At 49.1% G+C, this 57,135-nt stretch carries 57 protein-coding genes, 2 tRNA genes and 1 pseudogene (1 of these 60 only partly in view); 30 read left to right on the plus strand and 30 right to left on the minus strand.

Annotation, left to right across the window (positions count from 1 at the left end):
• The 11 genes and pseudogenes from Q4E40_RS03790 to Q4E40_RS03840 all read left to right on the plus strand — a co-directional run.
• Positions 1-285 (plus strand): annotated as a pseudogene (locus Q4E40_RS03790) (ATP-binding cassette domain-containing protein); the annotation flags it as partial.
• A gap of 127 nt (positions 286-412) precedes the next feature.
• Positions 413-781, plus strand: a complete 369-nt coding sequence (locus Q4E40_RS03795) for a hypothetical protein (RefSeq protein ID WP_303410156.1) — start codon at positions 413-415, stop codon at positions 779-781.
• A 53-nt stretch (positions 782-834) separates the two neighbouring features.
• A complete protein-coding gene (locus Q4E40_RS03800) occupies positions 835-1,845 on the plus strand; it encodes a TQO small subunit DoxD (protein WP_303410158.1) in 1,011 nt (336 codons plus the stop codon).
• 262 nt (positions 1,846-2,107) lie between these two features.
• Positions 2,108-2,674, plus strand: coding sequence for a Crp/Fnr family transcriptional regulator (locus tag Q4E40_RS03805; protein ID WP_303410160.1), 567 nt, complete (start codon positions 2,108-2,110; stop codon positions 2,672-2,674).
• 82 nt (positions 2,675-2,756) lie between these two features.
• Complete coding sequence (yiaA, locus tag Q4E40_RS03810; protein WP_303410161.1) at positions 2,757-3,179, plus strand: inner membrane protein YiaA; 423 nt, start codon at positions 2,757-2,759, stop codon at positions 3,177-3,179.
• Between the two features lie 292 nt (positions 3,180-3,471).
• On the plus strand, positions 3,472-4,437 hold the full coding sequence (locus Q4E40_RS03815; protein ID WP_303410162.1) for a DUF2157 domain-containing protein: 966 nt from the start codon (positions 3,472-3,474) through the stop codon (positions 4,435-4,437).
• Entirely contained in the window at positions 4,427-5,503 is a 1,077-nt protein-coding gene (locus tag Q4E40_RS03820; RefSeq protein ID WP_303410163.1) for a DUF4401 domain-containing protein, read from the plus strand. Before Q4E40_RS03815 ends, Q4E40_RS03820 begins: the two co-directional genes overlap by 11 nt.
• A complete protein-coding gene (locus Q4E40_RS03825; protein ID WP_303410165.1) occupies positions 5,493-6,008 on the plus strand; it encodes a GDYXXLXY domain-containing protein in 516 nt (171 codons plus the stop codon). The genes Q4E40_RS03820 and Q4E40_RS03825 overlap by 11 nt, the downstream gene beginning before the upstream one ends.
• A gap of 30 nt (positions 6,009-6,038) precedes the next feature.
• Positions 6,039-6,527 carry a hypothetical protein gene (locus Q4E40_RS03830; protein WP_303410166.1) on the plus strand — a complete coding sequence of 163 codons (489 nt, stop codon included), beginning with the start codon at positions 6,039-6,041 and terminating at the stop codon, positions 6,525-6,527.
• A 3-nt stretch (positions 6,528-6,530) separates the two neighbouring features.
• Positions 6,531-6,974, plus strand: coding sequence for a hypothetical protein (locus Q4E40_RS03835; protein ID WP_303410167.1), 444 nt, complete (start codon positions 6,531-6,533; stop codon positions 6,972-6,974).
• Positions 6,975-7,145: 171 nt separating this feature from the next.
• Positions 7,146-8,345, plus strand: coding sequence for a carboxypeptidase-like regulatory domain-containing protein (locus Q4E40_RS03840; protein ID WP_303410168.1), 1,200 nt, complete (start codon positions 7,146-7,148; stop codon positions 8,343-8,345).
• A gap of 39 nt (positions 8,346-8,384) precedes the next feature.
• Here the strand turns inward: Q4E40_RS03840 and Q4E40_RS03845 are convergent, their stop codons facing one another.
• A complete protein-coding gene (locus Q4E40_RS03845) occupies positions 8,385-8,945 on the minus strand; it encodes a lipocalin family protein (RefSeq protein ID WP_303410169.1) in 561 nt (186 codons plus the stop codon).
• A gap of 12 nt (positions 8,946-8,957) precedes the next feature.
• Positions 8,958-9,389, minus strand: a complete 432-nt coding sequence (locus Q4E40_RS03850) for a GNAT family N-acetyltransferase (RefSeq protein ID WP_303410171.1) — start codon at positions 9,387-9,389, stop codon at positions 8,958-8,960.
• Between the two features lie 1,004 nt (positions 9,390-10,393).
• On the opposite strand from Q4E40_RS03850, the gene Q4E40_RS03855 reads away from it, so the two are divergent.
• The 4 genes from Q4E40_RS03855 (at position 10,394) to Q4E40_RS03870 (ending at position 14,919) form a co-directional block, all read left to right on the plus strand.
• Complete coding sequence (locus tag Q4E40_RS03855) at positions 10,394-10,891, plus strand: YajQ family cyclic di-GMP-binding protein (RefSeq protein WP_303410172.1); 498 nt, start codon at positions 10,394-10,396, stop codon at positions 10,889-10,891.
• A gap of 77 nt (positions 10,892-10,968) precedes the next feature.
• Positions 10,969-11,748, plus strand: coding sequence for a TerC family protein (locus tag Q4E40_RS03860; RefSeq protein WP_303410174.1), 780 nt, complete (start codon positions 10,969-10,971; stop codon positions 11,746-11,748).
• A gap of 197 nt (positions 11,749-11,945) precedes the next feature.
• Entirely contained in the window at positions 11,946-14,261 is a 2,316-nt protein-coding gene (locus tag Q4E40_RS03865; protein ID WP_303410175.1) for a M20/M25/M40 family metallo-hydrolase, read from the plus strand.
• Between the two features lie 103 nt (positions 14,262-14,364).
• The gene (locus Q4E40_RS03870; RefSeq protein ID WP_303410176.1) at positions 14,365-14,919 is read left to right on the plus strand and encodes a DUF4142 domain-containing protein; all 555 of its coding nucleotides are present in this window, start codon (positions 14,365-14,367) and stop codon (positions 14,917-14,919) included.
• 17 nt (positions 14,920-14,936) lie between these two features.
• On the opposite strand, the gene Q4E40_RS03875 is transcribed toward Q4E40_RS03870, so the two are convergent.
• From Q4E40_RS03875 to Q4E40_RS03895, 5 genes are all read right to left on the minus strand, one after another.
• The gene (locus Q4E40_RS03875; RefSeq protein ID WP_303410177.1) at positions 14,937-15,605 is read right to left on the minus strand and encodes a hypothetical protein; all 669 of its coding nucleotides are present in this window, start codon (positions 15,603-15,605) and stop codon (positions 14,937-14,939) included.
• Between the two features lie 90 nt (positions 15,606-15,695).
• Complete coding sequence (locus Q4E40_RS03880) at positions 15,696-15,881, minus strand: hypothetical protein (RefSeq protein ID WP_303410178.1); 186 nt, start codon at positions 15,879-15,881, stop codon at positions 15,696-15,698.
• Positions 15,882-16,060: 179 nt separating this feature from the next.
• Complete coding sequence (locus tag Q4E40_RS03885; protein WP_303410179.1) at positions 16,061-17,068, minus strand: dipeptidase; 1,008 nt, start codon at positions 17,066-17,068, stop codon at positions 16,061-16,063.
• Positions 17,069-17,462: 394 nt separating this feature from the next.
• On the minus strand, positions 17,463-19,940 hold the full coding sequence (locus Q4E40_RS03890) for a TonB-dependent receptor (protein ID WP_303410180.1): 2,478 nt from the start codon (positions 19,938-19,940) through the stop codon (positions 17,463-17,465).
• Between the two features lie 246 nt (positions 19,941-20,186).
• Complete coding sequence (locus Q4E40_RS03895) at positions 20,187-20,717, minus strand: RNA methyltransferase (protein WP_303410181.1); 531 nt, start codon at positions 20,715-20,717, stop codon at positions 20,187-20,189.
• Positions 20,718-21,416: 699 nt separating this feature from the next.
• On the opposite strand from Q4E40_RS03895, the gene mutS reads away from it, so the two are divergent.
• From mutS to Q4E40_RS03970, 15 genes are all read left to right on the plus strand, one after another.
• Positions 21,417-24,047, plus strand: a complete 2,631-nt coding sequence (gene mutS, locus Q4E40_RS03900) for a DNA mismatch repair protein MutS (RefSeq protein WP_303410182.1) — start codon at positions 21,417-21,419, stop codon at positions 24,045-24,047.
• 166 nt (positions 24,048-24,213) lie between these two features.
• Positions 24,214-24,286 (plus strand) — tRNA-Gly (locus Q4E40_RS03905).
• Between the two features lie 85 nt (positions 24,287-24,371).
• Positions 24,372-24,455, plus strand: a tRNA-Leu gene (locus Q4E40_RS03910).
• Between the two features lie 202 nt (positions 24,456-24,657).
• Positions 24,658-25,752, plus strand: coding sequence for a site-specific integrase (locus tag Q4E40_RS03915; RefSeq protein ID WP_303410183.1), 1,095 nt, complete (start codon positions 24,658-24,660; stop codon positions 25,750-25,752).
• Positions 25,727-26,746, plus strand: coding sequence for a hypothetical protein (locus Q4E40_RS03920; protein WP_303410184.1), 1,020 nt, complete (start codon positions 25,727-25,729; stop codon positions 26,744-26,746). Before Q4E40_RS03915 ends, Q4E40_RS03920 begins: the two co-directional genes overlap by 26 nt.
• Positions 26,747-26,871: 125 nt before the next feature.
• Complete coding sequence (locus Q4E40_RS03925) at positions 26,872-27,177, plus strand: helix-turn-helix domain-containing protein (RefSeq protein ID WP_303410185.1); 306 nt, start codon at positions 26,872-26,874, stop codon at positions 27,175-27,177.
• Complete coding sequence (locus Q4E40_RS03930; RefSeq protein WP_303410186.1) at positions 27,174-27,707, plus strand: hypothetical protein; 534 nt, start codon at positions 27,174-27,176, stop codon at positions 27,705-27,707. Before Q4E40_RS03925 ends, Q4E40_RS03930 begins: the two co-directional genes overlap by 4 nt.
• Positions 27,691-28,671: a phage/plasmid replication domain-containing protein gene (locus Q4E40_RS03935; protein ID WP_303410187.1), complete on the plus strand. Its 981-nt coding sequence runs from the start codon at positions 27,691-27,693 to the stop codon at positions 28,669-28,671. Before Q4E40_RS03930 ends, Q4E40_RS03935 begins: the two co-directional genes overlap by 17 nt.
• A 353-nt stretch (positions 28,672-29,024) precedes the next feature.
• Positions 29,025-29,609 carry a hypothetical protein gene (locus Q4E40_RS03940; RefSeq protein WP_303410188.1) on the plus strand — a complete coding sequence of 195 codons (585 nt, stop codon included), beginning with the start codon at positions 29,025-29,027 and terminating at the stop codon, positions 29,607-29,609.
• A 177-nt stretch (positions 29,610-29,786) separates the two neighbouring features.
• Entirely contained in the window at positions 29,787-29,948 is a 162-nt protein-coding gene (locus tag Q4E40_RS03945) for a hypothetical protein (protein ID WP_303410189.1), read from the plus strand.
• Positions 29,949-30,078: 130 nt separating this feature from the next.
• Complete coding sequence (locus Q4E40_RS03950) at positions 30,079-30,360, plus strand: hypothetical protein (RefSeq protein WP_303410190.1); 282 nt, start codon at positions 30,079-30,081, stop codon at positions 30,358-30,360.
• A gap of 413 nt (positions 30,361-30,773) precedes the next feature.
• Positions 30,774-32,222, plus strand: a complete 1,449-nt coding sequence (locus tag Q4E40_RS03955; RefSeq protein WP_303410191.1) for an MBOAT family O-acyltransferase — start codon at positions 30,774-30,776, stop codon at positions 32,220-32,222.
• 5 nt (positions 32,223-32,227) lie between these two features.
• The gene (locus tag Q4E40_RS03960; protein ID WP_303410192.1) at positions 32,228-33,295 is read left to right on the plus strand and encodes an alginate O-acetyltransferase AlgX-related protein; all 1,068 of its coding nucleotides are present in this window, start codon (positions 32,228-32,230) and stop codon (positions 33,293-33,295) included.
• Positions 33,296-34,237: 942 nt separating this feature from the next.
• A complete protein-coding gene (locus Q4E40_RS03965; protein WP_303410193.1) occupies positions 34,238-34,717 on the plus strand; it encodes a hypothetical protein in 480 nt (159 codons plus the stop codon).
• Between the two features lie 906 nt (positions 34,718-35,623).
• A complete protein-coding gene (locus Q4E40_RS03970; RefSeq protein WP_303410194.1) occupies positions 35,624-36,751 on the plus strand; it encodes a class I SAM-dependent methyltransferase in 1,128 nt (375 codons plus the stop codon).
• A 129-nt stretch (positions 36,752-36,880) separates the two neighbouring features.
• On the opposite strand, the gene Q4E40_RS03975 is transcribed toward Q4E40_RS03970, so the two are convergent.
• From Q4E40_RS03975 to Q4E40_RS04085, 23 genes are all read right to left on the minus strand, one after another.
• Positions 36,881-37,153: a DUF4242 domain-containing protein gene (locus Q4E40_RS03975; protein ID WP_188500478.1), complete on the minus strand. Its 273-nt coding sequence runs from the start codon at positions 37,151-37,153 to the stop codon at positions 36,881-36,883.
• 353 nt (positions 37,154-37,506) lie between these two features.
• Positions 37,507-38,832: a rod shape-determining protein RodA gene (rodA, locus tag Q4E40_RS03980; protein ID WP_303410196.1), complete on the minus strand. Its 1,326-nt coding sequence runs from the start codon at positions 38,830-38,832 to the stop codon at positions 37,507-37,509.
• A 3-nt stretch (positions 38,833-38,835) separates the two neighbouring features.
• Entirely contained in the window at positions 38,836-40,665 is a 1,830-nt protein-coding gene (mrdA, locus tag Q4E40_RS03985; RefSeq protein WP_303410198.1) for a penicillin-binding protein 2, read from the minus strand.
• Entirely contained in the window at positions 40,662-41,186 is a 525-nt protein-coding gene (locus tag Q4E40_RS03990; RefSeq protein ID WP_188500475.1) for a hypothetical protein, read from the minus strand. The genes mrdA and Q4E40_RS03990 overlap by 4 nt, the downstream gene beginning before the upstream one ends.
• Positions 41,179-42,042, minus strand: a complete 864-nt coding sequence (gene mreC, locus Q4E40_RS03995) for a rod shape-determining protein MreC (protein WP_303410200.1) — start codon at positions 42,040-42,042, stop codon at positions 41,179-41,181. Before mreC ends, Q4E40_RS03990 begins: the two co-directional genes overlap by 8 nt.
• Positions 42,043-42,051: 9 nt before the next feature.
• Complete coding sequence (locus Q4E40_RS04000) at positions 42,052-43,077, minus strand: rod shape-determining protein (protein ID WP_007652384.1); 1,026 nt, start codon at positions 43,075-43,077, stop codon at positions 42,052-42,054.
• 497 nt (positions 43,078-43,574) lie between these two features.
• On the minus strand, positions 43,575-45,098 hold the full coding sequence (gene purH, locus Q4E40_RS04005; RefSeq protein WP_303410202.1) for a bifunctional phosphoribosylaminoimidazolecarboxamide formyltransferase/IMP cyclohydrolase: 1,524 nt from the start codon (positions 45,096-45,098) through the stop codon (positions 43,575-43,577).
• Between the two features lie 63 nt (positions 45,099-45,161).
• Positions 45,162-45,749 carry a phosphoribosylglycinamide formyltransferase gene (gene purN, locus Q4E40_RS04010; RefSeq protein ID WP_303410204.1) on the minus strand — a complete coding sequence of 196 codons (588 nt, stop codon included), beginning with the start codon at positions 45,747-45,749 and terminating at the stop codon, positions 45,162-45,164.
• Between the two features lie 82 nt (positions 45,750-45,831).
• Positions 45,832-46,287 carry a DUF1801 domain-containing protein gene (locus Q4E40_RS04015; RefSeq protein WP_303410205.1) on the minus strand — a complete coding sequence of 152 codons (456 nt, stop codon included), beginning with the start codon at positions 46,285-46,287 and terminating at the stop codon, positions 45,832-45,834.
• 161 nt (positions 46,288-46,448) lie between these two features.
• A complete protein-coding gene (locus Q4E40_RS04020) occupies positions 46,449-46,988 on the minus strand; it encodes a DUF1697 domain-containing protein (RefSeq protein ID WP_303410207.1) in 540 nt (179 codons plus the stop codon).
• Between the two features lie 113 nt (positions 46,989-47,101).
• The gene (locus Q4E40_RS04025) at positions 47,102-47,518 is read right to left on the minus strand and encodes a hypothetical protein (RefSeq protein WP_303410208.1); all 417 of its coding nucleotides are present in this window, start codon (positions 47,516-47,518) and stop codon (positions 47,102-47,104) included.
• Positions 47,519-47,605: 87 nt separating this feature from the next.
• On the minus strand, positions 47,606-48,109 hold the full coding sequence (locus Q4E40_RS04030; protein WP_303410210.1) for a PaaI family thioesterase: 504 nt from the start codon (positions 48,107-48,109) through the stop codon (positions 47,606-47,608).
• Positions 48,110-48,169: 60 nt separating this feature from the next.
• Positions 48,170-48,613: a Fur family transcriptional regulator gene (locus tag Q4E40_RS04035; RefSeq protein WP_303410211.1), complete on the minus strand. Its 444-nt coding sequence runs from the start codon at positions 48,611-48,613 to the stop codon at positions 48,170-48,172.
• A 271-nt stretch (positions 48,614-48,884) separates the two neighbouring features.
• Positions 48,885-49,730 (minus strand): geranylgeranylglycerol-phosphate geranylgeranyltransferase, encoded by an 846-nt coding sequence (locus Q4E40_RS04040; protein WP_303410212.1) that lies wholly within the window; start codon positions 49,728-49,730, stop codon positions 48,885-48,887.
• A 112-nt stretch (positions 49,731-49,842) separates the two neighbouring features.
• Entirely contained in the window at positions 49,843-50,037 is a 195-nt protein-coding gene (locus Q4E40_RS04045) for a cold-shock protein (RefSeq protein ID WP_076669063.1), read from the minus strand.
• Between the two features lie 117 nt (positions 50,038-50,154).
• The gene (locus tag Q4E40_RS04050; RefSeq protein ID WP_303410215.1) at positions 50,155-50,652 is read right to left on the minus strand and encodes a KdsC family phosphatase; all 498 of its coding nucleotides are present in this window, start codon (positions 50,650-50,652) and stop codon (positions 50,155-50,157) included.
• Positions 50,653-50,744: 92 nt separating this feature from the next.
• A complete protein-coding gene (gene iscX / locus Q4E40_RS04055; protein WP_303410216.1) occupies positions 50,745-50,987 on the minus strand; it encodes a Fe-S cluster assembly protein IscX in 243 nt (80 codons plus the stop codon).
• A gap of 45 nt (positions 50,988-51,032) precedes the next feature.
• On the minus strand, positions 51,033-51,362 hold the full coding sequence (locus Q4E40_RS04060; protein WP_303410218.1) for a 2Fe-2S iron-sulfur cluster-binding protein: 330 nt from the start codon (positions 51,360-51,362) through the stop codon (positions 51,033-51,035).
• A 116-nt stretch (positions 51,363-51,478) separates the two neighbouring features.
• Positions 51,479-52,258 (minus strand): Rossmann-like and DUF2520 domain-containing protein, encoded by a 780-nt coding sequence (locus Q4E40_RS04065; RefSeq protein WP_303410219.1) that lies wholly within the window; start codon positions 52,256-52,258, stop codon positions 51,479-51,481.
• Positions 52,255-53,400, minus strand: a complete 1,146-nt coding sequence (locus Q4E40_RS04070; protein ID WP_303410221.1) for a glycosyltransferase family 61 protein — start codon at positions 53,398-53,400, stop codon at positions 52,255-52,257. The genes Q4E40_RS04065 and Q4E40_RS04070 overlap by 4 nt, the downstream gene beginning before the upstream one ends.
• Positions 53,401-53,407: 7 nt before the next feature.
• A complete protein-coding gene (locus Q4E40_RS04075; protein WP_303410223.1) occupies positions 53,408-54,271 on the minus strand; it encodes an O-fucosyltransferase family protein in 864 nt (287 codons plus the stop codon).
• Positions 54,272-54,440: 169 nt separating this feature from the next.
• On the minus strand, positions 54,441-57,038 hold the full coding sequence (gene ccsA, locus Q4E40_RS04080) for a cytochrome c biogenesis protein CcsA (protein ID WP_303410225.1): 2,598 nt from the start codon (positions 57,036-57,038) through the stop codon (positions 54,441-54,443).
• A 78-nt stretch (positions 57,039-57,116) separates the two neighbouring features.
• Positions 57,117-57,135, minus strand: partial view of a cytochrome c maturation protein CcmE domain-containing protein gene (locus tag Q4E40_RS04085; RefSeq protein WP_303410226.1) — the 3' portion only. Its footprint extends 407 nt past the window's final position; only the last 19 of its 426 coding nucleotides appear in the window; the start codon falls outside the window, past its right edge; the stop codon is at positions 57,117-57,119.

The raw sequence follows: 57,135 nt of genomic DNA on the forward strand, positions 1-57,135 counted from the left end.
CTTTCAGGTGGAGAACGAAGGCTGGTGGAAATTTATGCAATTGTAAAATCGGCCTCGCAGTTCGCCATGCTGGATGAGCCTTTTACCCACCTGAACCCCATTCAGATTGACAAGGTAAAGGACTTCCTTCTGGAAGAGAAGCAAAACAAAGGCCTGCTCATAACCGACCACATGTTCAGGCATGTGCTGGATATTTGTGACACTTTATACCTGCTAACGGACGGTAAGACACATCTGGTCAGTAGTGCTGAAGAGATTGAGGCACTTGGCTATGCCAGGGTATGACGCATGCCTTTCGTGCCCTAAACAAACTAAGACGTGCCACAACCAAGACTGTTCATAATCCAGGACAAAATGGACCATCAACCACAGCGGTTGGCAATTCAAAGTCGGAATGTGTAGATTTGTAATAATGCCAAAAGCAACAAAACATATCGCTACTACAAAGCACATCTTACTCATGTGTCTTGTTTTGTTTGCTTTTAGTACCTGTGTTGTGAAGGGAACACTGTTCGGGATGGTGGACGTGGCATATGCCAAACCTCTCAACAAATCAAAAACCGTCACCCCGATAAACTCTTGCCAGTATTCGCAAGACCAGCGAACTTCGACTGTCGCACAAGCGGAAGCCAGGAAGCAAATTGAACCCGCTGGTGATGCTGAAGGCCAGTATGTGGCAATTTGTGCTGATAAGGTATTCGGCAAATATTCAAAAAATTGCTCCGGCAATAGCCCTCCAAAGTATATTTTATATAAACGCCTGAAGTTAGATGTAGCCTGATTTTTCAATCTGGAGTTACATCACTTTTTCGCGTTTAATAAAATATAAAATCAATGAAACATCATTCTGAAGGCTCGGCTCATAACTTAGCCGGACTTTTTACATTGCCCTTGCGTTGGGTAATCGGCTGGACTTACTTTTCTGCCTTTTGGAGGCGTCTGGTCTTAGACAACAAACTTATTCCTGAAGAGGCCGGTTACATCGGCGAAAAATTCAATCACTTCCTTCCGAATGCCTTAGGTATCAAGCCGGTTATTGAATACCTGGTTTCAAACCCCGACGCCCTGCAGGTTTCAATGGTAGCTTTTACGATTGTAGAAGCAATTGTAGGGTTGTTCATCATTTTAGGCCTGTTTACCCGACTGATGAGCGTAGGGGTGTTTTTCCTTGCAATGGGCATTTTATTAGGTTCGGGTTGGCTTGGCACGACTTGTCTGGACGAGTGGCAAATCGGTGTACTAGGTGTATCAAGTGGATTTGTTCTGTTTCTTACGGGCAGTGGCGCCTATTCCCTTGATAATTACCTGATGAAGCATCAGTATCCTGTTGCCCAAAAGAAGTGGTTTTCATTTTTAGGGTCAGGGCATCTTCCCGTGAAAAATCTGCGTCCGGTGGTGCTAGTAATGTCTATACTCATTTTTGGGCTTACTTTGTTTACCAATCAGTATTTTCATGGAGGTGTGTTTGGCACGCTTCATAATAAATCTGTAAAGCCAAAAGTCGAAATCTCCAATATACAGCATAATGATTCTCAACTGACCTTTCAACTGTTCCGGGTGGAAGGTGCAGATGTGTATGGCTCATTTCTGATTGGAATTGAGGTGTTAGACGGAAATAACAAGGTGGTCAAATCGATAGATCAAAAAGAGTTATCTGAGTTTCCTGCCGATAGAATTAGCAATCATTATGTGGCAAAAATTAAAGCAGGAAAGCATAGTTTGATTTTGCCGCTTGGTGCAAAAGCCGACCTTACGGTAGATTTAGGAGATGTTCGGATAGAAGAGAACTATACCCTGAAACTGACCGACATCAGCGGGGCTGAATGGATGGCTACTATAGATTAGCTTATTGTTTAAGGAGTAAAAATGAAGTAGCAGCACAGATGAATAGGAAGTGCATAGAACAAGTTATTGCTAAAAGACGGAGTAATAGCGCTTCATACAATTCTTTTGCTAAATTTAAACGGGGGTATTTTTATCAGGCTGTAGGGTTAAATCACCTCGTCTTAAGTGGTACCCACATATGCTAAAATTCACTCCTATTCACTTTTCTCCTTCTGCTCAAAAAAATACTCACTGGCCAATCTCCAAATCAAAGCACATCTCAATGAATGCACTACACCATTGCATCTCCCAATACCACCCTATTTCTGTAGAAGCATGGGAGGCGCTTTCCAAGGCACTAACGCGGGTAGAGGTTCCAAAGAACTCTTTCTTAGTGAAAGAAGGAATGGTTTGCAATAAGCTATACTTCCTTGAGCAAGGTTGCTTGCGTGGATACTATAACAACCTGGACGGCAAAGAAGTGACGTACTGGTTTGGCTTCGAAAATAACTTCATCACGTCCTTTTACAGCTTCATCTCCCGAAAGCCAGGTATAGAGAACATTCAAACCCTGGAAGACTCGACCCTGTGGGGGATCAGTTTCGAAGCCCTGAATCAGTTGTTTGATCAGCACCACGACCTGGAGCGCCTGGTGCGGATCATAAACGAGCAGTACTATATCCGGCTGGAGGAGCGGCTGATGGCCATGCAGTTCAAGACGGCCCGGGAGCGGTATGAGCAGCTACTGGAAACCTCGCCGCATATTCTGCAGCGGATTCCGCTCGGGCAGATTGCTTCTTACCTGGGCATCAGTCAGGAGACGTTGAGTAGGATCCGGAGCCAGGTTTGATGGGTTTCCTTTTTTGACAATTGTCAAAAGAAAGATTTAGGGACTGCTATACCTTTGATTCATCACTTAACGAAAGACAAACATGAATCAGAAACCATCTAACGCATTTGTAGCAGCCTCCTGGGCCACCTTACTGACCGGTATCACCGCCTACCTCATCGGATTGTGGAACGCCGACATGCTGCTGAACGAAAAGGGCTATTATTTTGCCATTTTAATGTTTGGTTTATTCTCCGCCATCTCGCTCCAAAAAAGCGTGCGCGACCAACTAGAGGGTATACCGGTTACCAACATCTATTACGGGCTCAGCTGGTTTTCTACCCTTTTGGCGATCGTGCTGCTAACGGTGGGGCTTTGGAATGCCGATCTGCTCCTGAGTGAAAAAGGCTTCTATGGCATGTCGTTTTTATTAAGCCTTTTCGCTGCCATTGCGGTGCAGAAAAATACCCGCGACAGTTTAGGTAGAGAAATGCCGGCAAAACAGGACGCGGAGTTGTATTATTAATGTGTGGTAGCGCATTGCTTCAACAGTTGAAATTGATAATTTTTGATGCAGAGGGTTTTTCACAGAATTCTCCCCTTTAGGGGAGCGCAGAGGGGTGTTTCTAGTTGTGAGGTATACCTCAAGTTAGCCCGCTATGAGCGTTTTAGCACCGAATCTACATCCCTGTTGACCAATGGTCGCAAGTTTCGACTCACGTCTCACTTGTCCTCAAGGGGATAGTTCTCGAAAATGAGACAGCTATAAACCCTATTAACCTAGATTTCACCATGACAGCATCTTTTCAATTGATTCTATGAAACCACACCTCACCCGCGAGATCATCTACAGCGTCGCCCGGCACAGCAACTGGCGCGAGGCAGGTATAGCCACCTGGCTCCGCAAAGAGCAGGTATACGCCGGCCCGCAGGACTGGGTGAAATTTGTCCGGCTGTTTCTGCTGGGGCTTGGGGGAAGCTTTCTCATCTCGGGCATCATCTTCTTTTTCGCCTACAACTGGGCCGACATGCACAAGTTCGTGAAACTGGGCCTGATCGAGATGCTCATACTGGCCGTGACGTTTGCGGCGGTGTTTACGAAGCTGAGTAGCACCGTGAAGAATGTACTGCTCACAGCCGGCACCATGCTGGTGGGCGTGCTCTTCGCCGTATTCGGACAGATCTACCAGACCGGCGCCAATGCCTATGATTTCTTCCTGGGCTGGACGATGTGCGTGGTGCTGTGGGTGCTGATAGCGAGATTCCAGCCACTGTGGTTCATTTTCCTAATGCTGCTTAATACCACTTTCGTGCTCTATACCCAGCAGGTGGCCACATATTGGGCTTTTGCCGTGGTAATGGATGTGCTGTTCATCCTTAATGCAGTGGCTGTTGTCATCTGGGAAGTGCTGGCTGCAAAAGGCCGCGTAGGTATACAGCACCGCTGGTTTCCGCGCCTGGTCGGGCTGGCGGCGATCATGGTCATCACCGTCAGCATGATCTCAGCACTTTTCGAAAGTATAGACCACGACTATGGACTGGCTTATGTGCTCGGCGTGGCCATGTATGGCGCAGGTATAGCCTATGGTTTGAAAGTGCGCGATATCTTTTACCTGACGGCCCTGCCCTTTAGCTGCATCGCGGTGGTGACAGCCATTCTGGTGCGGATCGGGGAGGACGTGCCGGAGATCATGCTGTTGCTGGCCACGCTTTTTGTGGTGGGCAGCATCACCTTACTTATTCAGTATTTAGGCAAACTTAACCGACAGTGGCATGGCCGATAAAGAATATCCACGCTTGAGCAATGTGCTGGAGCAAATTGCACAGGAGCAACCCGACTTCCGTTACGACGAGCTGGCGATAGCAGCAGAAATTGATCACTCCACCTCGTTGCTCAAGCGCTGGCCCGTGAAGGTGCTCACGATTCTGGGTGGTTTGCTGGCAATGGGTACCTTGATGGGAGCCATCGCCAGCACACCGCTGCTCAGCTCAGGTATAGCGATGCTGGTTTTTGGTTTGATTTTCCTGGTCGGGGCAGAAGTCATAGTTCGCGTCAACAAAGATACCACCGCTGACGCACTGGGCATTTCGATGAACATCACAAGCTACGTGCTGCTGGCGTTCGGTGTCGGTCAATTAACGGATAGTGGCACGGCTGCAGCGCTCACCTTGGGTATAGCTTCAGCGCTGGTGCTGGTTTTCTCGAGGAGTGCTGTTTGTGTGTTTATCGCAGTACTGGTGCTCAACGGCAGCTTACTCAGTTTGATTTTCATACATAAGGTATACAACCTCTCGCATGCCCTGATCGTGGTGCTGGCAGGTATACTCACCTTCATGAGTTTGCACGAAGCCAAACTGCTGGCCTTGTCGCGGCGGTTTGCACTGGTTTTCGGGCCAGTCCGCATGGGGCTGATCTTCTCCCTGATCGTCACGCTGGTGCTCTTTGTGCACCAGAAGTTGCTCTCCTCCAACATCACCCATTTCTGGCTGTCGGGTTTGTTTTTGATCGGCTGTCTGCTGCTGTTGCTACACCGTGTGCTGCGCGAGAGTGGGGTGAAGGATCAGAAAACGCTGGCCATTTTCTATACCTGCTGCGCCGTGGTGTTGCTGCCAACTGTGCTGGCTCCCTCAGTGCCTGGCGCTTTGCTGGTAGTGCTTTCCAGCTTTTACATTGGCCACCGGACCGGCCTTTGGGTGGGACTGCTGGCGCTGGCATATTTTCTGGTGCTCTACTACTACGACCTGAACATGACGCTCCTGGCCAAGTCGGGCGTGCTGGTGCTCACGGGCAGTCTTTTTCTGGCTGGTCTATACCTGTTAAACCGTTATCTACGAAGCCATGAAGCGTAACCTCAAAAGCATTGTCGTGCTGGTCAACCTGGTGGCAGTGCTGGCCTTTTTCAACTTGTCGGTTATGGAAAAAGAAGACGTTTTAAAAGACGGCCAACTGGTGCTGCTCAGCCTGGCCCCGGTAGATCCGCGCTCGCTCATGCAGGGCGACTACATGGTGCTCAGCTACGCCATTAGTCAGACGCAGGAACTGGAGAAACTCCCCAGCCGCGGCTATGCCGTCGTGCAGCTGGACTCCCAGAATGTAGCGCAGCTGGTACGTTATCAGGCAGAGAAAGAGCCGCTGCACCCTGGCGAGCTACTGCTCAGGTATAGCAAAGGCGGTTGGTCACTCAACCTGGGGGCAGAGTCGTACTTTTTTGAGGAAGGCCAGGCCAGTACTTTTGAAAAAGCAGAATATGGCGGTCTCAGAGTGGACACTAAAGGCAACAGCATAATGGTAGGCCTTTATGATGAAAACAGGCAGCTGATCGTGCCGAATCGGGAGCAGGCATCTCAGAAATAAACCCTATATTGACGATCATTTTACAAGCCTATGGCAGCAACCCGACACAGCTATAACACAGGCCACTACTTCAGTGCAAGCGCCCGCGCATTCGGCTGGATCACCACCGCTCTGTCCGTCACCATGATCATAAATGGCTCCTTAGCGGCCTATGCTTTTCTTCCAACCGCCATCATCACGCAGTTTACACACTATCGCACGGAATTCGACCTGGCACAAATGACCTACCGCGAAGGCGTGCGGTTTGCAGGTATAACATTCGGTAAAATGCTGCCGCTGGCAGGTATCGATTTCCTGTTTCTGAAACGCAACAACTACAAGCAAGTCAGCGAGTCGAGGGCTTCGATGAGTACCTTCCAATTCGAGCGATACGACGGCTACATCAAACTGTCAGATAACGTGAAACTGCACCTGCTGCAGCGTAAGACAAAAGAGCAGGCCATGCAGGAGATGCAACAGGTGGCGCAGGACCTGCAGGCAGAGTTACGCGACCTGACCGACATGAAACTACAGAGCTAGGGTATGCGCCTCGAAAAGCGGTTTGTAGCAGGTATAGCCCGTGGGCTCGCGTACTATGCGGGCGGTGGCGCACTGGTCTGGCTCACCTTCCTGTTGTTTGGCTGGGAGTATGCGCACGCACCCGGAGCACACCACATGATGGGGCTGTTGGTTTTGGTGATAGGCGCTGTGCTGCTGATCAGGCGGTTGATTGGTGTACTGGCAACCCCAGCCGACATGCATAACAAGGGAGCACTGCTGGTTCACGCCCTGGCGGTGGTCGGTTTCATTCTTTTCTTCAAGCTCATCATTCTGAACGGTGCCCTCAAACGCGACACCGGCGACCCGATCGCTTCCGAAGCTCTTACGCTTGACCGGCATGCCCGTACTTTGCCTCTCCCGAACAAAGTGCAGGACACGCTTTTTCTTCAAGTAGCGGACTCCGTGTATGTGAACAGTCCTGAATAGTCAGTTTCCATCCAGGTTAACCCATAATTCGCCTTGCCTGTTGGTACACGCGCATGATACAGGTATAGGGGAGCAATTGTTGAAAGTGTCCGCAGGAGGTACGGCGGGCGTTTTGAACACAGACTGAGTATAGGGTTGATTATGAGAAGAGATATTAGTAGTTTCAAATATATGAAACAAGCGCTCCTTTTCGCCTTCTTCTTCTCGCTCACGGTTATAGTGCAGGCCCAGACACTGAAAGGCCGTGTGGTAGATGCTGCTACCAACAATCCCATAGAATTTGTGTCGGTATACCTGAACACGACTACGCGGGGTACAAATACCAACGAGAAAGGCGAGTTTGCGCTTGCGATGCCTTCAGGTACTTACGAAGTCATCGTCTCATACCTGGGCTACGAGCCGCTGGTGCACCGGGTGCAGTCCGATAGCCTGCCACCCTCCATCCTCTTTAAGCTGACACCCAAGGCCCATGTGCTGGGAGTAGTAGAAGTGCAAGGCAAGCGCGATGCACAGTGGTATGACAACCTGGAAGTGTTCAAAGAAAACTTTCTTGGCCGGAGCTGGATTGCAAGAGGCTGCAAGCTGTTAAACCCGGAAGTGCTGACTATTGATTTTGACCAGCGCAGTGGCGTGTTGTCAGTATCAGCCAGAGGACCGCTGATGATCGAAAACAGTTTGCTGGGCTATAAGGTTGAGTACTTGCTGACAGACTTTACCTACCGAACAAAAGAGGGGTATGTTACCTTCGAGGGGTACCCGCGTTACGAACCGATGCAGGGCAGCAAAAGCAAACAGCGCCGCTGGGATAAAAACAGGGAATCGGCTTACAGAGGTTCGGCCATGCACTTTGCCCGGACGCTGCAGCAGAAGCAACTGGAAGAAGAGGGTTTTAACCTGCGCCGCCTATACCGTTTGCCTAACCCTAACCGGCCAACAGACGAAGAAATAGCCGGCGCGCGGGCGCAACTGAGAGCAAGTGGCAACACGATCCCTGTTTCCGACAGCATCAGCGACATTCTGAAACGCGCCCGCTTGCCACGCTTTGTGGAGCGGCTTGACATAAACCCTGTGCCTTACAGCGAATACCTGACACCTGGCAGAGGCAAAGCCCGTTTGTCCTTTGAGCAATTTATGCAAGTGGTCTATACCGGTGAGCAGGAAGAACCCGCCTACGTAAGCAGTACCTCTAATTTTTTGAATGGATCCAGCGCCCGTAAGCCAACCTACCAAACGTCGATATTCTCTTTGCAGGCAGAGGCGGTAGAAGTAGAAGCCTCTGGCAATTTTCTGAATCCGCTTGATGTGCTGTTCGAAGGGTACTGGGCCTGGGAGAAAGTAGGCGACATGCTGCCGCTCGATTATAAGCTTTAGCTCCGATCAGGGCTTAGGTATAGCTTAACTGGTTGTGTTTCAGCGTATCCGGTTTTTGGCGCATTGCTGATCCGTCATCTGCAACCGCTCCACCGGGAATCCCTTGGCCTTGGCTATTTGCTCTAGTCTGGCGTAAGTGGCATCGTCCATGGTAGGGGTGCGGGAGAGGAACCAGAGACTTTCGCGATCGGGTGCACCCACCATCACATAGCGGTACTCGGGGTCGAGCTCCAGAATCCAGTAATCACCTTTGAAGGGCCAGAAGAACTGCACCCTGAGCTTGCTGTTGCTGCTGCCCTCCACCGGAAAAGCTTTTCCCTTCACATCACTCGTTTTTCCTTTTTTCAGGCAGGAGTTGTATACCTCCACGTAGCCTTTCTCAGCTTTGAAGGTATAGTCGGCTGTGGTACAGCGGCAGCCTTTAGTGAAGCGCTGCGGGATGGAGGCGATCTCGTACCACCTGCCCATGTAGCGCTCCAGATCCACGTTAGGCACCGTTTCGAGCGGAGCGTTTGTGCTGCTGCAGCTGCTGATAATGGCAGCGCCGAGTAATACCGCACCGGCAGTCAGGAGAAGCTTTTTGTTTTTGTCCAAAGCCATACGTGCAACGTGTTAGAGTTGCTTGGCCATTTTGTAGTGCTGAATAGAGCCAAACAACAGGTATGTTTTTTCTTCAACTTCATACCCGTTGCGGCGGTAAAAGTTTACGGCATTTTCACGGGCCTGCAGCGTCATGGTGGTCGCTCCAAGCTGACGGGCGCGGGCCTCGAGGTAGCTCAGGAGCTGATCGCCCAGGCGCAGCCCCTGCTTGTCGGACCGCACGCCCATAAAGCGGATCTGTCCTTCTTCGGTTGTGTTGAGATGCAGACGGCAAACGCCAACAGCTTCATTGTTTTCATCTACGAGCATAGCGTGGATGGCCTGTTCATCATCCTCAGCTCGCTCGCTGCCCTCCGGCTGGTTCCAGGGCTTGCGCAGCGTGTCGTAACGGAGCTGGTAGTATTGTTTGAATTGCTCGGGTGTAGCAGGTTCTATTACTTTCATGTGGTCGCGATTCTAGAATGCAAGTTTAATATAAAATATGGTGTGGTAGGTATAGCGGGATTTAGGTTCTCGCCTGGCAACGGGCTTAGGAGATATAAACTTTATTGTTTCTCACAATACCTCAGGTTTGGCAATAGCGCAAACGTGGATTTGCATGATGGCCAGTTTGTAACTGGCGTAGCGGGGGCTGTTTCAGGTATAGCAACCTTCATTGTTTTATAGCTTCGCCTGTGCGGCGGGCACTCACTTTTTTCCTTGATGGGGGTAGGGGCCCTCGATAAAGAAAAAAGTAAGCAAAAAAATCAAGACCCTCCAAACTCGCTGAACGCTCAGACAGTGGAGTGTCGCAAAGTGCACCTGGCTTAGGTGATCTGTTCCATAGCTTCCGGGGCAAGCTAGTCTTGCTATACCTGCCAGGGGTCTGTGTGGATGCTACGAAGCTATACCTGTAAATTGGTATAGGCAGAAATTCTCCCCTTGAGGGGAGCGAAGAGGGGTGTAAATCGTGCACTGTTATACAGAAACCACAGCGCTTATACCTTTAGATTGGTAACTACAGGCTCCCCGCCTTGGATAAGGAGGGGTCAGGGGCGGTTGGACCTGGTATTGTTTAGAAAGTTGCCGCGAAGCTTATACCTGCGAAGTAGTAGTGCCGGAATTCCCCTCTCGGGAGGGGCAGGGGTGGGTATAATCCGTGGGAGTAATTAAAGACAGTCGCTGAGAAGCTGTACCTAAAAACCGGCAATGGTCGAAAAGTCCCCCTTCGGAGGGAGCAGGGGGATGACAATCGTTCATGAAAATCCTGTCAATCTTTTAATTCTGTAAATCCTTGGGGGAAGGGGCCCTACAAAGATTCAGACAGAGAAGCCCGCGTATCCCATTCATCCAACAATTCAACCATTTAACAATTCAACCAACCAACAACTAGCAATCAACAATTAGATAAATAACTTTGCAGCTTATAAACCGTGTAAATCTTATCATTTAACCTAACCCGAAAAACTATGGCATCTTTCGATATCATCAGCAAAGTAGATCCGCAGATCATGGACAATGCGATAAACGTGGCCCGCAAGGAAATCATGAACCGCTACGACTTCCGCGATACAAAAGGCTCACTGGAGTTCGACAAGAAAAACAACGAAGTGCACATCAGCATGGAGAACGACATGCGCCTGCAGCACACCGAAGACGTGCTCATCGGCAAAATGGTGAAGCAGGGCCTCGACGCCACCGCCCTCGACTTTTCGAAAGATGCCTACCAAAGCGGTGCCATGGTGAAGAAGGACATCAAGGTGAAAGCCGGCATTGACAAGGAGACTTCCAAGAAGATCATGAAGCTGATCAAAGACAGCAAGGTGAAGGTGTCGGCCGCCATCATGGACGAAACCATCCGGGTGACAGGTAAAAAAATCGACGATCTGCAGCAAGTGATCGCTGTTTTGCGTACAAACGCCGAAGAAATAGGGATGCCGCTTCAGTACGTCAACATGAAATCGTAATGATTACATGTTTGAATGGTTAAATTGTTTTAGCTGACGGCAACCATTAGCAATTTAACCTTCAACGTGCTCACCTTATGGAAATATTCGCTAATCCGGACACCTGGATAAGTCTGCTGACCCTGACCTTTATGGAGGTAGTGCTGGGCATCGACAACATCGTGTTCATATCGATCATCGTAAGCCGATTGCCGAAAGACCAACAGGCCAAAGGGCGTAATATTGGTTTGGCGCTGGCACTGGTTTTCCGCATCATCCTGCTGATGTTCATCGCCTGGATCGTGAGCGCCAGCAACCCAATCTTCTCGATCAACCTGCCGTTTACCGATGAGGACTTCCCGGTGTCGTGGCGCGATATTATTCTCTTTGCCGGTGGTCTGTTCCTGCTAGCAAAGTCCGTAACCGAGATCCACAACAAACTGGAGGGCGAGGTAGAAGGTCAGAGTGCCGGGCAGGGAACAGCAACGTTAGGCAAGGTGCTCATTCAGATCATCCTGATCGACATCGTGTTCTCGTTCGACTCCATCCTGACCGCTGTTGGTTTGGCGCAGGAGATCATTGTAATGATTGTTGCCGTGATCATCGCGATGGGCATCATGCTGATTTTTGCCAAGTACGTGAGCGATTTTGTGAACAAGCACCCGACCGTGAAAATGCTGGCACTTTCCTTCCTGCTTCTGATCGGCTTTATGCTGGTAGTGGAGGCGCTGCACCAGCACATCCCGAAAGGCTATATTTACTTTGCCATGTTCTTCTCGCTGATGGTGGAAATGCTCAACCTGAAGCTGCGCAAGAAAACCGACCCGGTGCATCTACGTCAGAACGAAGTACTGCCTGAGGGCGACCCGTCAATTTAAACAAGCCGATGATCTCATTTGCAAAAGCCCCGGCAGTATACCTGTTGGGGCTTTCGTTTTTGCGGGTTTTCCCTCTTCCTACCAATGGCGCAATTGCCAACATACAGCGAGGAGAGTGCCCCGGCCGACAAGAGAAAGCAAAAGACATACATAGAAATTTGCTATATTAACCGTACAGAACCTCCTCATACCTGGCCATGTCTAAAAGACCTTCTCTCGTATCCCTTTTTCTGCTGATCGCCCTTGTGGGCCTGAGTGTGTATAGCGTGAGCCTGATGAGCCCACCCGAGGCGCTGCCGGCCAATGCGCCAGGCACCGATTTTTCGGCGGAGCGGGCCATGGTGCATGTGCGTGAAGTGGCCAGCCAGCCCCACGCGATGGGCACACCCGGCCATGCGGAGGCACGTCAGTATCTGTTCAATCAGATGGAGGCTCTGGGGTTGCAGCCGGAGGTACAGGAAGCGGTGATCGTAAACCCAGTGGGCGAAACCAGCAACGTGGGCTATGTGTACAACCTCCTGGGCCGATTGAAAGGCACGCAACCCGGCGGAAAGGCTGTGCTGGTAATGGCGCACTACGACTCACAGCCCAACACCCCGGGCGCCGGCGACGATGGCGCAGGTATAGCCGCCATGCTCGAGACAGCCCGCGCCCTGCAAACGGGCAAACCACTGCAGCACGACGTTATTTTCCTGATGACCGACGGTGAGGAGTACGGCCTATACGGGGCCAAGGCTTTTCTGAAGCACCCTTGGGCGAAGGAAGTGGGTGTGGTCGTAAACGTGGAGGCGCGCGGCAATGCCGGCCCGAGCATGACCTTCGAGATAAGCCCCGAAAACGGCTGGATCGTGGAGCAGTTTGCCGCGGCAGCGCCCTACCCCTTTGCCAGTTCCATGATGTACGAGGTATACCGCAACCTGCCCAACAACACCGATTTTACCGTGTTCAGAGATGCCGGGTATACGGGCATCAACTCGGCTATCATCGATGGCTTTGTGCACTACCACAAAATGACCGATTCGCCGGAGAACCTGGACCGCAACAGCCTGCAGCACCACGGCAGCAATATGCTGGCACTGGTACGGCACCTGGGCAATGTGCCGCTCGACAACACCAAGGCGCAGGACAAGATTTTCTTTAACCCGGCAGGCAGCTGGCTGGTGCAGTACCCGGCCAGCTGGAATTTGCTGTGGGCGGCGCTCTCCACAGTGCTGTTGCTGGCGTGTGTTATCGTGGGGATTCGTAGAAAAGCCTTTTCAGGGCAGCAGCTATTAGGTGGCTTTTTAGGCTTCCTGCTGGTAATATCCCTTGTGGCAGGACTGTCTTTCCCGATAACCAGTTTTGTAAAAAGCATGCTGCCTTACAGCCATGACATCAACGGAGTATATGGCGACCTGCATTTCTTTATGAGTTATCTGCTGCTGTCACTTGGGCTGATGCTTTTGCTGAGTTGGCTGCTGCTGCGCTGGATGTCGGTATTTGCCTTGTGCATGGGTGTCTGCCTGATCTGGTTTTCCCTGATGGTGGCAGCCTTGCTACTGGTGCCTGCTGCAGCCTATCTGTTCATGTTTCCGCTGCTATTCTGCCTGCTTGCCTTACTGGTGCTTTTCCTAAGAGACCTGCACCAGCAACCAGTTGGGTGGGGGTATGCGTTGGTGCTGCTAGTAGGTATAGTGCCCGCCATTTTTATGCTGATGCCGCTGGTGCGTTTCCTGTTTGTGGTGTTTGCCCTGCAGATGCCGGTGGCCATGGTAGCGACACTGCTCCTGCTGGCCGGGCTGGCTATACCTATGTTGATGGTAGTTGAGCGCAGTTTCGGCTGGCGTACCTTACCGCTGTTGCCGGTCTTTCTGCTCTTTGTAGGCGGCATACAGCTGTTCCGGGCGATACAAGCAGAGAAGCCAACAGACACCCAGCCCTTGCACTCCCACGTGAGCTACTACCTCAACACCGATGACAGCGTGGCCGTCTGGGCTTCGGCCTTCAAGCGCACCGACGACTGGAACAGACAGTTCTTTCCGAAGCCAACTACAGGCGCCCTGACCGAAATATACCCGATGGCCGCGCGGGAGTACCTGAAAAACGAAGCAGCGCCTATACCTGTGCAGGCGCCAGTAGCCAGTCTGGTGAACGAAGCGATCGCCCCCGGCGAGCGTGTGCTGACCATCCGGCTGCAGTCCCCGCGTGGGGCCGCCCACCTGGACCTGGTACTGCAGCCTTCAGAGGAAGACGGGATGCTGGGAGCCGCCATCAACGGCGAGGCCCTGGCCCTGGGGCCGATGGAAACAGCGCAGGGAGCCGTGTACTATGCCAAGGTGCACGGTCTGCCGGACTCGAAAGAAGTTGAGCTGGAAGTGCGTCTGAAACAGAGCAGTAGCCTGCAGCTATACCTGTATGATGTGAGCATCGGGTTGCCGCAGGAGCTGGTGCGTGAACCAATGCCCGCCCATGTTATACCGGAACAGGGCCGCGAGAGCAACCTGACCCTTGTTCGGAAGTCGTATAGGTTCTAAACCAAGGCATTGCTGTACTTTGGAGTGTTTTTAGCTACACCGCATAACTTGTAAGGCAAGGTATACGGTATAGCTATAGACGACACCCTGTGCACCCCGACTTATGCTCACCGATAAACTGCTCACCCTAGCCTTTGGGCTACTGTTTTTGCTGATGATCGCCTGCGGCGACAGCCCCAAAACCGAACAGGTCAAAACCGACACACCGCCGGTTATAAAGGAGATGAGCCGCAGCGCCGCCTTCATAGACTATGCCGCCAGCACCACCATGCTGCAGGCGGAGCTAGCCCGATTGGCTTCTGAGCGTGCGCAATCCGAAGCGGTAAAAGCCCTTGGCGCCGAAATGCTGGACTTTTACAGCCAAGCCATGAAGCAGTTGCAGGAGGTTGCCAGAGCAGAAGGACTGCACACCAGCCTGCCCGATTCGCTGGGATCGGCAGATAGGGCAACAGTAGAAGAGTTTGGAAAACTGACCGGTACGGCGTTTGACGAGCGCTACAAAGCGTATGTGTATACGTCGCAACAGTCACAGTTGGACCATTACCAGGAAACGCTCTTGCGCGCAGAAGAAGAGGAGATCAGGAATTGGGTAAATGAGATGCAACTACAGCTGCGGGCACGCCTTCAATTGGCTGCGCGGTACGACAGTGCCAGGTAGGTATAGCAGGTATAAACTTAGCTCCAAAGATCGGCAGCCTTGCGGGCCATCCGGAAAAAAAGGTCTTTCTCCAAGCCCGCCACCTGACGGGCCTCGCACTCCGAGTAGCCATTTTCGGAGGCGTTGAGGTAATCGTAGTACAGCTGCGCCAGTTCCAGCGAGTCATCCTCAAACTGCTCTGTCATGCTTTCGCGCTGCAGCTGCTCGGGCTCGAAGATCTTAGAAGGGTATAGTTTGTCGAGCTGGTAGATCAGGTACTTCTGCGAAGTGTTATCGGAGCGCTTGCTTCCGCCGCCCAAAAGTTGCTCCAGCGGCAGGTCATCATCATCTTCGTATTCATCTTCCAGTTCATCATCCACCGCCAGCGGCTCATACACAATCAGGTCGAAACCGGTTAGCTCCAGGTAGTCATCAAACTGCTCTTTGATGGGCACCAGGGTAGGGGAGTCGTGGTCGCTGTTGAGCACGTTGGCCATGTGCAGGGCAATTTCCTTGCCTTTGTCGCCGGCACCGATCAGGATCTGGTTGAACTGCGTGAAGTCGCAGCCCAGGTAAATGAACTTGTACTCATCATCGAGCACAGTAAAACACCATAGGGTGATGAACTCCGTGTCGTCTATTACGACCGTGTCTATGTAGAGCTCATTTATCTGAATATAGTATGGTGCGTACTGCGGAGAGTCCATGGCTGATTCGGCATTTAGTGTACAGTATTTGCGTATACGGAGTTTGTTTGCACATGGCAAAGTTTCTATATAGAAAATAAGCGAATGGCCCTAATCTTCGTGTCGGTAAATATAGTACAATACCCCACCGAGCGCCGTAACACCTGCCCGTATACCCCAACCGATACCTTCGCCCCACTGGTTAACCCAGTTCAATACAAGTAAGTTGGCACCAGTAAGACCCATAACGAGCGAAACCAGCCCGGCAAGCAGGAGAAACAGTCCGATGAATTTCATAGTAGCTTTTTATAAGGTGAAAATCCCGAAATACAGAAGCTTGTTATAACAAAGAAAAGCTCGTTTTAAGCAATCTCTATATAGTCCACATGAAATATAATAAATATTATTTTCAGCACAAGATTTCATGCGAAAAATCGATGACGCAGCAGCTGTGAAGGATAGGATTAAAGCCTGAATCAGGACCAGATGCGCTCCATGAAGCGCTGTGCATTTCGGTATGCGAGTTGCTCGAGCTGCGATTGCGAGAGCATCTCCTGCAGCTGCTCCAGCAGGTAGGTATAGCTGGTGCCCGCGTGCTCGTGCTCTTTGAAATAGTAAGGCACACGGCTCAAATCCGGCGAATCGAGGGTGTAGAAATAGTCGGCTCCGAAGCAGATGCTGTTTTCGGCTCCTTTCTCAAAGCCATACAGAATGTGCTGCAGCAGGGCCTCTGGCTGCTCATTGTTTACGAAGGCACGCAGAAAATTCATGCCGATCAGCCCCTGCCGGCGGATGATCTCCTGCGCGATCCCGTCGGGCAGGTTGCGGTTGTGCTCCCAAACCGGTCGGAAGTTGGAGTGGCTGGCCATCACAGGTATGTCGAGCCTTTCGCGGTCGATGTGTTCGAGGATGTCGTACGCCAGGGCATCGCTGGTGTGCGAAAAGTCCACGGCGATGCGGCGGCCGTGCAGGTAGTCGAGCAGCATCTTGCCATCGCGCGTAATGCCCCGGTCGGTCATGTTGCCGCCCCCGAAGCGGTTGCCCATATGGTGCGTGAAGCTGATGTACAAAAGCCGCTCCACCGCTTCGATGATCTTCTCCAGTTTCTTGAAGCCATCCTCCAGCGGTTCGTCCTCCTCGCAAAAGCCGGAGGCGTTTTCGATGGAAGCAATCATGCCGGTATCGCCTCGTCCGCTCAGCGCATTTTGTAATGATGCCGCATCTGTTACCGCTGTCAGGCAGCTGCGCTCGTCCGTGGCCAGCTTCCGGAATGTCTCGGCCTGCAGGTGAGCATAATGGGTGCTTCCCGGCGCGGTGGCGCAGTAAATGGCCATCGTCTGCAACCGCACGTTGCCCTGCGTGAGGGCTGGCAGCGAACACCCGATCTCGGCTATATTATTGATGGCCGAATTGGGGACATCCGACAGGTATACCAGTAGGTCGCAGTGCAAGTCGATGATGGGCAGTCGGGCGGGAGCAGTCATGGAGTTGATTTTTTGTTCGGTGTAAGATACGGAGAAGCAGGGCAGAAGGTATAGCTGTGTGCCATTTCGGTTACGCATCTGTCATTTACATGAAAGGAGAAATCTGAAACCATGATTGCCGCCGGTTCGGGCGCAGCGGGAACCGGCGGTAGGTATAGTAGCGGGTTTATAACTCGCGCAAGTTGCAGACTCGCCACCTATACAGCCACAAGTGGCGCTATCGTTAAACTTGCGGCATCTAGAGGGGCATGGGAATGATTGTCATCCCCATGCCCCCTTCAAAGGGGGGCTTCTTATCTACTCCTCCCGACGGAGAAATCTGGGTAGGAACTACGGGCAAACGAAAAGAGGCCGGAGATTTCACTCCGGCCTCTTTTCGTTAGTTCATAATTTCTCAATTCTCAAAACCCTCGTCGTCCCCGCCGTTCTGTTCGTTCGGTCGGCGGCGATCGCGGTTGTTGCCCTCGCTGTTGAGGCGGTAGGTGAAACCCAGGTAAACGATGCGGCTCTGGCGGCGGTTCTCGCTCTCGGTTCTGAACTCCGGGCCGAAGCTCAGGAAGTTGAACTGGCGCGTGTTGAACACATCCGACACCCGAAGCGAGATGGTGCCCTTCTTTTTGAGCACATCCTTTTTCATGGCCAGGTCAGCGCTGAACATCTGCTCCATACGGCCCTGTATGTCCGCCGTCGGGGCGCGGTAGAAACCGGACAGCTGGATGTTCAGGTCCTCCCACACGGTAAAGGTAGAGTTCACCTTCGAGTTCCAGCTGAATTGCGCATTGCTCAGTTCCGTGTCGCCCTGGGTGGTATTGAGCTGTGTCCGGAAGCCGGAAATACTGCCGTTGATGCGCCACCATTTCGTAGCCGGGTAGTTGAATCCGAGCTCAGCGCCGTAGGCCCGGTTGTCGGAGATGTTCAGGAAGGTCGTCTCGGTGGCAGGTACGGTGTCGTTGCCGACGATGACGTTGGTGGCCATCCGGAAGCGCTCTATCTCATCCAAGGTATGGCGGTAAAAGACAGTCGCATTGATGGAGGCCTCACCCCAGTACTTGAGGTAGCCCAGCTCCAGTGAATTGACGAACTCCGGCTTGAGTTCCGGGTTGCCGTAATGCACACTAAAACGGTCCGAGCGGTCGACAAACGGATTCAGGAAGCGGCTGCGAGGCCTGTTGATGCGGCGGCTGTAACTGAACTGCAGCTTGTTTTCCGGGTTGAAATTCTTGGTGATGAAGAACGTCGGGAAGAGGCTGAAGTAGTCGTTGTTGTCCTTTCTACCCTCGGTGCGCAAATCGGTTTTGGTTACTGTTTGCTCGGCACGCAAGCCGACCTGGTAACTGATAGACTTATATTTGTTGCTGTAGTTGGAGTAGACAGAGTAGATGTTCTGGTCGAAGACGAAATGGTTGCTCTGGTCGGTGCTGTAGACCAGGTCGCCGGTTTCGTTGTTGCGGTTGAAGAAGCGGGAGTCCTCGTCCAGCCGCTCGAAGGAGCTGCGGAAGCCGGCCTCAAAACGACTGTTTTCTGAGATGGGGTGCACGTAATCGGCCTTGGCGACTATCTCCCGGTTGGCATCGTCCACCAGTGTCTGTTGCACCTCCGGAAGGGTTCCTTGGAAGCCACTCTGCTCGTTGTAGAGTGCCACTTCATCATCAATGTTGGTGTTATAGACGATATCGGCCGTCAGTTCCTGCCCCTTCCGCTCAAAAGTCTGGCGGTAGCCGAGCGTCACGTCCACAGCATTCTCGTTTTCCTCTTCATCGGTGTTGCGCGTGCGGGTGCTCACCAATTGGCGGTTCTCGTCCTCAAAACGGTAAAAGATGTTGTTGTAGCCGGTGTCGCGGCCGAAGCGGTAGATGCCCGATGCTGACAAGGTATGGCGGGGCGTGAGGAAATAGTCAGCGCCCAACCGGAAGCTGTGCGAGATGTCCTTGCTGTTGCGCGTGCCTTCCTGCAGGCGGTAGCTGGTGCTGTCCTGCTGCCCGAAGTCGTTCAAATGGTAGTTGGTCGTAAAACTGTTGCTTTCCCCCGGCCGGGTGCGCTGCCTGAAATCGTAGCCGGAGTTCAAAGACCACTTGTAGTAGCGGTAGTTCAGGTTGAGCGAGGTGTTGTAGTTGTCGTAGGTGCCGGCCGTGACGGAGGCAGAGCCATTGAAGCCAGGCTTTTTCTCTTTCTTGAGCACCAGGTTGATGATGCCCGATGTTCCCTCCGGGTTGTACTTGGACGAAGGGTTGGTGATCAGTTCGATGCTCTCAATCAGGTTGGCGGGGATCTGGTCGAGGGTGAGGTTGGAGAGGGCGGAGCGCTTGCCATCCACAAGGATGGTGACGTTGGAGCTGCCGCGCATGCTCACATTGCCATCCACGTCCACGGTCACAGAGGGTAAATTCTGCATCACCTCAGCCACCGAGCCACTTTCGGCGTTGATATCCTGGCTCACGTTCACGACCCGCTTGTCCAGTTCAAACGATACGATGGGCCGCTCGGTCACAATCTGTACTTCTTTCAAGCGCGTGGCGCCACCCCGCACAGGTATAGCGCCCAACTGCAGATTGGCGTTGGCAGCCGTAATAGCGATGTTGGATATGAATTTAGTAGGATAGCCTACCGAGGAAATGCGCAAAATAAAACGCCCCTGTGGCACGCGGGCCAGTTCGAATTTCCCCTCCATGTCGGAAGTGGCGCCGGTCACCAGACTGGAGTCGCGGGCAGTAAGGAGCACAATATTGGCAAAGCCGAGCGGGGCCTTGGTTTCTTCGTCCTGCACCGTTCCGGAGATGCGACCCTGCGTAACGGTTTCCTGAGCCAGGAGCGTGGTACTGAAGATAAGTAGTAGAAAAAGAACGAGGGGTAATGGTAAGGTATAGGCTCTCATAGTTTTTATATACGGGTAATCCAGGAAGGTGCTTTTGTCGCCTCAGGGTGTGAGGGCAGCAGATGGGAGTGGCGGTGAAAAAGTAATAACCGGGGTACGCCGCTGTTCTTTTAACGGAAATGACGGTTTCCCCCGGCTCAACTTTTAGCCATAGGTAAGACAAGCTTTAGCCGGGAAGGTTTAAACGGCGCAGTAAAAAAACTTAAAAAATATACCTGCAGGGTATAAGTGCTGTGCTTCAGTTGTTTAGCGTGTGATCTTGCTCAGGAAATCCCACACCACCACGCCGGTTGCCACCGAAATGTTGAGTGAATGCTTAGTGCCGAACTGCGGGATCTCGAGCACGAAATCAGAATGATGGATGACCTCCTGCTCCACGCCAAACACCTCGTTGCCCAGCACCAGGGCATAATGCTGTTCTGGCTCAGGTATAAACTCATTCAGCTTCACGCTATTCTCGGCCTGTTCCACCGAGCCAATCGTATACCCCTGTTCTTTTAGCTGCTGTACCAGCTCCAGTGTGTCAGGCACATGCTCCCAGTCTACCGACTCGGTGGCGCCCAGCGCCGTTTTCTCAATATCTCGGTGGGGTGGGGTGCCGGTGATGCCGCACAGGTATACCTTCTCTACCATAAACGCATCGGCGGTACGGAAGACGGAGCCCACATTATTGAGGCTACGCACATTGTCGAGCACCAAGACTAACGGTATTTTTTTCTTATTTTTGAATTCTTCAACCGAGTCGCGGTTGAGGTCGTCCATGGAGAGTTTTCGCATTGGGATGTTGGTAATGGGTGATGTGGCAAAGGTACAAAGGACTTCTGCACAGGTATAGCATGGGCCTTGTCTGGGTGCAAAGGTACAAAGAAGGGTTGTTTGAATCTTTATATAGGGCCCCTTTCCCAAGGATTTACAGGGTTTTAGGATCGACAGGATTTCTATGCACATTTGTCATCCCCTACCTCCTTCGAAGGGGAACTTTTTGGCCAATAACAGTTTACAGGTATAAGTTAATAGTTTGTGCTGCTAGCTGACTGAACACACCCCTACCCCTCTCAAGAGGGGAATTAGCCACTACTGCTTTACAGGTATAAGGGCTGTAGTTTCAGTTATTGTTGCGCACCACTGGCAGGTATAGCAAAAGTAACTTGCATTGAACCTACGAAGCAAATAGCACTAGCCAGGTGCACCGACGACGATTTTTTGTTTGAGCGTTCAGCGAGTTTGGAGCGTCTTGATTTTTTTGCTTACTTTTTTCATCAAGGAAAAAAGTAAGGCCCGCCCGGCCAGGGCAGGCAATGAAACAACACTGGTTGCTATACCTGTACCAGCCGTAGCTACAAAGCAAAGTATGCTATACCTATACCTGGCCCAGGGCCCCACTATAGTAGACACAAGCGAGGACGTTCGCGCCATAATGCGCGCTAAAACAATTAAGATTAACCGGGAAAGCATTCCCAACAAAGAGATACAGGTATGAAAGGAGGAGACAACGGCACTGTAACCCCACTGATGAAGCAATACAACGCCATTAAGGCGAAGCATCCGGGCGCGCTGCTGCTTTTCAGGGTAGGGGACTTCTACGAAACCTTTGGCGAAGACGCTATCAGGGCCAGCAAGATATTGGACATTGTGCTGACTAAGCGCGGTGCCGGCTCAAGCTCTGAGACGGCACTGGCCGGTTTCCCGCATCACTCCCTCGACACCTACCTGCCCAAACTGGTGCGCGCTGGTGAGCGTGTCGCCATATGCGACCAGCTGGAAGACCCGAAATCCGTGAAAGGCATTGTGAAGCGAGGGGTAACCGAACTGGTAACACCGGGCGTTTCCTTCAATGACCAGGTGCTGGAGCGGCGCAGCAACAACTACCTGGCGGCTGTGCATTTTGGGAAAACCGAAGCAGGTGTTTCCTTTCTGGATATTTCCACCGGCGAGTTCATTACCGCGCAGGGCGACAAGAACTACATCGGCAAGCTGCTGCAAAGCCTGGCGCCGGCCGAGGTGCTCTTCTGCAAGCGCGAGAAGGAAACTTTCTTCCAGAGCTACGGCCCCGATTTTCGCTTCTATGCGCTGGAGGAATGGGTGTTCAGCTACGATTTTGCTTACGAGTCGCTGACGCGGCACTTTAATACCACTTCGCTCAAGGGCTTTGGCATCGAAGGGATGCAGGAGGCCATCACTTCAGCAGGTGCCATCCTGCATTACCTCTCTGAAACGCACCACCACGAGATCAGCCACATTGCTACCATCTCCCGCCTGGAGGAGGACAAATACGTGTGGCTCGACCGCTTCACGGTGCGCAACCTGGAACTGGTATACCCGCAGAACCAGGACGGGGTGCCGCTGATCCAGATACTCGACCAGACCACGACGCCGATGGGCGCCCGCCTGCTCAAAAAATGGGTGGTGCTGCCACTGAAAGATGTGGTGCAGATCAAGCGCCGCCTCGACACAGTGGAGGCCCTGACCCAGCACAGCGAACTGCTCGACGAGCTATACCTGCACCTGAAACAAATAAACGACCTCGAACGACTAATCTCGAAAGTGGCCGTGCGCCGCGTGAACCCACGGGAACTCATGCAACTGGCGAAAGCCCTGGACGCGATTCAACCGATCAAAAAAATGCTGGCGGCAAGTGGTATACCTGCCCTCGTAAAGTTGGCCGATCAGTTGGCGCCATGCGATGGGCTACGTGAAGAGATTAAGAACATCCTGAAGCCGGATGCCCCGATGCTCACCAACCAGGGCAACATGATCAATGATGGGGTAAATGAGGAGCTGGACGAACTGCGCCAGATCGCCTTTTCGGGCAAGGACTACCTGGCCCAGCTGCAGCAGCGGGAGGTGCGCAATACAGGGATTAGCTCACTGAAGATCGCTTATAATAAGGTGTTCGGTTACTACCTGGAAGTGACGCACGCGCATAAGGACAAAGTGCCGGCCAGCTGGATCCGTAAGCAGACGCTGGTGAATGCGGAACGCTACATTACCGAGGAGCTCAAGACCTACGAAGAGAAGATATTGAACGCCGAGGAGCGCATCTATACAATCGAATTCGGCCTCTTCAACGAATTGGTGCTGCAGGCGATGGATTATGTGGGGCAGATCCAGCAAAACGCCAAAGTTATTGCTGTGATCGACTGCCTGAGTGCTTTTGCAGGTATAGCCGTGGCCGGCAACTATGTGAAGCCGGAGGTCAGCGACAGCCATGTGCTCGACATCCGCAAGGGCCGCCACCCGGTGATCGAAAAGCAACTGCCGCTGGGGGAGGAGTATGTGCCCAACGATATCTACCTCGACAACGAGGAGCAGCAGGTCATCATCATCACCGGTCCGAACATGGCCGGTAAAAGTGCTCTGTTGCGCCAGACAGCCCTCATCGTACTGATGGCGCAAATCGGCTGTTTTGTGCCGGCCGAGGCGGCTAACATTGGTATCATTGACAAAATCTTTACCCGCGTGGGCGCCTCAGACAACCTCTCGAAGGGTGAGTCGACCTTTATGGTGGAGATGACCGAGACGGCCAGCATCCTCAACAACCTCTCGGATCGCAGCCTGGTGCTGATGGACGAGATCGGCCGCGGCACCAGTACGTATGACGGTATTTCGATTGCCTGGGCCATAGTAGAGCACCTGCACAACCACCCGAAGTTCCGGGCCAAAACGCTATTTGCCACGCACTACCATGAACTGAACCAACTGGCGGAGGACTTCCCACGCGTGAAGAACTTCAACGTGTCGGTGAAGGAGACGGGCGGCAAGATCCTGTTCATGCGCAAGCTGGTGGAAGGCGGCAGCGAGCACAGCTTCGGGATACACGTGGCTCAGATGGCCGGTATGCCAAACAGTGTGGTGCTGCGCGCCGACGAGATCATGCATCACCTGGAGAAGGAAAAGGTGTCGGAGCAGGCACCGAAGCAGCGCATGAAGACGGCCCCGAAGAATAACTTCCAGTTGAGCATGTTTGAGCTGCAGGACCCACAACTGCAGCGCGTCAAAGAACTCATGGAGCAACTTGATATTAACACTATAACGCCGGTAGAGGCACTTTTGAAACTCAACGAACTCAAATTATTGTTGAAAGATAAAGGCGAAACGGTGCGATGAAAGGTATAGACATGAAGCGTCTGGCATTTTTTGAAAATTTTGTCGCTGAAAATCAGTGTAAAGTGAAAAAGTGATGGAAAATTTTAGCGCTCCCTCTTGACTTCTGATTTTTTGTCTATATCTTTGTATCACTAAATCGCTAAGGGGGTTTAGGGAATGACTAAAAGCGGGAGTAGCTCAGTTGGTAGAGCGCGACCTTGCCAAGGTCGAGGTCGCGAGTTCGAACCTCGTCTCCCGCTCAAAAAAGGCAAATTGACAAAGACGTTGTGATAAGCAACGTCTTTGTTTTTTAAAGTCACCCCTCCGAAAAACGCTTCGGAAGGCGCCGGGATGGTGGAATTGGTAGACACGCAAGACTTAAAATCTTGTGAGCGCAAGCTCGTGCGGGTTCGATTCCCGCTCCTGGTACTGAACTTACTATATTTGGGTAACCAAATGTTAAGAAAAACCCGCTTGGAACGCATCTAAGCGGGTTTTTGCTTTTATAGTCTTTCCCTAATACACCCCGCTTTTTCCCTTGTTTTGATGTTATTTGTAACCAGTTTGTAACTCGTTTGTAACTGATGTAAATATCTTTTCTTATATTGTATAAGAAAGGAATACAAAAGCTATGCAAGGGAAAAAACGGGCCCCAAAAGAACCAGTAAGGCTGAGGGAAAAGAAACTGGCAAACGGTAAACTGAGCCTGTACTTAGATTTCTACTATGAGGGTGTAAGGGAATTTGAGTTCCTGAAACTGTATATAGTTGCAAAGCCTAAGGATAAGCTAGAAAAGGACTCTAATAAGACCGTTCTGGAGCTTGCACAGCGCATCAAAGCCAAACGCACAGAGGAACTGCTAACAGGAGCACTGAACCTGAGTTCTAAGACACAGGGCTCAGTGGACTTTGTGCAGTACTGGCAGGCTTACAATACCCAATACACAAAGGCAGATCATAGGGTACTGAGTGCCTGCCTGAATAAGTTCAAAGCCTTTCTAAAAGACAGGTATGATATAGCCCGCCTGCCTTGCAAAGACCTTACCCCAAACCTTGCAATAGCCTTTAAGGATTACCTGGAATCCAAACAGACAGGCGATGGCCCTCAGACTTACTTTACCCGCTTTAAGAAAGTGGTAAAGCATGGCATGAGGGAAAACCTGTTCCCTAGTTACCCACTGCCTGAGAAGGTAAAGTTTAAGAGCGGGGGTATGAATAAGGGGGTACTGAACTTAGATGAGATCAAAGCATTAGCGGCCGCCCATTGTGGTAACGAGGTAATAAAGCGGGCCTTTCTGTTTGCCTGCAATACTGGCTTAAGGTTTGGCGATATAAAATCCCTTAAATGGCAGGATATAGGCGGCTCAGAGCTATTTGTAGTGCAGAACAAGACTAAGGAGGTGCTCAGGCTTAAACTCAATCAGAACGCCCTTAAGCTGATAGGGGAGCGGGGCAAACCTGAAAGCTTGGTATTTCCTTTACCATCATTTGAGGGCTCAGTTAAGACTGTTAAGAATTGGGTAGCAAGAGCGGGTATAGATAAGCGCATTACCTGGCACAGTGCCCGCCATTCCTTTGCTACCAACATACTTGTATTGGGGTATGACATTAAAACCCTTTCCCAGCTCTTAGGCCATACCTCCATACAGCACACACAAAAGTACCTGAGCATTGCAGACGAGCGCAAAGCACAGGCTGTAAATGCCTTACCAGACCTTAATTTTTAATAGCTTCCATAAAGAAACATGTAGATTAAATCTGATTGTTATGAATCCAGGTAGTTATGAATATATGTATGAGAACTCTAAAGAGTTATTTACACTATGGGAAAAGGGGCTTATTTCTCCTGATGATGAAGAATTTAATGAATTTGAGATTTTAAAAGAGGTGGCATTTATCGAGCACATATATTCCCGTGTGAGTTTTCTTACTTTTGAATTCCTAGGCCCCTATACAACTTCATTTGCTCGTGAGTATACTTTAGCTAATGAAATAGCTATGGTAAATGAGAAGATTCAGCAGGTTAAATCTAATCATTCAAAGGTTTATGCTGAAGTGCTTAATGGGCATGATGGGAGGATCAATCTAAGCTATGATGAGATTAGAGCCATATTCAATCTTGATTATAAATTACTAACACAGCAGCCATTAAGTCTGCACATGGAATTACTTATTTACATTAAGTATTTAGGCGTGCTCCAGTGGATAGGTAAGACAGAGAACAAAGGTGTTGTTGATGACTATCATAGCTATTTGAGAGAGCAGAAAAGTAATTTAAGATGGCCTCCTTATAGAGAAAGCAAACGGTTAAGGCAACTAATTGATAAAGTAGCTCAAAAGGAACAGGTAAGCTACACATGGCAAAACAACCCTAATAAGGAACTAACAGAACTTTACCAACGCCTAATTGATAAACAGCTACTACACCCCACCACCACAGTTGAAAAGTTTCAGGCAGTCTTTACAGCTAAGCCTTTAAAAGAAGTGCAGCCTATTAATTGGATAGGTGCTAAAAACCTGTTAGCATACTTTATAGACTACATTTTTGAGAATAGGCTAATACATTTCAATACTAATCAATGGAGCGTTGCTGAAAAATGCTTTACAGATGGTAAGGAGTTGATTAAATCTAAGAATAGGTACTTAGATAACAAGAGCAGTAAGCACCCTGGCAAACCAAAAAATTACCACTTAATAGATGATGCCCTAAAAGGTTTATAAAGGTTTATACCTGTTTACTGCTAAACATCTATCCATTCTTTCCCTTTACTTGCTTGCCTATGTTTGTAGTGTTATAACAGACTAAGGAAGGCCTTCCATTTCATTAACTATAAACCAGTTTAGAAATGGATTTACAACAAGTAGAGCAAAGACTAAGCAACATAGAAACCCTATTGCTTAGCCAAAAAACAGTATTCAATTTTGATGAAGTGGCAGCCTATACAGGGCTATCTAAGAGCTACCTGTATAAGCTAACCCACACCGCCCAAATACCCCATTTTAAGCCACAGGGTAAGCATATCTATTTCAGCAAGGCAGAGATAGACAAATGGCTGCAAAGAAACCCTGTAACGCCTGTAAACGCTGATGAGATAGAACAGCAGGCAGCAACCTATGTAGCACTTAAAAACATGGGGAGGGCTAAGGCATGATAGCGGCATACTTTAGATTTGAAAACCTGCCAGATCAGGTAAAGGCTAAGTATAGTATTAGAAGCAAGGCCCGCTTAGACTGCACAACCCACGCCAACCCCAACGGCTATACAGGGTTGATAGATTTTATAAACGCCAAGGGGCAAATGTACCTGTTTAAGATACCTGCCAGAGAGTTTGTAAAGGCTAATAGCAAACGCCTGGCAGCATGGGCACTATCCAATGGGAAACTAAACCTATCCAGCATCTACTTTGAAGATGTAGACTTTCCTGAATATGGCTATGGATACCCCAATGCTAACAGGCTCCTGAGCAATGGCACAGCTAACCCGCTATTCCCTTTTAGGAATGACTGCTATCTGTTTATCACTAATCAGGATCTAACCTTAGTAGAGGTGTTTATAATACTTAATGGCAGGAATCTTATACCTGGCTACTATCAAAACATGATAGATGGGGCATTAGACAGCGAGATAGAACAGCTAAGGGCACAGGCCAAGCCGTTCTTTGACTATGGTAGTTCCTTATAGTAAGCAGTACAGATTTATACTTTTTATAAACGCTATGTACTGTACTATAGGCCAATTCCTAGCAGTGGATATGATAGGCGGTTCTGTTTGGGACTGCCTGCCATATCTGACCAATCTATCAGAGAACTACAGGCAGGACACAGGCAAAACTTATATTACTGGCAATGCTGGTAATTTAAAGATAGGCATATCAGAGCATGGGGTAAGTATCAAGGGGAGTCTAGCTAAGTTCTACTTAGGCACTAACTTACACACCCTAACCCGCTCAGATAGTAAAAGGGCCTTTGAACTGATGGCAGACACGCTACACCTGCCAGTATATAAGGCAAAGGTTACAAGAATGGATGTAGGGCATAACATCATGACAGAATATAAGCCTGAGCTGTATTACCCTTATCTAGGTCAAAGCCCTAGGTACACGCGCCTTACCCAGCCCACAAGCATAAGCTATCAGAACAGCCAAAGAAGCATAAAGGCATACAACAAGATAGCTGAGAGCAAAAAGAACAGGGTGGCTATTCCTGATGTATTCAGGGGTAAGAACCTGCTCAGGTTTGAGGTAAGCTACACGGCCCGCCTGACTAAGCAGTTCAATCAGGCGGTAATAACACCAGATACACTGACAGATGAGCGGTTTTACACGGGCATGTATGACCGTTGGTACAATGAATATGAAGCAATACACAAAGTAGGACTTACTCTAATGGATACAAGTAAGATAAACACCCCAAAGGATTATACAGATCAAGTGCTAAGGCTGGTAGTGCAGGAAAAAGGCTTAGAAGCCTTCTTACACCATATTGAGTTAATGAAAGAGCAAAAGGTCTTTAAACACAAGAAGTATTATACAGATCTTAGAAACATCTTTAAGGGCATGGCAAAGGCTCAGAGTATTGCAGAACAGCCTGAATTGATACAGGAGCTTAACAGCAAAATAATAAAGGCAAAGCAGTACTACCGTTAAGGGGTAGGTTAGAGCATGGCAGCCCCTTACAGCGACCGCTTGTTCCTATACTTTACATGCTGGCAACTAAAAGGTGAAAGGGGGTAGGGCCTAGTAAATCCCTAAAAGGTATTCAGTTACAGCGACCGCTTGTTCCTGAAAAAAAATCGCTGCCAATATAAAGGTAAGGGGGTACTTTGAATCCTTAGGCAATACCAAAACAGCGACCGTTAGCCCCTAAAGCAGATATACATGCAACTGAGAAAGAAAAAGTAACTAAGTAGGCTCCCTAAAAAGAGCCTGTTATTAAGCCTGTTTATCCTGCACATTCCCTAAAGATTTAGGTTTCATTTCCAACCCAAACCCATACACTTATGCCAAAGCCTTACACATTCCCGACCTTGTTTGATGAGGTTAAAACAGTATCCATATCTAACCTTAACAGATGGGGCTATCTTAAGCCCAACCGTTACCGCTCAGGCACCATTACATGGAGTAGGAACGGCTCAGTTTACAGCAGTATAAGTATAGCTGTTAGTACCCTGACAGATAACTCTTACCTGGAACTGAGTTATACCTATGGGGATAAGCCTGTTAAGTACAAAGTGGAGCTTACAACTGTTCCTGCCAATATTGGCAAAGGTGAGGTCTGGTACTTTGTTTGCCCCAACACAGGCAAAAATTGCAGGATACTCTACTCAGTGGGTGCGCTGTTCCTGCACAGGCACGCCTGCAAAGGCTATCTGTATGAAAAGCAGACATACAGCCAAAAGAACAGGGGTATTATGAGGATGTATGAAAAGCTGTTCACATCTGACAAAGTGTATGAGGAGCTATACAGCAAACACTTCAAAAGAACCTATAGGGGTAAGCCTACCAAACGGTTCCTGAAGCTAATACAGAAGATTAGGGATAGGGAGAGCGTGCCCTATACTGAATCTGAGCTGATGGTAATGTAATGATGGGCAAAACGTGAGAAAACTAGAGTTTTGGAGGGTATAGAACCCAGCAAAACCCAACATTACCGCGCGTATACTAGAACTACATAAAACTACAGGTTTGAAACCCGATAACCTGACAAAACCTAACATCAATACAGGCTAAGCCCAGACAAACCATTTAAAACACCTAGCATTATGACAGACCAGATAACGATCACAATCACAGCAGAAGAACGAGATGAGCTGTTAAACGCCCTGTATTTCTACACTGGCAGCCCTAATCTAAAGCTAACAGATCAGGAGATGGGGCTATCAGTTCATCTTTTAAATATGCTGGAAAGCACAGCAGAACACTAGGAAACACGAGAACCTGAGAAAACCTGAGATAAACAGGGTTAGATTAGCCGCTCCTGATAGGGCGGCTTTTTTTATTGCAGAAAGGGGGTTGTTTTGTGCCTGCATTAAATCAAAACCAATCCTGTTAGGCATGGAATTAAACCAAGAGTATACCCAGGCGGCCAACGACCTGCTAAGCATGTACCTGATGAATGGCAAAGACACGGCCGTCTTAATAGCGGGCCTTAGGGAACTGGAGCGCAAAGCAGGCAAAGAGCTATGGTTTAGGTTCTTTGATGGGGATACAGGAGCCACAACAATAAGCGATATGGAGGGGTATTTTGCCAGTCCTGCATACCCTAATTTTAAATCAATTAACGAGAGTATCAGGTTAGCCCTAAAGAGCGGGCAGCTAGAGGTATATGCTGACTAATACCAGCATTAACAGTGAGTAAACAGTGAATAAAGAATGCCTTAGCAGCATATCTGGCAGCCTTTACAGATGTTAGTAAATGTTATGGTTTTCACGCGCGCGAGGCTGAAGGGTAAGCTACTATATCTGTAAATAGATTTACAATTGGCAAAGTATGTAATAAACTTAGTTTGCCGCCTAAAAAGGCCAAGGCCTATCCTTTTTCTTAGATTTGCTCCCGTGTTTAAATTTGTTTGGCTTATCTAACAGCTAAAAAAACTCAGTGTTGGATAAACAATACTATATTTTAGGAAAGCTTTATTAGGAATACTTAGTAAGGGTTTTGTATTTTGCGAGCTTGAAATTAGATGTGTTCTCTTTTGTATTCTTCTTTTTAGTTACTATTACCAAGCTCCAAAAGATATAACAGTAGTATGTTATTTAACTCTATTGACTTTGCAATATTTTTACCGATAGTCTTTATCCTCTATTGGTTTGTGACAAACAATAACCTAAGGCTTCAAAACTTGCTGATAGTGGCTGCAAGCTACCTGTTCTATGGCTGGTGGGATTGGAAGTTCCTGTCATTAATACTTTTCAGCACTTTAACTGATTATGCGATTGGCCTCGGCTTAGCAAAGGAAGAAAATCCTGTAAAGAGAAAAGTCTGGCTTTGGTCGAGCATTATAATTAACCTTGGATTTCTAGGTGTGTTCAAATATTATAATTTCTTTTTAGATAATTTTGTCACAGCGTTTACATTCCTCGGGGCAGAAATAAAAGGTGGTTCACTTAATGTAATTTTGCCTGTAGGTATCAGTTTCTATACCTTCCAAACCTTAAGCTATTCCATTGATGTATACAAAAGGAAACTTGAGCCGACAAAAGATTTTATTGCCTTCTCGGCTTTTGTGAGCTTTTTCCCCCAATTGGTTGCAGGACCAATCGAAAGGGCCACTAATTTACTCCCTCAATTCTACACGAAGCGGACGTTTAACTATGGACTGGCAGTGGATGGGATGCGACAAATTCTCTGGGGGCTTTTTAAGAAGGTGGTTATTGCCGATAATTGCGCTGAGTACGCTAACCTTATATTCAATAATTCTGATGATTATTCAGGAAGCACCCTCGTATTAGGCGCATTATTCTTTACTTTTCAAATATATGGCGACTTTTCTGGTTATTCTGATATAGCTATAGGCACCTCAAGACTATTTGGTTTTGACCTGATGAGGAACTTTGCCTTCCCGTACTTTTCAAGGGACATCGCAGAATTTTGGAGGCGCTGGCACATCTCACTGTCTACTTGGTTCAGAGATTACGTCTACATTCCACTAGGCGGTAGTAGAGGCGGCATGTGGATGAAAGTCAGGAATACGTTTATCATATTTATTTTAAGTGGTTTTTGGCATGGAGCGAACTGGACCTTTATCGTTTGGGGGGCGCTAAATGCTATTTACTTCCTGCCTGTTTTATTGACCAATAACAACAGAAACAACTTGCATATAGTGGCTGAAGGTAGATATCTGCCTACAATAAAAGAGTTGCTCTCCATGCTTGTTACCTTTGGATTAACTGTCTTTGCCTGGATTTTCTTTAGGGCTGATAATATGAGCCATGCAATCAATTACATTGCAGAGATTCTGTCACCGTCCCTATTTACTGTTCCGCGCTTTGCAGGTATGAGTGGTGCTTTAACTACTGTTCTACTTACCTCTAGTTTTGTGCTTATTGAGTGGTTAGGCAGGGAGCAGCAATATGCGATTGCACATCTAGGAGTAAATTGGAAGCGCCCAGTTAGATATGCAATGTACTATACCATAATCATTGCTATATTCTGGTTCGGTGGCAAAGAGCAGCAGTTTATTTACTTCCAATTCTAAGATACATGAAAAGGTTTCTGTTAAAGAGCATAGTATTTTTACTACCTATTTTCATCCTGTTTTTATTCACTAAAATATTTTACTCAACTTATAAGGGGGACTTATTCCGGCTCGGGTATATTCCAGATATTACAGATTATAGGCATATCTTTGAGGGAGAGAGGGCAAAAGGCAGGGTTATCAGTATTTCTGATGTAAGTAATAGTTCTCAAAAAAAGTTTACAGCGCTTGTTATAGGTGATTCATTCTCTAAGCAAAGCGGGTTCGATTATGTAAGCTTCTTAGCTGAAAATGATACTATTAGTATCTTGAGCTATGACAGGTTTTTGCAAGATAAATCTAATCCTATACAAACATTATATGGTTTGATAAATGGAGACATTTTAGATGCCGTAAAGGTTGAATATGTTGTATTGCAATCTGTTGAAAGGCATTTTGTTAAGAGGGGGGAAGGCCTAGAATCGGGGGAAGCAATTAATTATGCATCAATAAAGAAACTGAAGGCCCAGCATGTTAAGAAGGGGGAGGCAACTGCGGATGAACTCTTTTCTGATAGGCTAGTAAAGTTCCCTTTATATAATTTTTTTAGATTGTTCGATGACAATGCTTTTTATACACAAACTTATCAGGTTGAGACTACAGAGCGGCTTTTTTCCCTTGATAGAAAAAGCTTGCTATTTTATGAGCAAGACATAGAAAGTGTGAAAGTAAATAATGAAATAAAAGCTATCCTTGAGCTAAATAAGGAGCTTAACAACATAGCAATGCTACTTAATGAAAGGGGAGTTCAGTTAATTGTTCTGCCAAGCCCGGATAAGTATTCTTTCTATTATGATTATATTGTCAATAAAGAAGATTACCCTAAACCGATGTTTTTTGAGCATATTAGGAGTATGCCAAAAGACTATATATATATAGATACAAAGAAGTTACTTGGTGATGAAATTAGAAAAAAGAAAGATATCTACTTCTATGATGATACTCATTGGTCACCGATAGGGAGCCGGTTAGTTGCTAAAGAGTTAAGCAAAGTGATTAGAAATCAATCTGAAAAGAGCTTAGCAGATCTGTAAAGGTTTTGCTAAGTATCCATTAGAGAGAATAGAGTGGCTGTTGCCATATCCATCCTTTCATGTGAAATTTAACATCCGATTAGTTTTCTTTGTCAAAGCAGGTGCTTTCATTGATTATGTAACCAGTTTGTAACTTGTTACCTTAAATACAGGGTTAAGTTACTGAATTACAGCTATATATACAAAGGGTTGTGTACACGCTCCTGGTACTGAATAAACTGAAAAAAGACCTGTAAATAGCTAATTTACAGGTCTTTTTTGTTGTGCAACCCCCAAAATAGTAAGTGTTGCTTCATTACTATCTTCAGTACTCTTGTTCATATAGTTTATGATGCAGTATCATCAATTCTGAAGGGTGCTCCAACTCTAGTACGTTTCGACCTTCACAGCTTTGTTGTCTTAAATATTATAGCAGTTGACAGGGGGGCAATGAAACTACTAACATCTTACTCTTATTTGATATACTTAATTAAAGGTCAAAGTACTAGATTTTTTGTTACTAGAGTGCTGTGCCCTGTTTTATCGGGAATAATAAGAATCTTAAAAGAAGTGAAACAGGAACAGCAATAATAGAATAAAGTAGTGCAAAGCATATCTAGTCTGTATCCTGTTCTGTAAGGGGGCTATTCATAATCCCGCTTCAACATAAGTAGCACCATCACATCGACTTTATACTGTCAGCTGCTGATTGCAGCAAAAGACTAGTATTCAAAAATCTTTCAGGCTGAATTATATCTGCCCCGTTACTCTCTAGTTAAAAAGTGTAATAAGAATTTAGACTAAGCACTGGTGGTTAATATTATACGGTGTCAACCTTACCTAATTATAATTGAAAGTATGACTATATGTCTTTTAAATTTTAATTAACCAATATATTCAGTCACCGTATATTATAGTGTCTGTGCTAAAAATTATAATTCATCCACAAAAAATTAAACACGTATGAAAAAATTTATATTGCTTCCGATACTGGCTTTATTTTTTCTCTTTTCATGCGAAAAGGATTCACCTAAACCAGAACTTCCCACTTTAATGAATCTTAAGGTGATGAAAGAAAAGAAATTATCATCAGGGACGATAACTACTGAACCTAAAACAGCAATCATTCATGTGTGGAATGCTGAAAATAGTGAATTTGATATCGATGCATCACCAGATATTATTTTTGGCTATGCTTATGACAAATCAAGCGCCTCTTTTAAGACTATGAAATACGGAGCAATAGGCTCTGTAATGAAAGAGAAAATAGAGCCAGGAAGATATTTTATTTACGTGCTACTTCCTAAATCCTCTGATAGAAGTAGCCTCGCATACTCCTACTCTTACTTCGAAATCAAGGCGGGCCAAACATTGGATTTGTTTAAAGTTTTTAGCTATGACATAAGCTCAGGAACATTCGAGCAGTGGAGCGAGAATCAATAGAGGTATAAATCAACAAGTAAGACAAAACCTGAGGAGAGCAACTCAATCTTCCAAAAATTTCCTTTTGAAAAAAATAATAATGATCCAATAGTGCTCTTTATAGGTTATTAACAAGCAAACATCCTAAAAAGCACAGAATAACAGAATTTTAAAATGCTAAGCGTTCTGTTGCTTTGATTGCTTTTGCGAGTGTAAGCTAATCTTTTACCGAGTATACCTATTATAGTGCAGAAGGAAGTTGAAAATATATTTGGAAGGATTTTCTACAGAATAAAATATAAAAAGCTAACCAATATGGTAGACGCTATATGGTATGGCACTGCTTTACAACAAGATCTTAGGAATGCCCTCACAGACGGTTTAGAAATACAAGAATGTATACAATGTGCTTTCAGACAAAACGATAACACAGACTCCCTTGCCTATGGGCTGATTCTATAGGTTGGATAACAGAGAAATGGTTGCCAGGTGCCTACGCTGCAGTTATAATATATCTGGCTCAGTGGCGTGTCGAGGATATTTTGGTGAAGCAGGAGGAGAGACAATGCTTCATGGTAGATTGGTTCACAAATCCAAGTTGCCATTTTTTCGAATAAAGCACATGCAGTAAAATGGTTACAATCAAAGTAGGAAGAGCAGGCACCAATTCTTAAAGCGTATTAGAAGCATAAGGCAGAAATACATAGGCATTACCATCATCAGCAAAGCAGGTTAGGCGCCTGTTGCTGGCATATTTCAAAGAGTCCTTGTAACAAGAGTTGCACGGACTCTTTGCATTTCAAGAGTTAAGGCTGCAACTTTGGAATGATAATGGATAGATCTTCTGTTCCAGAGTGCAAAAGGAAACTACCAGTAATTTCAGGGTGGTAAGCTGCTTGCAATATCTTTAAATTTCGTGTACAGAATATGACTTTAAGTAATACCAGTGATTTTTTCAGAAGAAAGCGAAATATTTCGGAGATCAAATCAGAGGTATTGGTGCCGTTTGTAGAGTCTTGGTTTGGTGCGCATCAAGCTAGTTCGGGGGGAGGTGCAGTATCTAATGCTCTCTACCTTGACTTAACATTAGGCTTTGCAGGTCATGATGTGGCGAGCTCTGCTATACCTATTAGACTGCTACATGCTGTATACAGAACCCGTGGCTCCCGTCTCGACCTGAATGACTCTTTAGAAACCTTCTTTTTCGATCCTGACAGGGAGGCTCTAACATTACTAAAAGAGGTGCTGGAGGCACAGCCGTTCTATGATAAGCTGGTGCACCAGCCTGTGATACTAGATGACGAGGCCACTAGCGCACTGCTACAAGAGCGTCTTGCCAGCAAGCCTGCTGCTCTGGCTTTTTTAGATCCATTTGCAGACAGCTACTTGCAGGAAATGCTATTGCAATTAATCAGGCATGAAGCTGATCTATTCATGCTGCTTGACTTTGAAAAACTGGAAAAGGTCCTTATAAGCAGAAAGGTCGATACCTTAATACAGGAAATTTTCGGCGAACATCTGGATCTGATCAAGGCTTATTATAAAGCATACCGGGATACGACCAGAAGAGAAGATTTCGTAATGAATTGTCTTGAAGCTATATTCCGTGATAAAGGTTATACGGTTTTCCTATTCAGAATCAATCTTCCCGATAGGAAGCAAAGCAGTCACTATTTGCTTTTTGCATCTAAAGTAGATTTGGCTTATAACAAACTAAAAGAGATAATGCTTCGGTATAGCGATTATCAGGAAGATGGGGTGCCTTTATTTGGGGCAAACCTGCAGCACAAGCAAATGACTTTGTTTCAAGAACACTATAGGTTTTCAATTGAAAGCCTAATGAAGGATTTATTACAAAATGCGCGGGAGTACAATAATATGGCGTTGCAGCAGGTATACGAAAAGCACAGTATAGGCACCCACTACATTCTAGAAAATTATAAGCAGGCTTACGAGAGGCTACTTAGGCTTGGGAAAGTGCGCTTCATTAACCCTAAAACCGGGCATGCCATTAGCAAGCCGACCTACACATCGAAAATCAGGTATAGCACCTGAACAGACATAGCTATACTTTAAACCAGTGTTTGACCACCCTGCACCTGTTTCTTCATCCTTCGAGATGAAACAGTGGTTCTTTGCTGCTTTAGTTGTTTTTATAACCTATTCCCGAAGTTTCTTAGCCGCCTACTCTGCTGTCGTTGGGTCTATGACCGTGCCCACCCTGCTTATCTTATTGGCCGGAAAGCCTCCCTGTCTGGCATGCTCCCGCACCATATCTTCGTTCGGCGCATTGTAGATGCAATAAATCTTATCGTCAGTCACGTAGCTCTGGACCCATTGGATCTTCGGCCCCATCTTGTCGAGCACGCCGCAGGAGGTTTGTGAAATGGATTTCAACTGATCCGGTGTCAGCTTGCCGGCATCCGGTATCTCTCTTTCAATGACAAATTTAGGCATGTAGGTATAAGTGTAAAGCATATAGTTTTGATGCTGTAAATCAGATATACAATGTAACAGGAGTCTCAGCTAGTGCTGCAAGTGGAGTAATGCCGCCGACCACCCATTAACAGCAGACGCACAAGTTTGCAGATAGTGCCTTTATGTGGTTGTAAAATAATGATTGTCAGCAATATATGATTACGGTTAGTTGTGCCTGTAGTTGTGGTGATTTGATAGGGCGGTAGATGGGAAATTAGTACTGTGGGAGGGTCATCAATAGAAATGAAAACGGCCAGTGCGTCAGAAACACCCTGAAAAGAGCATCCCGCTGCACTGGCCGTTTTCTGTAGTGAAGTGCTTTTTGCTATACCTTATCGCACCAACTCTCTGTTCCTGTTTGCGTCAATGGCCAGCAGGATGAAGAGCAGGATGGTAAACGACCACAGCGAAGAGCCGCCGTAGCTGAAGAAAGGCAGCGGTATACCTACCACGGGCGCCAGGCCGATGGTCATGCCCACGTTGATGACGAAGTGGAAGAAGATGACGGAGACCACGCAGTAGCCATAGGTGCGACCAAAGACGGACTTCTGCCGCTCCGCAATGTAGACAATGCGCATCATCAGCAACAGGAACAGCGCAATCAGAACCGTGCTGCCCACCCAGCCGTGCTCCTCGCCGATGGTGCAGAAGATAAAGTCGGTGCTTTGCTCGGGCACGAAGTCGAACTTGGTCTGCGTCCCCTCCAGAAAACCCTTGCCCCAGAAACCGCCCGAGCCAATCGCGATCTTCGACTGCGTGACGTTCCAGCCATAACCCAGCGGGTCAGCCTCCGGGTTGATGAGCGCCTTGATTCGGTTCTGCTGGTGCGGCTGCAGGACGTCGTTTACAAAATAATCCACACTGAATACCATACCCACTACCAGTACAAAAAGCGCGATCATGGTTTTGAAGCGGCGCATGAGGCGGTAGTCCAGGAACATGGCCAGGCCCATGAGGGCAGCGATGCCGATGAGCAGGTATAGCTTGGGTACGAGCAGCGTCAGGATGAAGATAGCTGCTGCGGAACCACCGATGATCAGGATGAGTGGCGACATGCCTTCGCGGAAGAAGGCCAGAATAAAGGCGCCGAACACAAGGGCCGATCCCGTCTCGTTCTGTAGAATAATGATGATAGCGGGCAGAAATGTAATGGCCGCCAGGATCATCTGGTCTCTCATTTTCTGCTGGCGCAGGCTCACCTGACTCAGGAACTTGGAGATAGCCAGGGCAGTCGCAAATTTAGCGAGCTCGGCGGGTTGCAGGCGTACACCGCCCCCCAGTTCGAGCCAGGAGCGCGACCCCGCCACCGGACTGGCCACGGCCAGCGTAAACAGAAGTAATAGGATTATGCCGCCGTAAATGGGGTAGGCCAGGTGTTCGTATACCTTGTAATCGACAACGAGCAGCACGATCATCAGGATCACGCCCGTACCGATCCACAGCAACTGCTTGCCAGAGTTGATGTCGAAGCTGAAGATGTTCACCACGTTGTCAGGGCTATACACCACGGCGTAGATGTTCATCCAGCCCAGCGCCACCAGTACAAAGTAAATGAGCACCGTGAACCAGTCCAGGTTGCCAAACACGCTGGTCGACTGCCGGCGGCTGCTAGGCTGCACGATCTTTCCCCCGAGTACACGATGTTGCGTTGTTGACATACCTTACTTCGATCTAATATTTAAATACTCCCGGCTCAGCACCCACTTCTCCTGCTCTTTGATCGTTACTGTGTCCGTCAGGTACTGCTCGATCATCAGGCCCGCAATGGGTGCTGCCGACTGACCGCCCCACTTACCGTGCTCCACATAAACAGCTATGGCAATTTTAGGATCTTCCATCGGTGCGAAAGCCACAAACACGGCATGGTCAGGACCCTGCGGATTCTGAGCCGTTCCGGTTTTGCCACACACAGTGATACCTACTTTCCCGAGGCTGGCCTTACGGCCTGTGCCGGCGCGCACCACTTCAGCCATACCCTCTATGATTGGGTCGAAGTGGTGTGGCTTCACAGAGGTATAGTGACGTTCGTAGTTTTCTGCAAGCGGCTTGCCGTCCTCCCCAATCGAGCGGATGAGGTGCGGGGTCACATAATAGCCCTTGTTGGCGACAATGGCCATAAAATTCGCCATCTGCAGCGGCGTTACACCCAATTCGCCCTGCCCGATGCTGAGGGAGTAGATGGTAGAGTATTTCCAGCGGTCTTTACCATACACGCGGTCGTACAGTTCAGTAGAGGCAATGATACCCGATTTTTCACCCGGTATATCGATGCCCAGTTTCTTGCCGAAGCCGAAGGTGAGCACATGCTCGCGCCAGTCCTTCAGGCCAATCGACGTGTCGGTAAACGTATTTTTGGACTTGCCCTGGTTAATGAGCGCTTTATAGGCCTGGAAGAACCATGGGTTGCAGGAGTGCTGTACCGCACCGCGCAAATCGAGCGGCGAGGGGTGCGGGTGGCAATTCACCAGAGACTTGTTGCAGGCATACCTTGTGTTCGGGTCTATCACACCATCTTCCAGTGCGATCAAAGCCTGCGTCAGTTTGAAGATAGAACCGGGCGGGTTTTGGTCGGCCATGATCGGACGGTTGAACATGGTCTTATCCGGGTCCTTCAGCAGCTGCATGTAGTTCTTGCCGTAGTCTTTGCCGGTGAACAGGTTCGGGTCGTAGAAAGGCGCCGAGATATAGGCCAGGATCTCACCGGTCTTCGGTTCGATGGCCACGATGCTGCCTTTGGCACCGTTCATCAGTCGTTCGCCGTAGGCCTGCAAATCCAGGTCGATGGTGCTCACCATGTTCTGGCCGGCTATGGAAAGTGTGTCGTAGGCGCCGTCTTTAAAAGAGCCCTTGTCGATGCCGCGCACGTTCACCATTTTGTACTTGACGCCACGCTTGCCCATCAGGTACTCCTCATAAGCCATTTCTATACCTGCCTTGCCGATGTAGTCGCCGGGGCGGTAGCCTGCGTAGGTGCTGTCCTCGAGCTGTTTCGGGCTAATTTCAGCAATGTAGCCGAGCGCATGCCCCAGACTCTGATGTGGATAGCCGCGGGCGGTACGGGCATTGATGTAAAAGCCGGGGAAGTCGATCAGGTTGTCCTGGATGTGGGCGAAGTCCTGCGTGCTCAGCATCTGCTGAAAGATGGAAGGCTTTACCCAGGAATAGGCGCGGGCTTTTTTAAAGCGTTCGCGGGCATCCTCCAGTGTGATGTCGAGCATGCTGGCCAGGCGCAGCGTGTCGATGTTACGGGCTTCCTTGGGCACGATCATGAGATCATACACGGGTGTGTTCTGCACCAGCAGTTCGCCGTTGCGGTCGTAGATCAGGCCCCGGAAAGGATATTGGATAACGGTCTTGATCGCGTTGGTCTCAGCGGCCTGCTTGTAGCTGCTGTCCACTACCTGGATGTAGAAAAGGCGCAGTGCGTAAACCACACCCACCACCAGGAAGATTGCTTGTATGACGTATTTTCTGTTTTCGAGGTAATTCATCTATTCGCTCTCTTAAGGGAGAAGAACAGTAACTGCAATATAACCATAACTACCCCCGTGAACAAGGTGCTCAGCAGTATTTTGGGTACTGCGGCCGATAACCCCTCCAGACTGAAAATCTCGAGAAGGAACACAGCCGTGTGATGCGCCAGGATCAGGGTAAGCGCATAAGCCAGAAACCAGCGCCATCCCATGATGTGTATGTTCACGGAATCATTCGTATCGTAACCATCGCGCGGTGTGAGAAGGTTCAATATCATGGGCCTTAAATAAGCCAGCAGCACACTGGCCGCTGCGTGTATGCCCATCGTGTCATAGAAAATGTCGACTGCGAAGCCCGCTATAAAGCCCAGAAACAGGAGTAGGACCCGGTTCATCTCAAGCGGCAGGAAAAGTAGAAAAGCGATATAAATAAAGCTGAAGCCGGTGCCAAAAAGCACCAGGTTGTCCATCAACAGTATCTGCAAGGCCACAAATACCACAAACTGCACGATATGCCCTATACCTAAGCTGTTATTCATGGGGGATTATTCCTGCTTCTATTTCAAGGGAGTCCTGCTCCGGACGCCGCGGATTCTCCACGACATATACATAAGAGAGCTGGGCGAAGTCAACGGAGAGTTGCACCCGAATGGTATAAAAGCTCTTATCCAGCTCACGCTCCACCTCGCTGATCGTGCCGATCATGATCCCTTCCGGGAACACCGTGTTAAAGCCGCTCGTCATCACAGTGTCACCAGGCTCGGGCTTCACGTGAAGCGGTATATAATCGAGCAGGGCCGTGCGGTAGTCGCCACCGGTCCACTTAATGGTGCCAAAGGTGTTATCTTTCTTGATCTTGGCCGAGATCAGCATTTGCGAGTGCAGCAGTGAGGTAACAGTTGCATAGTGCTTTGATACTGTCTTCACGCGTCCTACGGCTCCATTCGGAGAGATAACCCCCATACCTGGTTTCACGCCATCCAGGCTGCCGGCTGCCAGTGTCAGGTAGTTGTTGGTGCGGCGGATCGAGTTGTTGATCACACGACCGGCATGCAGAATAAAAGGCTCAGCCCTGGCAGAGTCAGTAGCGGCAAAAAAGGTCGTGTCAAGCTGATCGGTGCTGTCCGCTTCGGCATCCTGCCTGTAAGACATGAGTTGCTGGCGCAGCACGGCGTTCTCCTGGGCAAGCGTACTGTTCACAGACGCCAGCCTGAAGTAGTCGGTCACGCCACTTTGGAACTCCAGCACACGCCCCACATAGGTGTTGGCGGAGTTAAACATAGCGGCTCCCTGATATGTGTTGTAGCGCACAATCAGGAAGATGCAGAGCGCCTCCAGCAACACGAATAGAAGGAATGCACGGAACCGATAAATAAATGCAAATAGATTCCGCATGCGGTGTGCTTAGGTCAGCAGAACGTTCTTAAAGCCTTCCAGATTTTTGATAGCCGCACCCGTGCCGCGCACCACTGCTCTCAGCGGGTCTTCGGCAATGTGGATCGGCAGTTTAGTTTTGGCAGCCAGACGCTTATCGAAGCCGCGCAGCAAGGCGCCACCGCCTGTCAGGTGAATGCCGTTGTCGTAGATGTCGGCAGACAGCTCCGGCGGCGCAATCTCAAGCGCTTTCAGTACGGCCTCTTCGATCTTAGACACTGACTTGTCCAGCGCGATGGCGATTTCCTGGTAGGTTACCTTGATCACCTTCGGTATACCTGTCATCAGGTCGCGACCACGGATCTCGTAGTCGGCCGGTGGGTTTTCCAGTTCGGTCAGGGCGGAGCCTACTTCGATCTTGATCTTCTCGGCAGAACGTTCCCCGATCAGCAGGTTGTGCTGGCGGCGCATGTAGTCCAAGATGTCCTTGGTGAACACGTCGCCCGCAATACGGATAGACTGGTCGCACACGATGCCGGAAAGGGCTACCACGGCGATCTCCGTCGTACCACCCCCGATGTCCACGATCATGGAGCCGATGGGCTGCTCCACATCAATGCCTATACCTATGGCGGCAGCCATTGGCTCCTGAATCATCCATACCTCTTTGGCGCCGGCATGCTGGGCCGAGTCACGCACGGCGCGCTTCTCCACCTCCGTAATGCCCGAAGGGATACAGATCACCATGCGGTGCGAAGGCTGGAACAGGCGACGGCCCGTGTCGATCATCTTGATCATACCCCGGATCATCTCCTCGGCGGCGTGGAAGTCTGCGATCACACCGTCTTTCAGCGGACGGATGGTCTTGATGTTTTCGTGCGTTTTTTCGTGCATCTGCATGGCATTGCGGCCAATAGCGAGTACACGGCCCGTGGTGCGGTCCACGGCGATGATGGATGGTTCGTCCACCACAATCTTATCATTATGAATGATAAGGGTATTGGCGGTACCCAAATCAATGGCTATATCGCTGGTAAGAAAGTTAAATAGTCCCATTCTTATTTTTTGAAGGCGTGCGGCTGCCCAGTTATATTTTTAATATACAATATTTCTAATCAAAAACTAGCCGCAAAATTAGTGATTTTCAGCGGAATTAATAATGCTGATGCAGAAGAGGTAAAAGTTTTCAGAGTTTTTCTTTCCCATATTCCATACAATTCTCTGTGTTGCCTTACATAACGCACCCGCAGGTATAAAATTGGATGGAGGTTGGAGTATGATTTGGCCGGGTAGGTATAAGGTTTGGCGGCTGTAGGATAGTATATACCGCAAGTTTGAGTGAAACGGAAACTTGCGGTTGTGTAAGTAGCAAGTCTGTGGCTTTCGCAAGTTGCGAACTTGCAAAATAAAGGCCTATAAGCTTCTGCAATGGCCAAACTTGTAGAGTTTGCTTAAATGAAGAAACAGCCTGCTTACATCTAACCAAACAAAAAGCCCCATCCTGCAAAGAACGGGGCTTTCTGAAATACTATACCTGCAACAGGCGCTATACCTTAGTGCTTGAAATGGCGCACGCCCGTCATCACCATGGCCATGTTGTGGGCGTCGCAATAGTCAATCGAGTCCTGGTCTTTGATGGAACCGCCCGGCTGCACCACTGCTTTTATACCTGCCTGGTCCGCGATTTCCACGCAGTCCGGGAAAGGGAAGAAGGCATCGGAAGCCATTACCGTCTTGCTGAGGTCAAAGCCGAAGCCCTTGGCCTTCTCGATGGCCTGGCGCAGGGCGTCCACACGCGAAGTCTGGCCCACGCCGCTGGAGATCATCATTTTGTCGGTAGCAAATACAATAGTGTTAGACTTGGTGTGCTTGCAAACCTTGGCTGCGAACACAAGCGCCTTTTTCTCTTCAGCAGATGGCTCACGCTTGGTGGCTGTTTTGAAGTCGGCTTCTGTCTCGGTCTTCAGATCCTTGTCCTGCTCGATCACGCCGTTCAGGAGCGTCTTAAACTGCTTGGCTGGCAACTCTACCGGCTTCTGCTTGAGCAGGATGCGGTTCTTTTTAGTGCGCAGCAGCTCCAGTGCAGCCGCATCGAAATCAGGAGCGATCAAAACCTCGAAGAACAGCTTGTTCAGCTCCTCAGCCGCGCCCAGATCGATGGTACGGTTGGCGATGATCACACCACCAAAGGCCGATACCGGATCGGTTGACAGAGCAGACAGATAAGCTTCTTTGATCGTCTCGCCGGTGGCACAGCCACAAGCATTGGTGTGCTTCAGGATGGCCACGGCCGGCTCTTCGAACTCAGCGCCCAGGGCTACCGCCGCATCCACGTCCACGAGATTGTTGTAAGAAAGCTGCTTGCCGTTCAATTGCTCAAACAGGTCCTCTAGCTTGCCGTAGAAAGTGCCTTGCTGGTGCGGGTTCTCGCCGTAGCGCAGCGGCGTAGCCTCACGCACGCTCTGCTTGAACACGTTGATGTCCTGCTCTTTGCTCAGGTAGTTGAAGATGTGTGTGTCGTAGTTAGATGAAATGTCGAACGCCTTGGCTGCGAAGCGCTTGCGGTCTGCCAGGTTCGTAGCGCCGTCTTTGGCTTGCAGCAGCTCCACTACCTCGTCATACTGCTCGCGCGACGACACGATCAGCACGTCCTGGAAATTCTTGGCTGCCGCGCGGATCAGGGAAATGCCGCCAATGTCAATCTTCTCGATCACCTCCGCCTCTGAAGCTCCCGATGCTACCGTCTCCTCGAAAGGGTAGAGGTCCACCACCACCAGGTCAATTGGCGGGATCTCGTACTGTGCACGCTCGGCCAGGTCGCTCTCGTTGGCGCGGCGGTGCAGGATGCCGCCAAACACTTTCGGGTGCAGGGTCTTCACGCGGCCCCCAAAGATAGATGGATAGGCCGTCAGGTCTTCCACGGCTACGACGTCAGCGCCCTGCTCTTCCAGAAAGGCTTGCGTGCCGCCGGTGGAGTAGATGGTGACGTTGTGTTGCTTCAGGAGCTCTACCAGTGGCTCGAGGTGGTCTTTGTAGTAAACCGAGATCAGTGCGGATTTGATTTTGACAGATTGCATAGGTATAGGCTATATAATGTGCTAATGTTTTATTTTCTTAATGTGCTGCTGGTACCGGAAGCTCTAAGGCAGTTGCAGTACCAGTTTCTCGACTACCTCCGGCAAGTACTTGTGCTCCAGTTGCAGCACGCGGGCAGCGAGGTCTTCAGGCGTGTCGTCAGGGTGCACGGGGCAGCGCTCCTGCAGCACGAACTCACCTTTGTCATACTCCTCGTTCACGCGGTGGATCGTGATGCCTGACTCCTTGTCGCCCGCCGTAACAACGGCTGTGTGCACGTTGAGGCCGTGCATGCCTCTGCCGCCGTACTGGGGCAGCAGGGCCGGGTGGATGTTGATGATGCGGTCCGGGAAGGCCTGCAGGAAGTTCTGGGGCACCAGCCACAGGAAGCCGGCCAGCACGATCAGGTCAGGCTCGTATGACTGCACCTGCTCCAGCACTATGGCGGAGTTGTAAAACTCGTCGCGGGAAAACAAAAAAGCCGGGACGTGGAAGGTCTCGGCTCGTTTTAGGGCATACGCTTTCGGGTTGTTGGCAAACAAGGCGGCCACACGTATTGCAGGATGGTGCTCGAAGTACTCCATCAGGCGTTGTGCGTTGCTGCCCGACCCTGAAGCGAAAATGACTATATTCTTTTTATCTGCTGGTGCCAAAGGTATAGCTATCGATTGAAACCGCAAATATAGCGGGTTTAGGTATAGGAGCCAGCACAAACAGGCAGAAAAGGTATAGCTTTTATCTTCTGAAGGTACGGGTATAGAGGTCGATCCACTCCTGCGGCGTCATTTTGGAGGCCAGTTCCCCGATAAGGGCCAGCGGCACATGCTCCGGCTTCTTAAAGCGGATACAGCTTTTGCCCATGTCGAGCTTGGTTTTACTGTGTTTCGGATACTCCTCTTGAAACCAGTTGAGCAGGTCTTCATCAGCGTACATCCCCATGTGGTAGACGGCAATGTGGTTCTTCTGCGAGGCGATGCTCATAAAGGGCAGCGGCTGCTTGGGGTCGCAGTGGTAGCCGGAAGGGTATAGCGTGTGCGGCACGACGTAACTGATCATGCCATAACCCATTATTTCTTCAAAGCCTGCAGGTATGTTCTTGAGAATCACTTCTCTCAGGTCGTTCATGATCTGCTGACGGGCTTCGGGCAGCTCAGCCAGGTATAGCTCGGGGGTAGGGGCGGTTGATTGCATATTTAAAGGTTGTCTTAGTGATGCTGCTTGTTACTTTTTGTAGTCTGTGCCTCTGTTGCCAGCGTATATTTCGAGCCAGCACTTCAGACAAATACTGGCGCTGACTGGGTAATAAATGGACGCATTTTTCAATAGCTGACTTTATGGGAAGGGGTTACAGCTTAGCCCTCCTCAGCCCAGGCAATCATCTTGGTGATGGTGTTAAAGTTTCGTGTGGTGGCTGCCACCCCCAGTTTCCGCTCCAGGAAGTTATTGCTGAGTTTGCTGTCGTTGTAGGCCTGGGGTATGAACATATAGCCTCCTGTAGGCGTAATGCTGAGCTTCTCCTGCCCAAAGTCCTGCGCAAGCAATGCCTGTACCTTCTCCTCGGACGGCGACTCCTGAAAAGATACGTAAAATACCCGTGCTATCGGGTGCTCGTCCCCTTGAAATGGGTTGTTGTCGAGCATTAGCCTGAGCTCGTTACCGGTCCTAACCACGATGGCCAACTCCGGCCCGATATGCTCTTTGATCAGCTGATGCACCCGCAACTCCAGCTCCCGGGCTGGTAAATCGCTCTGCAGCACAGCATTCCCGCTCTGAATCCAGGTGCGTACCTTTTGAAAGCCGGCATCACTTAACACCTGCCGCAGTTGCGCCATTGGCACCCTGTTTTTCCCGGTAGGCATCACACCTCGTAGCAGAACAATGTATGTTTTCATGTTGAAAGGAAAAGGTATGAAGCTTAGGTTTGGGACAGTGATCAGGGCAGCTATTTGCGCGTAGGTAAAAGGTATAGAAGTGATCAGAATGCTGTTTTAAAGCTAAAAAAGGGCTACTTGACCTGAATTTGCCTCTCCATAAAGAAAGCCCTCATGTCTTCAGAAATAGGAGCGATTTTACTCACACGCCTTTTCAAGCCGTTACGAAGTTTCAGGTCCATAAACCTGTTGCCATTTCTCGATTTAAAAGTGACATGCTGCACCTCACTTAATTCTATCTCTGCTTTTGTTGTCCTTAAAAATGATAAGACAAGGAGCACAAAATGGGCAACGCCGATCAACAGACCCGTCCAGAGCAAAAACGCATCACCTGTTTTGAGGTAGCGCAGCACAGACATAATCCCATAGAACGTCCAGAGGGCCGATGAAACGATTCTGATGATGTACTCTCGTTTGGCATTGTCCTGAATAAGGATTTTGTCTTCAAGCAACTGCACGGTGCCTTTTTCCAGGGATAGTGATTTTTCCATCGCAGTGTATAAGCTGATATAGCAGCCGTACGGTCTAAATATAGCAAATCTTTTATGAAGCAGCTGATGGCTGCCAGGAGCTGCGGCTTATCTTTTTAGCTTCGCCTTCAACGACCAGGTGAACCGGAACTCGGCCACTCTATCGCCCGCCTCGTCTATACCTGTGCTGGTGGCCACTACGGTTACCCCTTCGCCTGTGGCTTTGGTCTGGTCTGCGGCTGCTTTAATCCTTTGCCCGTCCTCGCAGGTAAAGGTGATCTTGCCCACTGCCTTTTTCATGAAATCCGCTTCCATGTGCACGACCAGCATCGACACGGCCGGATCTGACTTGTAGGTCTGGGCCATGCACAGCAAACCCGTCGAAAGCTCGGCCGCCATGCTCAGGCTGGCAAAATAGATGGAGTTAAATGGGTTCTTGTTGAGGTACTTATAGGAGATGGTCACCGCAGCCCGCTCTTCTGAGATAGCGCCAACCCGCAGGCCGGCCATATACGCCATCGGCAGCCTGGACAGCATAAAGAGTCGCAGTTTACTGGGCGAGGCGGCAAGCTGGCGGAACTGATCGGCAGCGGTCAAAGTAGTTGTGGGCATAACAGGGCGTTAAGTACAGATTTTGCTTACGGATCAAGGGCCATCAGGTATAGCGGTTGCTCATGCGTGCGCCAAGTACTCTGCCGGCTGCAGCACACACTTATCGCACACACCCTGCACACAAAACCGGAATTCCTTCACCTGGTAGCCCTCGGGCATTCGCAGCGTCGGTACGTATACCTCGTTCAGGCAGTAAGTATGTCCGCAGGCAGTACAGCTGAAGTGGATGTGGTCATGCTGGTGCCGGTGTCTGTTGCAGGCTTGCTTGCATAGGGCGTAGCGCGTAATGCCATCAGTGCTGGGGATGCTGTGCAGCAACCCGTGCTGCTCAAAGGCATGCAGGGTGCGGTACAGCGTAACCCGGTCAAACTGCGGGCCGAGCTGCTTTTCTATGGCAGCGTGCGCCAATGCATGGCGGTGCTCAAGAAACAAACGAAGCACTTCAATACGGCACTTCGTCTTCCGAAGCCCATAGGCCTCGAGTAACGGGTGAAGTTTGTTCATAAGGTAAGGTAGGTTCGGGTACGGTCATCCGCGGCGCAGGCACACGGACTATCTAAATAACAAAATGCATATCTAAAATGCAAGTCCTAAACTGCTGGCAGCCTCTGCATTGTACTTACCGTGTCTCGTCAGGTATAGCGCAGTGCCTGTACGGTTATAAAGAGAAGTAAGGCGATGAAGTAGCAGGCGGCTCTTTTACCGTGCCCTAACATTCAGGGGTTATGAATTAGAAGGGAAAGAGCTACCCGGTATACCTGGGGAAGCGAAAATTCTAGTTGATCAGCAGCATCGACAAAATGCCGGTCAGCATAATGAACTTACCCAGGTTGCTCAGGTAGGTGAAGTCGCGCTTGCGATCGGCCCGTACCAGTTTTACCGTCATCCAGATGCTCGGGATCAGGACCAACAGCAGCATGTAAATATCAAAGCCTATACCTGTGACGGGGTGAAAGATGACCACCAGCAGAAAGGCCTGGAAAAACGCGATAACAGGGTATAGCACATACTTGGCGCGCCGCATACCCAGCACGATCGGAAGCGTACGGCAGTCGAAAGAGGCGTCGCCCCTAACATCTTCCATGTCTTTAATGACCTCCCGGATAAGCGAAATCAGAAAGGCGAACACCGCGTAGCTGATGGTGATTTTGTTGAGCTTGCCGGCGTAAACGGCTACGACCAGCAGCATGGAGGCTGACAAAAGTGCTATCACCAGGTTGCCCACCAAAGGCAATTTCTTCAACCGGGCAGAATAGCCCCACAGCAGTAAAACCGCACCTACATTGATAAGCCCTACCGGTATGGAAAGGTTAAGACCCAGTGCTATACCTATAAATGAAAACACCATGTGTGTAAACATGGCCGGTCTGCGTCGTATGCTCTTGCCAACTACCACCCGGTCAGGTTTGTTGATGGCGTCGATCTTGACATCGTAATAATCGTTGATGATGTAGCCCGCTGCCGCAATACAAATCGTGGAGAGCGTCAGTATCAGGAAACCGGGCGTGGCTATACCTGCTAAGTTTATACCTGTGCTCAGCAAACTGGCCTGCACCAGCGCCTGGCTCAGCAGTATAAGCAGCAGGTTGGGGAAGCGGATAAGGTATAAGAATTCTTTCAAGACAAGATAACAGGTATAGCCCTTGTAAAGTTAAGACCAGCAGATGGCACCTCAAACAAAGGACATAAAAAAACCCCTTGCTGGAAGGGGTTTTCTTGTCGGTGTAGAGCTGTTAGAGACGCTGTACGTTTACCGCGTTGATTCCTTTTTTGCCTTCCTGCGTATCGAAAGCTACTCTGTCGTGCTGCTGGATTTGCAGGCCGTTCAAACCCGTTACATGCACGAAGAAATCCTCATTTGTTTCGTCTTCGGTGATGAAGCCGAAGCCTTTTGACTCAATAAAGAACTTTACTTTTCCTGTCTTCATAAAAATGAAAATAAATAATTTTGAATAAACTGTCTGTAAGATTAAAAAATAATTATATATATGCAAATTTTTATGTAAAAGAAATTTGCTATTTGATTGAAGAAAAGTATAACATACTTACCAGGTATCCTGCACTTTCATGATTTTCTCAATCAACTCACGTACAGCGCCCTTACCGCCGTCTTTTGTTGAAATAAAGGTGCAGATTTCGCGTATGTCATCGGCCGCATCAGCCGGGCAGGCCCGGAGGCCGCAGCGCTGCATGGCTTCCATATCTGGCATATCGTCGCCCATGTAGGCCACTGTGGCGGGATGAACGCCCTGCATGTACAGGTAGTTTTCAAGTTCTTCTACTTTGTCTTCCGCACCCAGGAAGATGTGCTCAACTTCAAGCTCCTCCAGCCGCACGCGTACTCCAGGCTCATTTTTGGCGGAGATAATGGCTACGTTGTACCCCTGGCGTATGGCATGTTTTATGGCGAAGCCATCTTTGATATTGAAGGCGCGCACTTTCTCGCCGTCAGCAAATACGTAGAGGGAGCCATCCGTCAGTACGCCGTCCACATCGAAGACAAAGGTGTTGATGTGTGTAAGGTCAGGTTGTGTGATAGACATAGGTTAAAAGAAAAAGGTCCTTTCTAGTGAAAGGACCTTTAAAAATATATATTTAATTTAATATAACGAATTTTTCAGGGCTGAATATCAGCTTAGTTCTGGTTATCGCGCCACTCGTATACCCAAGCTGCCTGAATTTGCTCCAGATGCCCTTCGTTAGACTCTTCGCGCTTGCCGGCAAAGTTTGGCAGCGTCAGTATCCATTCCAGCAGCTCGGTAAAGCGCACGCGGTAAATCTTTGACTCGTTGAAGTCATCGCCGAATTTTTCGTACAGGGCCATCGCTATGTCTTCGTGATCGCTCCAGTGAATTGGCGGCTCATAATTCTTATCCATGTCTTTTCAAGTTATCTATGTTGACTTAAGTTTAATCGCTTCCTCTTAGTGACCCAGGAAGTCCTGCTGGGGGATGGTGACCACAATGTCCTCGTTGCCTTGCATGACGCACTGGCAGCCCAGACGGGAGTTAATGCGCGGGTCTACGGCACGGTCAATGTAATCTTCCTCTTTGTCGGAAATCTCGGGCAGGTCGTCCATGCCGGACTCGATGTATACATGGCAGGTACTGCAACCGCACACGCCGCCGCAGTTGTGCTGCAGTTTGATGTCGTTGTTAAGCGCCACGTCCAGCACCGATTCACCCTCCACAGCCGGGAGGACCTGATCCGGTGACCCGTCAGCGAATTTGAAAGTTATATTTACAATTTTCATGAGTCTTGCTATTTACGGTGCAAAGTTAGTAAACATGCCTCCCGATTCAAAGCCGGGCGCTTTATACCTCCACCGAATATAACTGTAGGGGGATCAATAGGTTACGCTAGGGACGCCTATCGCCTTGGGGAATGGTCCTGTATACTCTGTGTGAGCAGTTGGTATACCTGCTGGTAAAGCGGCTGGTCTTGCAGCAGTCTCAGGTGCTCCTCAATCACGTTTTGGTCGTGGCGCACTGCAGGCCCGGTCTGTACCTGAAAGGGGTGGCTTAGCATCGCCTTGGCAATCGTTTCCTGAATGAGCGGTTGCAGGAGCGTGTCGGGCAATGCTGCCTGTTGGAGCAGCTGACGACTTATGCCTAACAGGTGGTTTGTGAAGTTACAGGCAAATACCGCCGCCAGGTGCAGCTGCTTTCTTTTAAGAGAATCCACCTGATGCACCTCTTTCGAAATAGTGTTGGCAACTTCCTGCAACGCCTTCAGGGTTTGTTCATCCTCAGCCTCAAGTAGTATGGGTATTGTGCTAAAGTCTACGGCTTTCGACTTCGAGAAGGTTTGCAAAGGGTAAAACACGCCAGCCCGGGCATCAGCTATACCTTGCAGTGCAGCCAAGGGCTGTGAGCCCGAGGTATGAACCACAATGGCGCCCTCTGGCACTTGAATTGCCGCCGCGACCGAGGCTATGGTCGCATCCGGCACGGCGATCACAAACAGCTCGGCATCAATGGCACGTAAGTCGAGAGAGTCAACCGCCTTCGCCGGATGCAGCACCTTTGCCAGTGCCTCCCGATGCGCTGCGGTAGGGCTGTATACCGCCACCAAATCATGTCCAGCCTGCTGCAGGGCCAGGCCCAAGTGCCAGGCTACATTGCCGGAGCCTATGAGGGTAATTTTCATGAGGTTGCATTAAAATTTGTATGAAGCCATTGTGCTACTTCAGGCAAAGGTACTGTGTACGACTCTGACTCATCTCCATGAGAACCAACAATAGGTGTGTACTCAAAGCCGAGTCCCTTACTTAAAAGCATATAATGCGCTTTCATGATTTTTGCCGGGTGAAACTCCAAGACGTGACATTTTTCAGCGAAAAGAATATTGGTCAGGCCGGCCCCATGGGATGAAACGACCGCCTCAGCGTCATAAAATAATTGAATTTGCGATTTATAATCTAAATCTTCAGCCCATACCGTTCTAAAGCCATATTGCTCCAACAGAACTATCAGCTCCTGTTCATTTAAGATGCGGCGAAGTGTTGCTTTCGAGCGGCTGATGTAAACTCGTTTTTTAGGATTAGCGCGTTCAATCCCATAGCCGTCCCAGATTTTTTCCCTTATCCACTGACCAACATCTGGCGGCAGGTATGCGCTAAAGGTAGCCGCTACAAAAGATGGCAGGTAAAAATTGGCTATTCTGATCTTATGGTGCTTGCTGATATACTTAACCTTTATATGGGGGTAATCATGCAGCAAATACTCCAGCATCTGCTTTTGGTAGGGATGCGCCCCGCTCCACATTAAAAGAGTAACTGGTTCTTTTATTAGCTGTGTAATAATATAGAGACGTGGCAGGCAGTCAATTAGCCAGTGCGAGATGTTGTTGTCAGCCCAGTGGCTGTGTTGTATGGTAGTATATACTCCGTCCGTATAGGTATGCGAGAACAGCAAACTGAAGTCCCGAAAAGCCTTCGTTTCTGTAAGCCTGGTTACACTCGAGGCTGACTCTACTATCAGCTTATGCTGAAGCATAATTGCGCCGGTGTGACTTAGAAATGTAACGTCTTTCAGCTTGTAAATTGACAGCTCTTTTTGTCTATGACCTAAAGCATAATCTGATTCAAAATAATTATAGGATGCCGCACAAGCTTTCAGAAATGCCTTTTCGTCTTCTGTAAAATCTAATTCATATTCTTCTGTCAGATTGATTCTCTCGCCACGGCCGTGTAGGTAAGAGAAGAAAGGGTAATAATTGAACAGCCGCAATGTCACGTAGAAGGCACTATTGATTTTACGTTTAAATGTTCTAAAAAAGCCAGAGAGCATACCTTCCTTAGTGAATCGTTACTTCTTCTATACCTGAGATCTCAGCCGCCACCTGAGAAAAGGAGCTGTAATAAGAGCCTAGGACTTTATCTGTTTTGGAAAGGCAATATAAATCAATTAAAGCTTCTTGTATACCCTGAACCGAGTTTCTACTATAGTTACTCTTCTGGAATGCGACTATTCTGTTAGAATACTTTTTCAGGAGTTCTTCTTCCGTTGCCTTACAGTCAGTTGCCAAGAAGAAGTTCGCGTTTTTTTCTGCGACTTCATGATCCATCGCCGCAATGAATTTTTGCAGAGGACTATGCGTGATGGCTATTGTATGGTCCGTACGACGTATGTGCACGCCAATTGTATTGCCGAAGTGTCTGCTCAGCTTGTCTACCTGGCTTAGGATTGGATCAATCGGAATAAAGTGCTGGGCATAGTTTTGACCTGGGAATAACTTCCACGCGGAACATACAAAACTACTTCCTTTAGTATGCAATATCTCCAGTAAGGGGTTGATGCATGTAACTGATCGCGGCTCATATTCCTGCATATTCTTTATATTCTCAGGCTGTACAATAGTATCAAGCTGAGCTACCGCATCCTCAATATCCTCGTACCATATTTCCGATACTATATCAAGTGCTGTTTTAGTTAGCGCATACAGGCTTTTTTTACTAAAGCTTGTTGGTTTAGAGCCCGGTAAGTAAGGGAATAAGGACTTTTTGCCTGCCCATTGCTTCTCCTCCATAACCTCAAAGTCAGGCGAAGGCTTAAATAGATCAGCATACCCGCAATTTAACCATTGGTCTCTCCCCCAGTACACAACAAGCTGTTTATTAAGCTGCTCTGCCAATGCAACACCAGAATCAATGGCGCGCATCCTGTTGCATAACCCACCCACTGGTTTAAGGTATAGTTTATCGACACTATTCATTAGGGGACCTAAAGCCAATTAATTTAATCACCTCGTGTCAGTTCTTGAAATGTCAAAAACAAGTAAGGCAGGCCTTTATAAGCCTGCCTTACAAATCTAACACAATTAAGCAGTTTTACGCTACCTGTGCCTTACGTTCCTCTTTCACCTTGGGAGCTTTCCCTTCGCCTGTGTTCCCTTCTTTGTTGCGGCGCAGAATCGCCATCACAAAGCCGATGGACATGATGATGGTGCCGATCCAAAGAATGTTCACGAACGGCTTCTCCATTGCTTTCAGGATAATGTAGTCCTTTTGGGTTACGTTCACGCCAATCGTAAAGCGGTGGTTCTCCGTGTCGATGTTCATAAAGGTGATGCGTATACCCAGGTCTTCGATGATTTCTGGCACACGGCCCATCATCTGGTCTTTGATCATCAGCACAGGGTGGGCGTGGTAGTTCTTGCGCTCGCCCATGATCTTCATGGCGGCCTGAACCGCTACGTCGCCTTCAGCCAACTTAACGCCAGGTACTTGCTCAATTTGCTCAATGCCGTTAAATACTGCGATGTAGTCATTGATGACGATGGTGTCACCGGCTGAGAGCTCATACTCCTGCAGTTCACCCCAGTCCTTCTCTTCATTCGGGTCCGGAACAGTGGACACGTGGGTATAGAGGTCCTTGCCAGCAAAGTGCTTGATGTCCGGGGAGGCAAGGAGGCCCATGTTCGGGTTAACCTGCGCTCTTGGGTATAGCACAAAATTTTCCTTGTCGCTTGCGTAACTCACTTCGTAATAAGTATTCTCCGGAGAAACCAGATCCAGCGTATCACCTGTCTGGAAGTATACCTTGTCCTTCACCTGAATATTACCACGGGCGATGGCCCTGTACATATCGTCGGTCTGGTACAGGAGCTCTTTGTTCACGTAGCCAGGTACGCCCTCCACTTCCTGGAACTGACCGTGGTAACTCACCTTGAACCGGTCCATCTGCACAGGCGTGTTGCGCCACAGGAGCACGTTGTCGCGGTTAATTTCGTCAGGGAACTCACGTGAGTAAAGCAGGCCTGAGTTGTTTTGCGATATAATGTTGGAGTAACCGGAAGAGAACAGGATGCCGATCAGCATCAGCGCTATACCGATGTGTGCTACGGCGCCGCCTGACAGGGTGATCTTCTTCTGTAGCAGGCCAAGTATAATGCTGAAGTTGGCAAACACTGCGAACAGCGATACCACAAACAGCAGGATGTACACCGGGTTGTCGAGTTTGAAAGTGAAAACATCAAACTTGTTGGACAGGATAATCACCAGGCTGGCGAAGAGCAGCGTAAGCATCAGCGGCATGGTGATGGCGTCCTTGAAGCTCTTCTTGTTCGCTTTCTTCCACCACAGCAGCTGGCCTACGCCTGTCAGGATAGCGATGGCTACACCTGCCCAGAGCTGGAACTTGGTGTAGTGCTCAATCTGGTCGGCCGGTAGGGCTGCGTTCGACTCGATTCCAATGAAACCAAGGAAGGAGTTGTATACAGGTATAGAAGTAGTTACCAGCACCTGGAAAGCGGCCAGGCAAAGCACGGCAGCACCAATAAACACCCAGAATTCAGCACTGTAGGTCGAAAGCTCTTTCTCTGTCGTCGGGATTTTCTTCCAGTTATGCACCAACAGGCCGATGGCAAGCACCGTGAACACCATCATGTAGGTGAACAGCTGACCTGACAGACCTAAGTCGGTGAAGGAGTGTACCGAGGCGTTGCCCAGAATACCGCTTCGTGTCAGGAAGGTAGCGTACAGAATCAGAACGAAAGAAGTGATCACCAGGATGAACGTAGCGCGCAAACCTTGCTTGCTACGACGGTAAGCGATCATGGTATGGATACCGCCCACCAGCACGAGCCACGGAATGTATACCGCGTTCTCCACCGGGTCCCAGTTCCAGTAGCCACCGAAGTTCAGTGTTTCGTAAGCCCAGTAAGCACCCATCATGATGCCGATTCCCAGCGTTACGGCCGCAAAGTGTGACCATGGCAGCGCAGGACGAATCCACTCGCTGAACTTGCCTTTCCAAAGACCGGCAATGGCGAAAGCAAATGGAACAAGCGAAGCGGCATAGCCCAGGAACAGGGTCGGAGGGTGAATCACCATCCAGTAGTTCTGCAACAGCGGGTTCAGGCCTGTGCCGTCGGCTGGCCTAAAGTTCGGGTCCATGGCAAACACCGGAGCGTCGGCCATAAAGTCGCGCATCAGGATAAAAGGAGAGGAGCCCAGCTTGAAATCGCCGATCACCACACCCAGAATCATGGACGAGATGAAGATCTGCACGAAAGAGAAGATAGCCATCACAGGCGCTTCCCACTGCTTGTTCTTCTTGCCGGCGTTCATCAGCACCAGGCCCAGCGCCACGTGCCAGAACATCCAAAGCAGAAACGAACCTTCCTGGCCCTCCCAGAAACAGGAGATCATGTAATGAACGGGCAGGTGGTTCGACGAGTGGCTCCAGGCGTAGTAGTACTCGTAGCGGTGCTCGTAAATGATGTTGAAAAGGCTGAAGATAATAGCGATTACGGCTGCACTGTGCACATAAAAGGCGATACGCGCCAGTTTGCGCCAGCTGGTATCGCCGCTCTCTTCGGTTTTCTGGCGCGCGGCCATGAAATAAGCATAGGAGGCTACGATGGCCGCTACAAAAGCTACAATCACACTGGCGTGGCCAAAGTCTCCAATCAGCGTATTAATCATCTCTGACAGTTAAAAGTGTAAAGTTAAAAGTTATGAGTTGTGCGGTGCTAAGAGGTTTACTCTCAACTCTTAACTTATTTATATACCTGCGGTATTG

It is taken from the genome of Pontibacter coccineus (genome assembly GCF_030546575.1).
Taxonomy (GTDB): Bacteria; Bacteroidota; Bacteroidia; order Cytophagales; family Hymenobacteraceae; genus Pontibacter; species Pontibacter coccineus.

Excerpts from the sequence above, each read along its gene's own strand:
- Q4E40_RS03795 (WP_303410156.1), top strand. The coding sequence starts at position 413 with ATGCCAAAAGCAACAAAACATATCGCTACTACAAAGCACATCTTACTC.
- Q4E40_RS03930 (WP_303410186.1), top strand. The coding sequence starts at position 27,174 with ATGATAGCGGCATACTTTAGATTTGAAAACCTGCCAGATCAGGTAAAG.
- Q4E40_RS03915 (WP_303410183.1), top strand. The coding sequence starts at position 24,658 with ATGCAAGGGAAAAAACGGGCCCCAAAAGAACCAGTAAGGCTGAGGGAA.
- Q4E40_RS03970 (WP_303410194.1), top strand. The coding sequence starts at position 35,624 with ATGACTTTAAGTAATACCAGTGATTTTTTCAGAAGAAAGCGAAATATT.
- Q4E40_RS03960 (WP_303410192.1), top strand. The coding sequence starts at position 32,228 with ATGAAAAGGTTTCTGTTAAAGAGCATAGTATTTTTACTACCTATTTTC.
- Q4E40_RS03955 (WP_303410191.1), top strand. The coding sequence starts at position 30,774 with ATGTTATTTAACTCTATTGACTTTGCAATATTTTTACCGATAGTCTTT.
- purH (WP_303410202.1), bottom strand. The coding sequence starts at position 45,098 with ATGCAATCTGTCAAAATCAAATCCGCACTGATCTCGGTTTACTACAAA.
- Q4E40_RS03940 (WP_303410188.1), top strand. The coding sequence starts at position 29,025 with ATGCCAAAGCCTTACACATTCCCGACCTTGTTTGATGAGGTTAAAACA.
- Q4E40_RS04045 (WP_076669063.1), bottom strand. The coding sequence starts at position 50,037 with ATGAAGACAGGAAAAGTAAAGTTCTTTATTGAGTCAAAAGGCTTCGGC.
- Q4E40_RS03830 (WP_303410166.1), top strand. The coding sequence starts at position 6,039 with ATGGCAGCAACCCGACACAGCTATAACACAGGCCACTACTTCAGTGCA.
- mutS (WP_303410182.1), top strand. The coding sequence starts at position 21,417 with ATGAAAGGAGGAGACAACGGCACTGTAACCCCACTGATGAAGCAATAC.
- Q4E40_RS04060 (WP_303410218.1), bottom strand. The coding sequence starts at position 51,362 with ATGAAAATTGTAAATATAACTTTCAAATTCGCTGACGGGTCACCGGAT.
- Q4E40_RS03870 (WP_303410176.1), top strand. The coding sequence starts at position 14,365 with ATGCTCACCGATAAACTGCTCACCCTAGCCTTTGGGCTACTGTTTTTG.
- Q4E40_RS03935 (WP_303410187.1), top strand. The coding sequence starts at position 27,691 with ATGGTAGTTCCTTATAGTAAGCAGTACAGATTTATACTTTTTATAAAC.
- Q4E40_RS04050 (WP_303410215.1), bottom strand. The coding sequence starts at position 50,652 with ATGTCTATCACACAACCTGACCTTACACACATCAACACCTTTGTCTTC.
- Q4E40_RS03820 (WP_303410163.1), top strand. The coding sequence starts at position 4,427 with ATGGCCGATAAAGAATATCCACGCTTGAGCAATGTGCTGGAGCAAATT.
- Q4E40_RS03920 (WP_303410184.1), top strand. The coding sequence starts at position 25,727 with ATGCCTTACCAGACCTTAATTTTTAATAGCTTCCATAAAGAAACATGT.
- Q4E40_RS03860 (WP_303410174.1), top strand. The coding sequence starts at position 10,969 with ATGGAAATATTCGCTAATCCGGACACCTGGATAAGTCTGCTGACCCTG.
- Q4E40_RS04030 (WP_303410210.1), bottom strand. The coding sequence starts at position 48,109 with ATGCCCACAACTACTTTGACCGCTGCCGATCAGTTCCGCCAGCTTGCC.
- mrdA (WP_303410198.1), bottom strand. The coding sequence starts at position 40,665 with ATGAATTACCTCGAAAACAGAAAATACGTCATACAAGCAATCTTCCTG.
- Q4E40_RS04035 (WP_303410211.1), bottom strand. The coding sequence starts at position 48,613 with ATGAACAAACTTCACCCGTTACTCGAGGCCTATGGGCTTCGGAAGACG.
- iscX (WP_303410216.1), bottom strand. The coding sequence starts at position 50,987 with ATGGATAAGAATTATGAGCCGCCAATTCACTGGAGCGATCACGAAGAC.
- Q4E40_RS04070 (WP_303410221.1), bottom strand. The coding sequence starts at position 53,400 with ATGCTCTCTGGCTTTTTTAGAACATTTAAACGTAAAATCAATAGTGCC.
- mreC (WP_303410200.1), bottom strand. The coding sequence starts at position 42,042 with ATGCGGAATCTATTTGCATTTATTTATCGGTTCCGTGCATTCCTTCTA.
- Q4E40_RS03840 (WP_303410168.1), top strand. The coding sequence starts at position 7,146 with ATGAAACAAGCGCTCCTTTTCGCCTTCTTCTTCTCGCTCACGGTTATA.
- Q4E40_RS03965 (WP_303410193.1), top strand. The coding sequence starts at position 34,238 with ATGAAAAAATTTATATTGCTTCCGATACTGGCTTTATTTTTTCTCTTT.
- Q4E40_RS04020 (WP_303410207.1), bottom strand. The coding sequence starts at position 46,988 with ATGAAAACATACATTGTTCTGCTACGAGGTGTGATGCCTACCGGGAAA.
- Q4E40_RS03800 (WP_303410158.1), top strand. The coding sequence starts at position 835 with ATGAAACATCATTCTGAAGGCTCGGCTCATAACTTAGCCGGACTTTTT.
- Q4E40_RS03885 (WP_303410179.1), bottom strand. The coding sequence starts at position 17,068 with ATGACTGCTCCCGCCCGACTGCCCATCATCGACTTGCACTGCGACCTA.
- Q4E40_RS04015 (WP_303410205.1), bottom strand. The coding sequence starts at position 46,287 with ATGCAATCAACCGCCCCTACCCCCGAGCTATACCTGGCTGAGCTGCCC.
- Q4E40_RS03845 (WP_303410169.1), bottom strand. The coding sequence starts at position 8,945 with ATGGCTTTGGACAAAAACAAAAAGCTTCTCCTGACTGCCGGTGCGGTA.
- Q4E40_RS03880 (WP_303410178.1), bottom strand. The coding sequence starts at position 15,881 with ATGAAATTCATCGGACTGTTTCTCCTGCTTGCCGGGCTGGTTTCGCTC.
- Q4E40_RS03990 (WP_188500475.1), bottom strand. The coding sequence starts at position 41,186 with ATGAATAACAGCTTAGGTATAGGGCATATCGTGCAGTTTGTGGTATTT.
- Q4E40_RS03890 (WP_303410180.1), bottom strand. The coding sequence starts at position 19,940 with ATGAGAGCCTATACCTTACCATTACCCCTCGTTCTTTTTCTACTACTT.
- Q4E40_RS03850 (WP_303410171.1), bottom strand. The coding sequence starts at position 9,389 with ATGAAAGTAATAGAACCTGCTACACCCGAGCAATTCAAACAATACTAC.
- Q4E40_RS03975 (WP_188500478.1), bottom strand. The coding sequence starts at position 37,153 with ATGCCTAAATTTGTCATTGAAAGAGAGATACCGGATGCCGGCAAGCTG.
- ccsA (WP_303410225.1), bottom strand. The coding sequence starts at position 57,038 with ATGATTAATACGCTGATTGGAGACTTTGGCCACGCCAGTGTGATTGTA.
- rodA (WP_303410196.1), bottom strand. The coding sequence starts at position 38,832 with ATGTCAACAACGCAACATCGTGTACTCGGGGGAAAGATCGTGCAGCCT.
- Q4E40_RS03805 (WP_303410160.1), top strand. The coding sequence starts at position 2,108 with ATGAATGCACTACACCATTGCATCTCCCAATACCACCCTATTTCTGTA.
- Q4E40_RS04025 (WP_303410208.1), bottom strand. The coding sequence starts at position 47,518 with ATGGAAAAATCACTATCCCTGGAAAAAGGCACCGTGCAGTTGCTTGAA.
- Q4E40_RS03895 (WP_303410181.1), bottom strand. The coding sequence starts at position 20,717 with ATGCGAAAACTCTCCATGGACGACCTCAACCGCGACTCGGTTGAAGAA.
- Q4E40_RS04075 (WP_303410223.1), bottom strand. The coding sequence starts at position 54,271 with ATGCGCGCCATTGATTCTGGTGTTGCATTGGCAGAGCAGCTTAATAAA.
- Q4E40_RS04000 (WP_007652384.1), bottom strand. The coding sequence starts at position 43,077 with ATGGGACTATTTAACTTTCTTACCAGCGATATAGCCATTGATTTGGGT.
- Q4E40_RS03815 (WP_303410162.1), top strand. The coding sequence starts at position 3,472 with ATGAAACCACACCTCACCCGCGAGATCATCTACAGCGTCGCCCGGCAC.
- Q4E40_RS03865 (WP_303410175.1), top strand. The coding sequence starts at position 11,946 with ATGTCTAAAAGACCTTCTCTCGTATCCCTTTTTCTGCTGATCGCCCTT.
- Q4E40_RS03950 (WP_303410190.1), top strand. The coding sequence starts at position 30,079 with ATGGAATTAAACCAAGAGTATACCCAGGCGGCCAACGACCTGCTAAGC.
- Q4E40_RS03925 (WP_303410185.1), top strand. The coding sequence starts at position 26,872 with ATGGATTTACAACAAGTAGAGCAAAGACTAAGCAACATAGAAACCCTA.
- Q4E40_RS03945 (WP_303410189.1), top strand. The coding sequence starts at position 29,787 with ATGACAGACCAGATAACGATCACAATCACAGCAGAAGAACGAGATGAG.
- Q4E40_RS04065 (WP_303410219.1), bottom strand. The coding sequence starts at position 52,258 with ATGAAAATTACCCTCATAGGCTCCGGCAATGTAGCCTGGCACTTGGGC.
- Q4E40_RS03825 (WP_303410165.1), top strand. The coding sequence starts at position 5,493 with ATGAAGCGTAACCTCAAAAGCATTGTCGTGCTGGTCAACCTGGTGGCA.
- Q4E40_RS03835 (WP_303410167.1), top strand. The coding sequence starts at position 6,531 with ATGCGCCTCGAAAAGCGGTTTGTAGCAGGTATAGCCCGTGGGCTCGCG.
- Q4E40_RS03875 (WP_303410177.1), bottom strand. The coding sequence starts at position 15,605 with ATGGACTCTCCGCAGTACGCACCATACTATATTCAGATAAATGAGCTC.
- Q4E40_RS03855 (WP_303410172.1), top strand. The coding sequence starts at position 10,394 with ATGGCATCTTTCGATATCATCAGCAAAGTAGATCCGCAGATCATGGAC.
- yiaA (WP_303410161.1), top strand. The coding sequence starts at position 2,757 with ATGAATCAGAAACCATCTAACGCATTTGTAGCAGCCTCCTGGGCCACC.